Annotated in this window: 53 protein-coding genes, 3 tRNA genes and 1 pseudogene; 29 read left to right on the top strand and 28 right to left on the bottom strand. The window is 45.7% G+C overall.

All coding sequences use genetic code 11. From position 1 onward, the window contains the following. Nucleotides 1–384 (top strand): transposase (locus ACS8FD_RS10210; RefSeq protein ID WP_439275741.1); only part of this gene is annotated, 384 nt, incomplete at its 5' end. A 113-nt stretch (nt 385–497) separates the two neighbouring features. On the opposite strand, the gene ACS8FD_RS10205 is transcribed toward ACS8FD_RS10210, so the two are convergent. From ACS8FD_RS10205 to ACS8FD_RS10165, 9 genes are all read right to left on the bottom strand, one after another. Then, nucleotides 498–683 (bottom strand): hypothetical protein, encoded by a 186-nt coding sequence (locus tag ACS8FD_RS10205; RefSeq protein WP_439275740.1) that lies wholly within the window; start codon nt 681–683, stop codon nt 498–500. A gap of 15 nt (nt 684–698) precedes the next feature. Next, entirely contained in the window at nt 699–1,451 is a 753-nt protein-coding gene (locus tag ACS8FD_RS10200; protein WP_439275739.1) for a type 1 glutamine amidotransferase, read from the bottom strand. Between the two features lie 38 nt (nt 1,452–1,489). Then, nucleotides 1,490–2,233, bottom strand: coding sequence for a pyridoxine 5'-phosphate synthase (locus ACS8FD_RS10195; protein ID WP_439275738.1), 744 nt, complete (start codon nt 2,231–2,233; stop codon nt 1,490–1,492). A gap of 50 nt (nt 2,234–2,283) precedes the next feature. Continuing rightward, nucleotides 2,284–3,165 carry an N-acetylmuramoyl-L-alanine amidase gene (locus tag ACS8FD_RS10190; RefSeq protein ID WP_439275737.1) on the bottom strand — a complete coding sequence of 294 codons (882 nt, stop codon included), beginning with the start codon at nt 3,163–3,165 and terminating at the stop codon, nt 2,284–2,286. A gap of 6 nt (nt 3,166–3,171) precedes the next feature. Then, nucleotides 3,172–3,936 carry an MOSC domain-containing protein gene (locus tag ACS8FD_RS10185; protein WP_439275736.1) on the bottom strand — a complete coding sequence of 255 codons (765 nt, stop codon included), beginning with the start codon at nt 3,934–3,936 and terminating at the stop codon, nt 3,172–3,174. Between the two features lie 175 nt (nt 3,937–4,111). Beyond that, on the bottom strand, nt 4,112–4,513 hold the full coding sequence (gene rsfS, locus ACS8FD_RS10180) for a ribosome silencing factor (protein ID WP_439275735.1): 402 nt from the start codon (nt 4,511–4,513) through the stop codon (nt 4,112–4,114). Between the two features lie 97 nt (nt 4,514–4,610). Continuing rightward, complete coding sequence (locus ACS8FD_RS10175) at nt 4,611–5,456, bottom strand: nicotinate-nicotinamide nucleotide adenylyltransferase (RefSeq protein WP_439275734.1); 846 nt, start codon at nt 5,454–5,456, stop codon at nt 4,611–4,613. Nucleotides 5,457–5,599: 143 nt separating this feature from the next. Next, on the bottom strand, nt 5,600–7,747 hold the full coding sequence (pta, locus tag ACS8FD_RS10170) for a phosphate acetyltransferase (RefSeq protein WP_439275733.1): 2,148 nt from the start codon (nt 7,745–7,747) through the stop codon (nt 5,600–5,602). Between the two features lie 137 nt (nt 7,748–7,884). Beyond that, nucleotides 7,885–9,120: an acetate/propionate family kinase gene (locus ACS8FD_RS10165; RefSeq protein ID WP_439275732.1), complete on the bottom strand. Its 1,236-nt coding sequence runs from the start codon at nt 9,118–9,120 to the stop codon at nt 7,885–7,887. 536 nt (nt 9,121–9,656) lie between these two features. Between ACS8FD_RS10165 and lptM the strand changes: the two genes are divergently transcribed. From lptM to ACS8FD_RS10145, 4 genes are all read left to right on the top strand, one after another. Beyond that, complete coding sequence (lptM, locus tag ACS8FD_RS10160; protein ID WP_439275731.1) at nt 9,657–9,932, top strand: LPS translocon maturation chaperone LptM; 276 nt, start codon at nt 9,657–9,659, stop codon at nt 9,930–9,932. A 66-nt stretch (nt 9,933–9,998) separates the two neighbouring features. After that, nucleotides 9,999–11,372: a diaminopimelate decarboxylase gene (gene lysA, locus ACS8FD_RS10155; RefSeq protein WP_439275730.1), complete on the top strand. Its 1,374-nt coding sequence runs from the start codon at nt 9,999–10,001 to the stop codon at nt 11,370–11,372. 228 nt (nt 11,373–11,600) lie between these two features. Beyond that, on the top strand, nt 11,601–12,488 hold the full coding sequence (dapF, locus tag ACS8FD_RS10150) for a diaminopimelate epimerase (protein ID WP_439275729.1): 888 nt from the start codon (nt 11,601–11,603) through the stop codon (nt 12,486–12,488). 24 nt (nt 12,489–12,512) lie between these two features. Next, nucleotides 12,513–13,493: a tyrosine recombinase XerC gene (locus tag ACS8FD_RS10145; protein WP_439275728.1), complete on the top strand. Its 981-nt coding sequence runs from the start codon at nt 12,513–12,515 to the stop codon at nt 13,491–13,493. Nucleotides 13,494–13,607: 114 nt separating this feature from the next. Here ACS8FD_RS10145 and ACS8FD_RS10140 read toward each other — a convergent pair whose 3' ends face one another. After that, nucleotides 13,608–14,483, bottom strand: a complete 876-nt coding sequence (locus tag ACS8FD_RS10140) for a carbon-nitrogen hydrolase family protein (RefSeq protein WP_439275727.1) — start codon at nt 14,481–14,483, stop codon at nt 13,608–13,610. Between the two features lie 203 nt (nt 14,484–14,686). On the opposite strand from ACS8FD_RS10140, the gene rpoN reads away from it, so the two are divergent. Together rpoN and hpf are read left to right on the top strand one after the other, a co-directional pair. Next, nucleotides 14,687–16,444, top strand: coding sequence for an RNA polymerase factor sigma-54 (rpoN, locus tag ACS8FD_RS10135; protein ID WP_439275726.1), 1,758 nt, complete (start codon nt 14,687–14,689; stop codon nt 16,442–16,444). A 439-nt stretch (nt 16,445–16,883) separates the two neighbouring features. Next, nucleotides 16,884–17,264 (top strand): ribosome hibernation-promoting factor, HPF/YfiA family, encoded by a 381-nt coding sequence (gene hpf / locus ACS8FD_RS10130; protein ID WP_439275725.1) that lies wholly within the window; start codon nt 16,884–16,886, stop codon nt 17,262–17,264. 351 nt (nt 17,265–17,615) lie between these two features. Here hpf and thiS read toward each other — a convergent pair whose 3' ends face one another. From thiS to ACS8FD_RS10110, 4 genes are all read right to left on the bottom strand, one after another. Next, entirely contained in the window at nt 17,616–17,816 is a 201-nt protein-coding gene (gene thiS, locus ACS8FD_RS10125) for a sulfur carrier protein ThiS (RefSeq protein WP_439275724.1), read from the bottom strand. Nucleotides 17,817–17,923: 107 nt separating this feature from the next. Continuing rightward, nucleotides 17,924–18,289, bottom strand: a complete 366-nt coding sequence (locus ACS8FD_RS10120) for a DUF423 domain-containing protein (protein ID WP_439275723.1) — start codon at nt 18,287–18,289, stop codon at nt 17,924–17,926. A gap of 68 nt (nt 18,290–18,357) precedes the next feature. After that, complete coding sequence (gene rpoH, locus ACS8FD_RS10115; protein ID WP_439275743.1) at nt 18,358–19,221, bottom strand: RNA polymerase sigma factor RpoH; 864 nt, start codon at nt 19,219–19,221, stop codon at nt 18,358–18,360. 274 nt (nt 19,222–19,495) lie between these two features. After that, entirely contained in the window at nt 19,496–19,966 is a 471-nt protein-coding gene (locus tag ACS8FD_RS10110; protein ID WP_439275722.1) for a sulfurtransferase TusA family protein, read from the bottom strand. A gap of 291 nt (nt 19,967–20,257) precedes the next feature. Here ACS8FD_RS10110 and ACS8FD_RS10105 point away from each other — a divergent pair, with 291 nt between their 5' ends. Then, nucleotides 20,258–21,850 (top strand): M48 family metalloprotease, encoded by a 1,593-nt coding sequence (locus ACS8FD_RS10105; RefSeq protein ID WP_439275721.1) that lies wholly within the window; start codon nt 20,258–20,260, stop codon nt 21,848–21,850. Between the two features lie 61 nt (nt 21,851–21,911). Here the strand turns inward: ACS8FD_RS10105 and ACS8FD_RS10100 are convergent, their stop codons facing one another. Next, nucleotides 21,912–22,361, bottom strand: coding sequence for a GatB/YqeY domain-containing protein (locus ACS8FD_RS10100; RefSeq protein WP_439275720.1), 450 nt, complete (start codon nt 22,359–22,361; stop codon nt 21,912–21,914). 192 nt (nt 22,362–22,553) lie between these two features. Beyond that, nucleotides 22,554–22,769, bottom strand: coding sequence for a 30S ribosomal protein S21 (rpsU, locus tag ACS8FD_RS10095; protein ID WP_025645021.1), 216 nt, complete (start codon nt 22,767–22,769; stop codon nt 22,554–22,556). Nucleotides 22,770–23,209: 440 nt separating this feature from the next. Here rpsU and ACS8FD_RS10090 point away from each other — a divergent pair, with 440 nt between their 5' ends. From ACS8FD_RS10090 to ACS8FD_RS10075, 4 genes are all read left to right on the top strand, one after another. Beyond that, nucleotides 23,210–23,743 carry a c-type cytochrome gene (locus ACS8FD_RS10090; protein ID WP_439275719.1) on the top strand — a complete coding sequence of 178 codons (534 nt, stop codon included), beginning with the start codon at nt 23,210–23,212 and terminating at the stop codon, nt 23,741–23,743. A 73-nt stretch (nt 23,744–23,816) separates the two neighbouring features. Beyond that, complete coding sequence (locus ACS8FD_RS10085) at nt 23,817–24,302, top strand: c-type cytochrome (protein WP_439275718.1); 486 nt, start codon at nt 23,817–23,819, stop codon at nt 24,300–24,302. Nucleotides 24,303–24,433: 131 nt separating this feature from the next. Beyond that, entirely contained in the window at nt 24,434–25,504 is a 1,071-nt protein-coding gene (tsaD, locus tag ACS8FD_RS10080; protein WP_439275717.1) for a tRNA (adenosine(37)-N6)-threonylcarbamoyltransferase complex transferase subunit TsaD, read from the top strand. A gap of 32 nt (nt 25,505–25,536) precedes the next feature. Further along, the gene (locus tag ACS8FD_RS10075; protein ID WP_439275716.1) at nt 25,537–25,908 is read left to right on the top strand and encodes a CrcB family protein; all 372 of its coding nucleotides are present in this window, start codon (nt 25,537–25,539) and stop codon (nt 25,906–25,908) included. Between the two features lie 143 nt (nt 25,909–26,051). Here the strand turns inward: ACS8FD_RS10075 and ACS8FD_RS10070 are convergent, their stop codons facing one another. From ACS8FD_RS10070 to potA, 5 genes are all read right to left on the bottom strand, one after another. Continuing rightward, entirely contained in the window at nt 26,052–26,612 is a 561-nt protein-coding gene (locus ACS8FD_RS10070; RefSeq protein WP_439275715.1) for a hypothetical protein, read from the bottom strand. 252 nt (nt 26,613–26,864) lie between these two features. Continuing rightward, nucleotides 26,865–27,755: a LysR family transcriptional regulator gene (locus ACS8FD_RS10065; RefSeq protein ID WP_439275714.1), complete on the bottom strand. Its 891-nt coding sequence runs from the start codon at nt 27,753–27,755 to the stop codon at nt 26,865–26,867. Nucleotides 27,756–27,834: 79 nt separating this feature from the next. Next, entirely contained in the window at nt 27,835–28,677 is an 843-nt protein-coding gene (potC, locus tag ACS8FD_RS10060; protein ID WP_439275713.1) for a spermidine/putrescine ABC transporter permease PotC, read from the bottom strand. Continuing rightward, the gene (gene potB / locus ACS8FD_RS10055) at nt 28,677–29,555 is read right to left on the bottom strand and encodes a spermidine/putrescine ABC transporter permease PotB (protein ID WP_439275712.1); all 879 of its coding nucleotides are present in this window, start codon (nt 29,553–29,555) and stop codon (nt 28,677–28,679) included. Before potB ends, potC begins: the two co-directional genes overlap by 1 nt. Further along, a complete protein-coding gene (potA, locus tag ACS8FD_RS10050; RefSeq protein WP_439275711.1) occupies nt 29,555–30,901 on the bottom strand; it encodes a spermidine/putrescine ABC transporter ATP-binding protein PotA in 1,347 nt (448 codons plus the stop codon). The genes potB and potA overlap by 1 nt, the downstream gene beginning before the upstream one ends. Before the next feature lie 325 nt (nt 30,902–31,226). On the opposite strand from potA, the gene ACS8FD_RS10045 reads away from it, so the two are divergent. From ACS8FD_RS10045 to ACS8FD_RS10030, 4 genes are all read left to right on the top strand, one after another. Beyond that, nucleotides 31,227–31,862: a carbonic anhydrase gene (locus ACS8FD_RS10045; RefSeq protein WP_439275710.1), complete on the top strand. Its 636-nt coding sequence runs from the start codon at nt 31,227–31,229 to the stop codon at nt 31,860–31,862. A gap of 143 nt (nt 31,863–32,005) precedes the next feature. Further along, nucleotides 32,006–32,557, top strand: a complete 552-nt coding sequence (gloA, locus tag ACS8FD_RS10040) for a lactoylglutathione lyase (RefSeq protein ID WP_439275709.1) — start codon at nt 32,006–32,008, stop codon at nt 32,555–32,557. 57 nt (nt 32,558–32,614) lie between these two features. Beyond that, on the top strand, nt 32,615–33,625 hold the full coding sequence (locus tag ACS8FD_RS10035; RefSeq protein WP_439275708.1) for a mechanosensitive ion channel family protein: 1,011 nt from the start codon (nt 32,615–32,617) through the stop codon (nt 33,623–33,625). A gap of 60 nt (nt 33,626–33,685) precedes the next feature. Continuing rightward, the gene (locus tag ACS8FD_RS10030; protein WP_439275707.1) at nt 33,686–34,906 is read left to right on the top strand and encodes a hypothetical protein; all 1,221 of its coding nucleotides are present in this window, start codon (nt 33,686–33,688) and stop codon (nt 34,904–34,906) included. Nucleotides 34,907–35,007: 101 nt separating this feature from the next. Here the strand turns inward: ACS8FD_RS10030 and ACS8FD_RS10025 are convergent, their stop codons facing one another. The 3 genes from ACS8FD_RS10025 to ribA form a co-directional block, all read right to left on the bottom strand. Then, nucleotides 35,008–35,478 (bottom strand): c-type cytochrome, encoded by a 471-nt coding sequence (locus tag ACS8FD_RS10025; RefSeq protein WP_439275706.1) that lies wholly within the window; start codon nt 35,476–35,478, stop codon nt 35,008–35,010. Nucleotides 35,479–35,863: 385 nt separating this feature from the next. Then, on the bottom strand, nt 35,864–36,859 hold the full coding sequence (hemF, locus tag ACS8FD_RS10020) for an oxygen-dependent coproporphyrinogen oxidase (RefSeq protein ID WP_439275705.1): 996 nt from the start codon (nt 36,857–36,859) through the stop codon (nt 35,864–35,866). Nucleotides 36,860–36,926: 67 nt separating this feature from the next. Continuing rightward, entirely contained in the window at nt 36,927–37,580 is a 654-nt protein-coding gene (gene ribA / locus ACS8FD_RS10015) for a GTP cyclohydrolase II (RefSeq protein ID WP_439275704.1), read from the bottom strand. A gap of 596 nt (nt 37,581–38,176) precedes the next feature. On the opposite strand from ribA, the gene dxs reads away from it, so the two are divergent. Continuing rightward, nucleotides 38,177–40,285 carry a 1-deoxy-D-xylulose-5-phosphate synthase gene (gene dxs, locus ACS8FD_RS10010; protein WP_439275703.1) on the top strand — a complete coding sequence of 703 codons (2,109 nt, stop codon included), beginning with the start codon at nt 38,177–38,179 and terminating at the stop codon, nt 40,283–40,285. Between the two features lie 75 nt (nt 40,286–40,360). Next, nucleotides 40,361–41,191, top strand: a complete 831-nt coding sequence (locus ACS8FD_RS10005) for an inositol monophosphatase family protein (RefSeq protein ID WP_439275702.1) — start codon at nt 40,361–40,363, stop codon at nt 41,189–41,191. A gap of 170 nt (nt 41,192–41,361) precedes the next feature. Here ACS8FD_RS10005 and ACS8FD_RS10000 read toward each other — a convergent pair whose 3' ends face one another. Both ACS8FD_RS10000 and ACS8FD_RS09995 read right to left on the bottom strand, forming a co-directional pair. Then, nucleotides 41,362–42,756 carry a WS/DGAT/MGAT family O-acyltransferase gene (locus tag ACS8FD_RS10000; protein WP_439275701.1) on the bottom strand — a complete coding sequence of 465 codons (1,395 nt, stop codon included), beginning with the start codon at nt 42,754–42,756 and terminating at the stop codon, nt 41,362–41,364. A 103-nt stretch (nt 42,757–42,859) separates the two neighbouring features. Continuing rightward, entirely contained in the window at nt 42,860–43,693 is an 834-nt protein-coding gene (locus tag ACS8FD_RS09995) for a thiazole synthase (RefSeq protein ID WP_439275700.1), read from the bottom strand. A gap of 315 nt (nt 43,694–44,008) precedes the next feature. Between ACS8FD_RS09995 and gspE the strand changes: the two genes are divergently transcribed. After that, a complete protein-coding gene (gene gspE, locus ACS8FD_RS09990; RefSeq protein WP_439275699.1) occupies nt 44,009–45,532 on the top strand; it encodes a type II secretion system ATPase GspE in 1,524 nt (507 codons plus the stop codon). A 228-nt stretch (nt 45,533–45,760) separates the two neighbouring features. Here gspE and ACS8FD_RS09985 read toward each other — a convergent pair whose 3' ends face one another. Continuing rightward, nucleotides 45,761–46,252, bottom strand: a complete 492-nt coding sequence (locus tag ACS8FD_RS09985; RefSeq protein ID WP_439275698.1) for a RidA family protein — start codon at nt 46,250–46,252, stop codon at nt 45,761–45,763. A gap of 101 nt (nt 46,253–46,353) precedes the next feature. Further along, the gene (locus tag ACS8FD_RS09980) at nt 46,354–47,121 is read right to left on the bottom strand and encodes a DUF4442 domain-containing protein (protein WP_439275697.1); all 768 of its coding nucleotides are present in this window, start codon (nt 47,119–47,121) and stop codon (nt 46,354–46,356) included. 141 nt (nt 47,122–47,262) lie between these two features. Between ACS8FD_RS09980 and ACS8FD_RS09975 the strand changes: the two genes are divergently transcribed. From ACS8FD_RS09975 to ACS8FD_RS09930, 10 genes and pseudogenes are all read left to right on the top strand, one after another. After that, entirely contained in the window at nt 47,263–48,696 is a 1,434-nt protein-coding gene (locus ACS8FD_RS09975) for an McrB family protein (RefSeq protein ID WP_439275696.1), read from the top strand. Between the two features lie 33 nt (nt 48,697–48,729). After that, entirely contained in the window at nt 48,730–50,217 is a 1,488-nt protein-coding gene (locus ACS8FD_RS09970; protein WP_439275695.1) for a 5-methylcytosine restriction system specificity protein McrC, read from the top strand. Nucleotides 50,218–50,446: 229 nt separating this feature from the next. After that, a tRNA-Pro gene (locus ACS8FD_RS09965) sits at nt 50,447–50,523 on the top strand. A 99-nt stretch (nt 50,524–50,622) separates the two neighbouring features. Continuing rightward, a tRNA-Arg gene (locus ACS8FD_RS09960) sits at nt 50,623–50,699 on the top strand. A gap of 39 nt (nt 50,700–50,738) precedes the next feature. Beyond that, nucleotides 50,739–50,814: transfer RNA gene (locus ACS8FD_RS09955), tRNA-His, on the top strand. A gap of 426 nt (nt 50,815–51,240) precedes the next feature. Further along, a complete protein-coding gene (locus tag ACS8FD_RS09950; protein ID WP_439275694.1) occupies nt 51,241–52,176 on the top strand; it encodes a helix-turn-helix domain-containing protein in 936 nt (311 codons plus the stop codon). A gap of 268 nt (nt 52,177–52,444) precedes the next feature. After that, nucleotides 52,445–53,446, top strand: coding sequence for a hypothetical protein (locus tag ACS8FD_RS09945; protein WP_439275693.1), 1,002 nt, complete (start codon nt 52,445–52,447; stop codon nt 53,444–53,446). 119 nt (nt 53,447–53,565) lie between these two features. Next, nucleotides 53,566–54,768 carry a type II secretion system inner membrane protein GspF gene (gene gspF, locus ACS8FD_RS09940; RefSeq protein ID WP_439275692.1) on the top strand — a complete coding sequence of 401 codons (1,203 nt, stop codon included), beginning with the start codon at nt 53,566–53,568 and terminating at the stop codon, nt 54,766–54,768. A 337-nt stretch (nt 54,769–55,105) separates the two neighbouring features. Beyond that, nucleotides 55,106–55,558, top strand: a complete 453-nt coding sequence (gene gspG / locus ACS8FD_RS09935) for a type II secretion system major pseudopilin GspG (protein WP_439275742.1) — start codon at nt 55,106–55,108, stop codon at nt 55,556–55,558. Nucleotides 55,559–55,775: 217 nt separating this feature from the next. Continuing rightward, nucleotides 55,776–56,089: pseudogene (locus tag ACS8FD_RS09930) on the top strand (RNA-guided endonuclease InsQ/TnpB family protein); the annotation flags it as partial.

Genomic DNA, 56,089 nt, shown 5'->3' with positions numbered 1-56,089 from the left:
TTAAAAGCCATCTACGGCGCTGATACGCTTGAGATAGCAGAGGCCAATCTTGAGCACTTTGATGAGGTGTGGGGCAAAGAGTACCCGCATGTCGTTAAGTCTTGGCGCAATAACTGGGAGGGCTTAACGGTGTTCTTTGAGTATCCTAAAGACATCAGAAAAGCGATTTATACCACCAATGCTATTGAGTCGCTAAACAGTGTGATTCGGACAGCGGTGAATAAGCGTAAGGTGTTCCCCTCTGATCAGGCTGCATTCAAGGTAGTATATCTGGCAACCCAGCAGGCGTCTAAAAAGTGGTCGATGCCCATTCGTAACTGGACGTCTGCTTTGAATCGCTTTATGATTATGTTTGATGATCGTATCAGTAAGCATTTAATCTAAATGGCAGTTACACAGAATCTGGGATGGTCTCATAGCCTATGGTGGGTTAATTAGCGTAGCCCACCACAATTATATTAATCAGGGAAGTTCCTTTAAAGTATATTTTCGTCGTCTTACTCTTCTAAATCATTCTTCTGAGCCTCAGCTATCAACTCTTTCACACGAGCACTTTCTCTTAGCACGCAAGCCTCATAGGCAGAGAGAGTTTCAGCTTCCTGCTCTTTTTCCTGATCTTGCTTAGCCTTGGCTTCTAGATACTCTTCAAGTTTTTGTTGGTCATCTTGCTTCGAATTACTCATCACTGACTCCTCATATTATTTATTTTCTGATGCTACTATTCGATTGAGCATAGCGGCTAATCGCTCGTTATTTTCATCAATATACTTTTCACCCAGCGCTAATATCTCATCCGGTGATTGTACCGTTTTGGGATATTCTTTTAGTCCACTTTGGATAGCTGCATTACCATTAGAGACCATTTTAGGTAGACTCTCTTTTGTGACTTCAAAATGACATTGCCAAGCGAGTACCCAAGTGTCTAATTCTGCGTGCAATGATGTTTGATAGACGAAGCCTTGATTCGTCCATGCCTCTGTCTCAGCGATAATGCTCGCGCCTTTCGGACAATCAAAACCTTCCCCGTGCCAGTGAAATACCGTAAAGGACTGTTTGGGCAGATCTTGTAATAACGGATGCGCTTGTCCTGCCTGTGTTAATTGCATCGGCAACCAACCGATTTCTTTTACGCCAGACGGCTTAACCTTAGCGCCCAAACAATGCGCGATAATTTGCGCGCCTAAACAAACGCCAATTACTGTTTTGCCCGCGTCAATGGTTTGGGTAATCAGCCGTTTCTCTTTGATAAGCCAAAGGTGCTTTTCTTCATCGTGCACGCTCATAGGCCCGCCCATGACGATTAGCCAATCAAAGCTATCAGGTGCTGGCAGCTCGTCATTATCGTAGGAGCGGCTAATGGTAATAGGATACTGATGACTATCCGCCCACTGCCTGATAAAGCTTAAGTCAGCGTAATCGGTATGGAATAAAGCGTGAATACGTAATGTCATAAGAGAAACCTTGTGCAGAATACAATCAAGTAAGCTTTCTAATCACAAATCGCTAAATATTGACGAACCACGTTATTCATACCTTGTTCTAGCGATTCAATGGTAAAGGCATGACCAATCGACACCTCAGCAATATCACCGAGGCTTAGTAAGTCGGCTAAATTCTCTAAGTTCAAATCATGACCAGCGTTGACACGCATCCCGTTTTCGCTAGCAAGGTTGATACAGTCATTAAAGCGCTTTTTAACCTCAGCGAATTTACCCTTATCATCATTCTTATTTTCATAAGCACGCGCCCATTCTTCAGTGTACATCTCTATCGTTTGTACGTCGCTGTCGATGACGGCTTTGATTTGCTCGATATCAGGATCGATAAATACCGCGCAGCGCGTACCAAAGCCTTCAAGCTCATGGCTTAACTCTGATAAAAATTTATGATGTTTGATAATATCAAAACCATGATCGGAGGTCAGTTGATCTTCGCTATCGGGTACGAGGGTACATTGATGAGGTTTGACCTCACGAATCAGTGTTAGAAATTGCTCATTGGGATTGCCTTCGATATTGAATTCAATGTCTTTATAATCTTTTAGATACTCACTGATATCATAGACGTCTTGATAGCGGATATGACGCTCATCGGGCCGTGGATGAACGGTAAAGCCTTTAACCCCGAGATCAATCAGCTTTTTTACAAAGGTTAATAAGTTAGGATAATCGGTACCGCGCGAGTTACGAATTAAAGCTAGTTTATTTAAATTGACGCTAAATAAGGTACTCATACTATTTCCTTTTTCATTATCGTTATGGATTGGGCATTAGTCATTGAAGGTTAGTAAAAGTCGTCACGACTAGCATACTTTTTATTGAGTGCTTTTAGAATAGCATAGGTCTCTACATCCATTATGCCTGTTGGATTTAGAGGTCTGAAATGTAACTGAAAGGCATAAATAACATCACGGCTGGCTTTATCCCACACGCCCGTATCGTTGATCTGATAGCCATAATCACGGAAGGCCTGCTTGACCTCCCGTATCGTTGGTGTTGATAATATAACTTCATTAGCGAAATAACGTTTATCGGCTTCATCATACCAAGCGCCAACACCGTACTCTTCATGTAGTCGTTGCCAAGGGAACTTGGCACCCGGGTCAATCTTACGCGAAGGAGCAAGGTCAGCGTGACCGATGATATTCTTTGGTGAGATCTTATAGCGCCCCGCGATATCTTGCACCAATTGCGCGACCTTTTTAATCTGTAGATCATCAAATTCTACAAAATGCGAATAGGGATGATACTCTAGCTCGCTATCTTTTAGCGCGTTTAGATACTGCGGCTGAATCCCTTTATTGACAATTTCGATACCGATAGAGGTATCATTCAAGATAGTCCGACCAGAAAAACCACCATCACCTGCGTGCCAAGCGCGCTCACTCTCAGGCACTAAGCTATAGATATTATCATCATCGCTATCCATAATCAGATAGTGAGCGCTGACTTGCCCTTGGGTCAATAGCTGGATAGAGCGCTCATTATCACTGACGGTATAGTGCAGCACGATAAACTTGATACGTTGGCTCTTACCGGTTGATTGATAAGTCTCGCTATCGACGGTGTAGCTCTCAGTAGTCGCGATTTGAGAAGTCGTAGTGACGCAGCCTGTTAGAGATAGCGTTAAGCCACAGAGTAACGCGAAAAGTACGTTTTTTGCCATAAAATACTAACCCTTCTGAATCTTCTTCTTTAAAACCGCCTTCCAACTCTCCTCTAAGCAATCAATCACCAGCCAAGGCTCAATCACCTCAGCAGTATGTTTTTCTTTAGAATTAGAGAGCTGCCAAAGTTTTTCAAGCGTCGCGAACGGATAAGGGCGTTCCACCAAATAAACCGGTAAATCTGCGTCAAGTATGCCATCATGTACCACTTCAAAATACCAACCGGCAATACCTTGTTTACTGATCCAAGACGCGATATTTGGCACCTTAGTAAACTGCCCAATTTGATCGTTGATCTTATAGCAAGGACGGCGTGGTTGTACGATACGTAATTGCACGCTCTCAGTATTCTCGACTTTACCATATTGAAAAACGTCGCCAATACAAACTGTGGATTCCGTCATTTCAGGCAAGCCGTTCACTGCTTCAGTGATGAGGTTTTCGCCTAGAGTTCCGACTCGTACCTTTAGCTCGAACTCATCATTAATCCGCTGATAAGTCGCTGTTGGCAGTTGATGCACCGCTTTTAGGGGGCCGCCATGATGTTTACGATCGGCTTGCTCGTCGGTGACGAGTCCCATAAAGTTAACCACAACTGGCGCTTTGATCGATGCTTTATCGATAGCGCTCATGGCTTCGCGAGCGAATGGCATGGCTTTGCCTGCTCGCACCTCGATTAAGGTGGCGATATGTAGAGGCAGCGGCTGATTAAAATCAGTGGTAGCTGTTGAGGTTTTTTTAGTAACAGAGTCTGTATTGGCGGCGCTCATTGAATATCCTAGCAGGTAGTCACGTGAATGAAGCTATAGTAGCGCAAACTTAAGGCGATTTTTAGTTTAATTACTTTTCTAATTCAGAGAAAACTTAAGCGTAAAGACCATAAAAAAAGACCAGATAAATTATCCAGTCTTTATATCATTTAAATGCATTAGGGGTTTTTAGAGATTAGTTACGGCGACCGGCTTTTTTCTCACGCGGCGTCGCGACTAATTCCGCTAAGCTCTCAGGCGATGACCATAGGCCCTCTAAATCATAGAACTCACGCGCAGCTGGCGTCATCATATGCACGACGACCGAGCCTAAATCGATCAAGGTCCAGTCAGAATCGGTGCCACCTTCACGGCCTAAGGGCATAAAGCCTGCTTGCTTGGCATCAGCGCCTAAGCTATCAGCCATAGCGCGGACGTGGCGCTTGGAGGTGCCCTCAGCGATAACCATACGTTCCATCACGTCGGTTAAATCCTCCACATCGAGTACAGTGATGTTCTTAGCTTTCATACCGTCCAAAGCAGTGGTTACTAGCGTTAAGCATTCTTCTAAACGTTCGTTAGTCATAGTGTTGGTCATAAATTTGGGTCTCTTTAATCGTCATTAGCTATAGAAAGTGAATCGTCATCGGCCAAAAATAAGTGGTGATGACTATAATAAGGTGATTTTAACGGAATTAGTCTGCAGAATATAGCTCATGCTGCACAATATAGTCATAAACCGCAGAATGTAGGTGTTTAGATAGATAATGGCAGTCTTTAAGCAAGCTATCTTTTATAATGGGGGCGGTCACAGACGCCAGTAATTGGTGGCGAATTTCGGTGCTAGATACTTTTTTTACCGGTCTTAAGTCTATATAAATGAGTCCTTTTCGTAAGGTTTTCAAGCCTTTATTTTCTAAAGCTGGCGTTTCTAAGCCGTCAATAGAAAGAGCAATCAGTTCGCTAACAGATTCAACCACTTGCTTTTGTAACGAAACGGGTAGTTGGCTGATTAAAGTAGTTCGCTGTTTAGCGCTTAAGGTTTTTTTATTATCTAAGGTGTTATGCTGCAAGTTAGTGTTTGTAGGATAAGCACTGGCATTGGCACTGCGATCAAATACCCAAAGATGAACGTAATCAGTCAGTTTCAGCCCTTGTTTCCATCTCTCCAAGCTACGCGCGCTATCCATACCCATGACAAATATCAAGATATCTTGCGGATAGCGCAGCCGTAAAGTCTGTACGCTATCGATAGTATAAACTGGCGGTTCTTGCCAAAGCTCAAGCTCATCTACGCGTAATGGTGTGTCTTTTATAGCCAGCTTTAGCATGGCTAAGCGATGCTTGGGATCGGTACTTTGTTGTTTAAAAGGCGAGCGGGCGTTGGGTAATAACGACACTTGTAGCTCGAGATTTTGCTGAGCCGCTAAAGGCGCAAGAGAGTGGTAGACTTGCATTGCCATCTCGATATGAGCGCTATGCACTGGATTAAAAGAGCCGCCCAAATAGGCGCGGATAGTAGGGAGAGAAGGTTTAGTCATGGCGTCATTATAACGCTTGCCGATAGATTTTTCTGCTTAATAAGCAGTAATTATCTATTCATAATAATCTATTCATAATAAAAAACGCTCAACATCATGGTGCTGAGCGTTTTTGTTTAAAACCAATAATTATTTAGATCCTTTTAGATCAAGTCGCTATATGCTTGAATAGCAGTTAAGGCAATAGTATAGACAATATCATCGACTAGAGCGCCGCGCGATAGATCGTTAACCGGTTTGTTTAGCCCTTGAAGCATAGGGCCGACACTGATGACATTAGCGCTACGCTGTACCGCTTTATAAGTGGTATTACCAGTATTGAGATCAGGGAAGATAAACACATTGGCTTGACCGGCGACCTTTGAATCCGGCGCTTTTTGTTTACCGACACTCATCACAGAGGCCGCATCATATTGTAATGGTCCATCTACTGCTAGATCCGGTGCGCGCTCACGGACGATTTCGGTTGCACGGATGACTTTTTCGACATCAGCGCCGGTGCCTGATGAGCCGGTCGAGTAGCTGATCATCGCCACTTTGGGATCGATACCGAAGGCGGCGGTAGACTGTGCCGATTGAATAGCAATCTCGGCTAGCTCCTCAGCAGTTGGATCCGGATTGATGGCGCAATCTCCGTAGACGACGACTTGCTCAGGTAATAGCATAAAGAATACCGACGAGACTAAGGAGTACTGCGGCGCGGTTTTGATTAGCTGAAACGCGGGACGCACAGTGTTGGCAGTAGTATGAATCGCGCCGGAAACTAGACCGTCGACCTCGTCCATTTCTAGCATGATAGTGCCTAAGTAGACGGTATCTTGCAAATATTCAGCAGCGACCTCACTAGTGGTTTTACCTTTACGGCGCTCAACCACAGCCTCGATATATTTGCCCATATCGAGACTAGCCGGATCGATGATCTCAAGCCCTTCTGGCAAAGTTAGGTCACGGTTTTTGGCGACTTGCTCGACTTCGCTACGCTGGGCTAGTAGCACGCAATCGGCGATACCGCGGCTTTGACAGATACAGGCGGCTTCTACGGTGCGCGGCTCAGAACCTTCTGGTAGCACGATGCGTTTTTTGGCATTTTGCGCTTTTTTGACCACTTGATGACGAAAAGCGGCAGGCGAGAGACGCGGGGTATAGTTACCGCTAAAGTAGGTTTTAATCCAGCTCAGATCCAAATGTGCAGCGACATAACGTGTGACTTCCTGCGCGCGCTCGGTATCATCGCTCGGTATCTCAGCGCTCATCTGTAGCAGGTTTTGTACCGTCTCAAAGCTATCGGTCTCGACACTCATGACGGGGATACCAGTCTTCAACGCCGATTGCCAGAGCTCAGCCACAGTTTCGTTAGGGGCAACGCCACCTGTCAACACTAGACCAGCTAATGGTACGCCATTGATACAAGCCAGACCTGCTGCTAGCAGTAGATCATCACGGTCGCCTGGCACCACGATAAGCGTACCGCGCTTGAAGACTTCATCAACGCGCGAGACGGAACGTGCGGTCAGACTAATATCATTGATACGCCGCGATTTGGCTTCGCCGACATTCAGCCAAGTTGCGTCAAGCTCAGCGGCGATATCCCAAGTGCGCGGCACTGATAGCGAATCACTGAATGGCACGACACCAATTAGGCGGAAACGCTCGCTATGAAAATGCGGCGATAGGCGTTGCACCTCTTGTACAAAGCTTTCATCTAAGCTGACTACTGCCTCACCAGGAGCAACGGGCTGAGTCTCAAAGGTATTTGGTACGTCATGTACCCGCATTAGGATGCAGCCGAGCGTACGCTCATGAGCGATACCGCCGAATTCGCGCGCGTGTACATCGAGCTTGTCTGCTAGATAAGCAGGATTGCTCGTATCGACAGTGCTGACAAAGATAATCTTCGCGTCCAAAGCATGGGCGATAGCTTGGTTAATCTGTGAAGCGTAAGAGGCTTCGGTCGTTGGCACTAAGCCTTCACAGATAATGACATCCGGGTCGCCCTCGATACTGTGATAATTGCCAATGACTTCTTCCATCAGCTCATCCAGGTTACCATCGCCGATCATGCGTTCAACGCGCTGACGGTTGATCGATTTGGGCGGCGTGAGGCCAAAGGCATGCATAATAAGAGCGCTTGAGCTATCTAAGCTGTTTTGTTTATCTAAGGTATCATCTTGCAAGAATGGCTTCATAAAACCGGCTTTGATACCGTTATAATCAAGCGCGCGGATGAGACCAAGAGCGGCTGAAGTCACGCCGATACCGCGACTGATAGGAACCAATAAAATAGTTTGCATAGTGTATCCTACGGTTTGTTATATTTTTAATGACTGGGTATGTATGATAAATGACTATTGTTTTGCTATTTAGCGACTGGCTTAAATATTTAAAAAAAGCGCCATAATCATACAGCGCTTTTTAGCTTACTTCAGTTTTAGTCTAGACCAAGCGTTTGCCGCGTTTCTTTAGCGATTTGGCGCTCTTCGTCAGTCGGGATGACCCACAGCTCGATATTGCTATCGTCACTCTCAAAACGCCCTTCCGCGCCGCCAACGAGTGTTTTGTTTTTGTCAGCATCAAATTTTATACCGAAATGGCGCATGACGTTTAGAATACGCGCACGCGTGGTTGCTGAGTTCTCGCCGATACCGCCAGTAAAGACAATACCGGTAAATTCAGGTAGCGCGCAGCTGAGACTCGCCAGGTATTTACCAACGCGATAAGCGAACATCTCGATAGCTAGCTCAGCGTCTTTGTGTCCTTCGTTAGCGGCTTGCTCAACAGTACGCAGATCGTTAGATAAACCCGAGATACCGAGCAGACCACTTTCACTATTGAGCATTTTATCGATTTCTTCTAAGCTCATGCCGAGTTGACGTTTTAGGTGAATGTGCAAGCTGGGGTCGACATCACCACTACGTGTACCCATCATTAGGCCCTCAAGCGGCGTCAGTCCCATACTCGTATCTAGACTTTTACCATCATAAACGGCAGTCGCTGAGCAGCCATTACCTAGATGCGCCGTTAGCCAACCATGTGGGCCTTTGGCATCCGTAATTTCACTGGCTCTTTCTGAGACATAAGCATGCGAGGTACCATGGAAGCCATAACGGCGGATTTTTTCTTCTTCATAAAGGGCTTTTGGAATCGGATAACGATAAGCGACGGGCGGCATGGTTTGGTGAAATGCGGTATCAAAAACCACGACTTGCGGAACATCAGGATAGATAGCTTGTACCGCCTCAATGCCCAGAGCGTTGGCTGGGTTATGTAGGGGCGCTAATGATTTGAGACGTCTGACTTCTGATAACACGTGATCATCGATTTTGACCGCTTCTGAATACTCGCGGCCGCCATGAACCCCGCGATGACCGACGGCTATAAAGTGATATTGCTCAAGCAGTTCAAGCACTTTTTGTAAGGCAAGTTTATGACGGCCACCTGGGATAGCAATTTCAAGCTTTTCTCCATTCAAAGCGGTATGTTTGATACGAGCGGTATCGAGACCTAAGTTTTCGGCCAGCCCAGTAATACGAGTCGATTCGTCTTCACTGATTAAAGCGTACTTAATAGAGGAGGATCCACAGTTGAGAACTAAAGTGGGATTAGTTAATGCCGAGCTACCCGAATTTTCATCGCTAAAAGTGGGAGTGTTGACGCTGTCATTCATGCTCTATCCTTAGATTATAGGTATTGGATTATGGGTATTGAATTATAGATAGGAATAATTAGTAATATAATAAGTAGGGAGTTGAATCACTAAAGCTATTTCGATCGCTAGAAGTGAGTAAACTACAGGTGAATAAAAAGCTACAAGCTAAACACAAGGTATCATATTTTATAACAATTACCATGTCCGCTGTTAAGCGTTATACCACAATAACTATAAGGTTTAAGATAAGCATTCGTCAAGTATTAGTTACAGCCGTACACTGAGTGTCTAAAAAGCGAGTAGAGAAGGTATTATTAAATTTAGCATTTATAAAGACTAATGATAGGCAAATATTGCAACTAAAATTATCGCTAAATTCAGTCAACCGCTACCAATTAATGCTATGATTACAGGCCTACTTGATGCTCGATATCGGCTGGCGTTTTGCTGTTACTGAGTAGTATTATTTAGCTTTAACATATCAATAGCTGATTGTGAGTATTGAGCAAGCAGTTTTGAGCAATCAGTGACGCATTATTAACGGCTTACAACTTATGAAAACTCAAAAACCAAATGTTATATTACTAAAATTTTCTGTTATTGGTATTACTCTAGTGGCTTTGGGCTTGAGCGGCTGCGGACAAAAAGGCCCGCTATACTTAGCAGATACCGAACAAGGTCTAGTAACCAGCTCCGAGGTTTTAGAGAGTACCAGCCAGCCGCAAGATGCTGCTTTTGCTGGGGTGGATGATGACGAGTATGAGCGCACACGCTATCTTGAGGAGCAGCAAGTGCTGCCTGAACCGAGCGACGATCCAAACGATTACTGATCAGCGCTGCCATGTTGATAACCTGATAATTTCCTTTGAAAACTTGAATAAATTAAAGAGATGACTATGAGTGATGCTGAGTCGCAAAGAGAAGCAACTGTGGCAGATAGCCAAGCGGTTACGATGCAAACTGAGCAAGGATTATATATTGATCCTCAAGCTTTGAGCGCCCATCTACCAGCGCTGAGCTATCGTGATAACGAGCTGTATATCGAGGACGTTAGCATTAGCAGTTTGGCGGAGCAGTATGGCACGCCTTGTTATGTCTATTCCAAGCAAGCGATCTTAGAGGTGTATAAAACTTATAGCGACAGCTTCGCGAGCCTTGAGCACCAAATATGCTATGCGGTAAAAGCCAATTCTAATCTTGCTGTGTTAGGCATTTTGGCGCAGGCGGGTGCTGGCTTCGATATCGTCTCTCGCGGTGAGCTCATGAGAGTATTAGCGGCTGGTGGGCAAGCGGATCGCGTCGTCTATTCAGGCGTAGGTAAGACCCGTGATGATATCGAGTTCGCTTTGCAGCAAGGTATTAGCTGCTTCAATGTCGAGTCCATCAGTGAGCTGTCGTTGATTAATGAGGTCGCCGCCCAGCTAGATAAACCGGCGCCGATATCACTGCGGGTCAATCCCGACGTCGATGCCAAAACCCATCCTTATATCTCAACGGGTCTTAAAGATAATAAGTTCGGCATCGCTCACGACAAGGCGCTAGCCGTTTATGCGCAGGCAGCGGCGATGTCACATATCGAGATTGTCGGTATTGATTGTCATATTGGCTCGCAATTAACAGAAGTAGCACCATTCGTGGCCGCTTTGGATAAAATTATCGAGCTGGTGCATCATTTAGCAGATCAGGGCATTGATTTACAACACATCGATTTGGGCGGCGGACTAGGTGTGCGCTACATCGATGAGTCGCCGGTGTCTATCGCTGATTTTGCCGACGCGCTGTTGCCGAAGCTCACTGAGCTGGGTCTCAAAGTGTTTTTTGAGCCGGGGCGTAGTATGGTCGCTAATGCCGGCGTGTTATTAACGCGTGTTGATGTACTCAAGCCGACAGAGCATAAGAACTTCGCTATCGTCGATGCGGCGATGAATGATTTGATCCGTCCGGCGCTGTATCAAGCAGAGATGGCCGTGATTCCGCAAACGCTACCAGATGCTGGTATAAGAGCTGATGATACTCAAGCTTGGGATATCGTCGGCGCTATTTGTGAGACAGGTGATTTCTTAGCTAAAGATCGTGTACTATCGCTTGCAGTAGGTGATATTTTGGCCATTACTGGTGCTGGCGCTTACGGTTTTACTATGAGTAGTAACTATAATTCGCGCCCGCGTGCAAGCGAGATTATGGTAGCACAGCATCAGCAGCAGTTGATTCGTAAGCGCGAAACGATCGAAGACTTGTACCGCGATGAGATGCTTTGGCAAGATCAATAGTGAAATGGCTAGCCGGACACTATTTAAATTATAAGAGTCTGAGCTAAAAAGGTCATAGCGATTTAACAGAGCTCATTTTAGAAGAACCCATTGTCATGATGACAGTGGGTTTTTTATGGCGACCATTTTATTACTATCTCTACCATTCATCACACGCTGATAGTTATCATTGTATAAGGTAGCGTGCTAATATAACCGACATATAAAAACACAATAGGACACAAGGATATGTTGATAGAGTTTACAAAGATGCATGGGCTAGGCAACGATTTTATGGTTATCGATTTGGTGACTCAGCGCTTGGACTTGACTAAAGAATTGGTAGAATTATTGGGAGATCGGCACCTAGGCATAGGCTTTGATCAGCTGCTCGTCGTTGAGCCGCCAATGCGTCCGGATGTTGATTTTAGCTATCGTATCTTTAACACCGACGGTACTGAGGTCGAGCAGTGCGGCAATGGCGCGCGCTGTTTTGCGCGTTTCGTGCAAGCGCGTAAGCTGTCATTCAAACAGCGGCTACGGGTTGAGACTGCCAGCGGTGTTATTACTTTGACCACCGATCGCTATGGCTGGGTTGAGGTCGATATGGGTAAACCTAAATTTGAGCCAGATGAGATTCCTTTTACCCCAAAAGCGACAACCAAAATCCAAAACGCTTATCATCTCGATGTAGACGGCACACCGGTACAGCTTTATGTGGCCAATATGGGCAATCCGCATGCGGTTATCAAGGTCGACGATGTGCTAGATGCTGAAGTTGCCACTTTAGGCAAAGCTATCGAATCGCACCGAGCATTTCCCGATCGAGTCAATGTCGGCTTTATGCAAGTGATGAATCAGCGTCATATTCGTCTGCGGGTTTATGAGCGTGGGGTTGGCGAGACGCAAGCTTGCGGCACCGGCGCTTGTGCGGCAGTCGCTATCGGTATCCGTGAAGGCTGGCTCGATGAGGGCGAAGATATACGCGCGCAGCTCTACGGCGGTAGTATGATTGTGAAGTGGCAACCGGGCTATTCGGTGATGATGACGGGCCCCACTGCCTTTGTTTATGAAGGGGTGTTCAGTCCAGATGGTATTATGGCGCAAGCGGGCATCAAGCCTAATACGTCTAGCTAATACGACCCAGTTAAGAGACCAGTTATGAGCGTCAAAGACTACGCCAAGCCAGCAGCAGATATAGAGCCAGATGCAGCATTACGCGAGCTTTTGACGCCGGTGAATCGTTGGCTAAATACTTTATCGGTACGCAATCACTCTGAGCATACTTTAGCGGCGTATTTTGCCGGCGTTCATCAGTTGGCGTTATATCTGCGTGGTAAGCGTCTGACTTGGACGCGCTGCGACAAGCGGCAATTGGCTCAGCATATCTCTCAGCGCCTTGATGAAGATAAACTTGCTCTAGCTAGCGTGCAGCAAGAGCTATCCGCGATCCGTCATTTTTATAGTTGGCTTATCGAAGAGGATATAGCGCGTATCAATCCAACGACTGGCTATCAGCTAAAGCGCAGTCCGCGGCCGCTGCCCTCTATTGCCGATGTTGATTTGCTCACCCAACTCCTAGAGCAAGAACTGCCCGATACGCCTGAACAGGCGCGGTTGTGGCTGCGTGATAAAGCGATGTTTGAGCTGCTCTATAGCAGTGGCCTACGGGTAGGCGAGCTGGTCGCGCTCGATATGATGGATATCGATTTGGCCGATTTACGCGTTCGAGTGACTGGTAAAGGCAATAAAACGCGCCTGGTTCCTATCGGTAGCAAGGCGGCTGAGGCGATTAAGCGCTACTTACCGCATCGTAACCTTTGGGTCGAGGGGCAGGACAGCGCCTTATTTATCAGTGAAAAGCTCGGTACGCGGCTATCCACTCGCGCCGTGCAGCAGCGTCTAAAGGTGGCGGCCAAACGCGCCGGTATCGCGCAAAATCTCTATCCGCATTTACTACGCCACTGCTTTGCCTCGCATATGCTCTCTGGCAGTGGTGACTTACGCGCGGTACAAGAGATGCTCGGTCATAGCGATATTAGTACCACCCAGATTTATACCCATGTTGACTTTGCTAAGCTAACGCAAGTCTATGATCGCGCCCATCCGCGTGCGACTCATGCTCAGCAAGATAATGAGTAATAGTCAAATTAAAAATGACACTGCGTTTCATATACAAGTCATCCCAGTTCCACGTGATAATGTAGCGTTTTTATTTCAATTGAATTTACACCCATTTCTTATATATAAATACTATTAAGCCAAGCGATGACATTGAAAAATAGGCATTTTCTCACGGCCTTGCTGCTGTGCTGACTTATCCAAACTTGCGAAGACTAAGGCGTAATCTTTATCCTGATCCTCAGCTTTAAGCTCGCTGCTCTCATAGCTGTCGATAATCGTGCCGTCAAAGGTGGTAATGGCACTATGTCCCCAGGTCTGCCGCGTTTTATCGTCTTTATAATGATGCTCGCCACCTTGCGCCGCGCCTATCACTAGACACTGACTATCTAGCGCCCGTGCTCGTAGCAGTAGTTCCCAATGCGCTTGTCCGGTCATATAAGTAAAGGCCGAAGGGGCACTCAACAGCTCGGCTCCGGCTTGGCGTAAGCGCTGAGCAAGCGCCGGGAAACGCAAATCAAAACAAACCATCATTCCTAGCTGATAGATCTCTCCTGCGACTTCTATAGGAGTGACTACGGTTTGAGTGCCCGGCTCAAACGTTGCCGCTTCGTTATAGCTGCCTTGCCTATCGGCGACCGTCGCGGTGAATAGATGAATCTTATCGTAGCGAGCAAGCCGGCTACCATCGGGCGCAAACAGCTGACTGACTTGACGCAAGCGCTCATTAGGAACGACGACGCCATCCGGACGAAACGGACAAGGTAGTGAGCCAGCTAACAGATGTATCTTATACTCGCTGGCATAGTCGGCAAGCGTCGCTGATAGCGACTCAAAACGTTCCGCAGTAGCAAACTGACGACCCATGCTACAACAGTTCTCAGGCAATACGACTAGCTGCGCGCCTTGAGTACTAGCTTCCTCAACTCCCGCTTTAATAGTGCTGAGATTGGCTTCGACATCTTGCTGACTATTCATTTGTAGCGCCGCGATACTTAATGGTTTATTCATAGAGTTTCTCGTTTAATAGCAATAGATATTATTTTTTAGCACTAAAAAAGGTTATAGCGCTATATATGTTATAAATTATCATAGCAAGATTACTATGAAAAATGCTATCGTCATGGCCCAATAGGGTTAATAGAGTTATAAGTCACTATTCACAGTTATGATTAAACACAATCACATCAATATTGGAGTGCAATAAACTGCTCATGAGTATGTCATTTGGCTTGGGCGCCACGCTAAACACCTCACAGAAGCTCACCCCGCAGATGCAGCAAGCTATCAAGCTCTTGCAGCTCTCTAGCCTTGAGTTAGCACAAGAGGTTCAGGCCAAGCTCGAGAGTAATCCACTACTTGAGCGTGTTGAGGATGAGGAAGATAGTTATGACAATGATGATAATAGCGATAGAGAGACAGATGAGGATCCGTTAACGCTAGAGATGTGGAACAGTAGCACTAATAAGAATGACCACGCAGCTGACTCGGATGGCTCAGATAGTTTTGAGAGCAGTCATAGCAGTGTCAGTGATGGCGATATAGCCGCTTATGACCACTACGATAGCTATGACGGTTACGGTAGTCAGGACAGTGTAGACAGCTTCGACAAACTGCAGCAAACCAATATCGATGGTAGCGCGATGGATATCGACAATGAAGCTATGGCTGACCCGACTCATGATAGCGCTTATGGCGACCAGCATGATTTTGATATGACAAGCTTTACTGCTACACCCTCAAACCAGTCTACTTCTAGTCATATTGACTTTGATGAATTGGAGCGCTATCAAGGCGCAACCAACGCTAGTATTCAAGACTACATACGTTGGCAGCTCAATTTTAAACGCTTATCAGATACCGACACTATGATTGCCGATTATCTGATCGATGCGATGGACGAGATGGGCTTTATCCGCTTAGATATCGATGAGTTACTGCAGAGCTTTGCAACGATGGCAAGCTTTTATCAGTGGCCAGAGCCAATAGAGTACGATGAAATAATGGTCATGCTTAGGGTTATTCAGTCTTGTGACCCCTTAGGGGTAGGGGCGCGTGATCTGAGTGAATGTTTGGCCATACAGCTCAGCAAGCTTGATATTGGTACAGAGCATCTGGCCGACGCGCAAGCCCTACTGTCTGCCAGCGAGCATTTAGTGAGTAATAACATTAAGGCGCTAACACAGTCGACAGGGTTAAAAGCAGCACAGATCACCCCAGCGTTAAACTTATTACGTCAGCTCAACCCTGCGCCGGGTCTCGCTTTTCAAAGTAGCCAGTCCAGCTATGATCAAACTCCTGAGAGTTATGATATTCCGGATGTCTTAGTGACGCCCATTCGTCGCCACCGATCAGCGGCTCTTGAAGTGGATAGGGCAGTGAATGACGAGCGCTGGCAAGTCAGTCTCAATCCAGAGACACTACCGAAATTACGTATTAATAAAGACTACGCCAAGCTAGTCAAGCGCGGTGATGATAGCTCAGATAATCAGTATCTACGTGAAAACCTCACCGATGCTAAACTATTTATTCGGAGTATTGAGGAGCGCAATCAAAACCTATTAAAGGTAGCGACCAGTATTGTGAGACATCAGCAAGAGTTCTTACGTCATGGCGCTTCTGCCATGCAGCCTCTTATTCTAAAGGATATTGCTGAAGAGGTAGATTTACATGAATCTACGGTCTCTCGTTTAACCACCAGTAAATCTATCTTGACGCCGCAAGGTTTGTTTTCACTGAAGTACTTTTTTTCATCGCACGTGAGTAGCCGTGAAGGCGATGTCTCGTCGACTGCTATCAGCGCTAAGATTAAACAGCTCATCGCTAACGAAGCACCGAAAAAGCCCCTTTCTGATAGTCGCCTGCAGCAGTATTTGCATGAAGAAGGTATCGATATCGCCAGGCGTACGGTGGCCAAATATCGCGAAGCTATGGGAATTGGCTCTTCTACTCAGCGTAAACAAAAATACTAGCGCGAGTTAAGAGTGACTTAGATTATATGATAATTACTACAAATAAAAATAAAATTTTTTGATTATATAGACTTTAGCAACAGATAGCAGTTAACCTTACATTTAATTACAATATAGCGTCTTGCTACTCTTAGGTATTCATGACAAATTAGAAGGGCCTCAACAGCAAAAACTGAGTGATATTTAGCAATCTAGAATCGGCAATTTAAAGCCTTTAAAAGACGGATTCAAAAGCATTCTAAGGTATTAATAAATACCGACAATTAGTTTTGACAAAAGGAGATTTGAAGAAGCGACACTTTATAGAGAATGCACTACTTACTATATCGACATTGATTTTTAAAAACAGTTTTTGACAGTTTGATGGCACCAGCTGGTAACGGTTAGCTTACCGTATTATCAGTTTACTATAAGTGGTAATAAATATAAGGACAAGTATATGAACGTATCTATTAGTGGTCACCATATCAGTGTTACCGATGCCATGAATACCGCAGTTCGCGAGAAACTGGAGAAAATTGAACGTCATTTTGATCAAATTCAGAGCATTCAGGTTATTTTGTCTTTAGACAATAGCGGCGCTAGCGATGGTGGTAAAAAGAGCCACAAAGCCGAAGCTATCATGCGAGTCTCAGGTCAAGAGATGTTTGTGCAGGCGCAAGATGATGACATGTATAAAGCCATCAATGAGATGACAGACAAGCTTGAGCGGCAAGTACGTAAATACAAAACCCGCCAACAAGACAAAAAGACCCGAGCGACTGGACGTGACAGCAGCTATAATAATAGCGAAGCCGCTGACGCTGCATCGGCGATGTAATGATAGACTTACTATCAAGATAAGTCTATTACACAGACACAAACGCTTTGACTGGTTTGGTTGTATCCATAGTTGATAATAAACATAACACCAAAACTTAGCTATGCTTATGCCAGGCCAGTCAATCAGTTGCACGTAATGGACGACATCATCGATAAGTAGAGAAGTTAACCACAAGGCTAGAAGTGAAATGACTGAGATTTTAGCGAGGTTTTAGCGCTAAATTTATAGAGTAAGTTATTGTAGAACTAAAAAGACCTCAATCGTTTAGTCGGTTGAGGTCTTTTTTAGGCTTATAAATTATCGATTTGGTTGATAGACATTGAGCTTTATTTATAGATATTAAGCGTTTTAGCCACCACCAACCGCTTGTACCACCTCGATAGCCATCCCTTCCACTACCCGTAGCTGCGCCAACTCGCTTTTAGGAATGAGGTCGCCATCGACTTCTACCGCATAGCGCCCTTTACTTAAGCCAAGCTCATTGACCACTAATTGTACCGTTTGATGCGTGGTTTGTAAGGTCTTACCGTTGACGGTGATGGTACTCATAAGATACTCCATAATCCTGTTTTATAATCATTGATCAGTGCTTTAGCCGTTTTAACCTGTTTATACTCGTTTTGACATAGACAGGCAATTTCAGCTTGCTGTCAGTATTATCGACTGAAGCGAAAGGCGGTGACCGCTAGCCATAGCCAACCTGCTATCATCAGCACTCCGCCTATAGGGGTAATAGCGCCAAACCAACGCGGCGCTCCTAGAGTCATGGCGTAGAGACTACCGGCAAAAATAATAACTCCGAGCTGTAACAGCCACGCTGTCGTCTGAGTGGCGTAATTGAGGCGCAATAATATGCCAACCAATAACAGTCCAAGTGCATGAATAAATAGATAAAGCGTAGCGGTATGCCACCAAGCGAGCTGTTGCTCATTGACTAAGCTCTTGAGTCCATGAGCACCAAAAGCGCCTAGAGCAACCGCGATAGCCATATTGATGGCAGCAATACCTATCCAATTAACCATTCTGAAACTCTTAATTTTTATAAAAATAGCGGTACGTATGATAAATAGTTAAACTACCAATCCAATCATTACTGGATATCGTCGGGCAAAATAACACTCTCAATCGTCATGGCATCGCGAATTTTGTCCATCGCGTTTTTTTCGATCTGACGCACACGCTCTGCCGATATAGAATAGACCGCTGCCAATTCATGCAAGGTAGATTTTTGCTCAGTAAGCCAGCGCTGCTCAACGATGTCACGAGAGCGATCATCCAACGTACCCATCGCTTCTATCAACGCAGATGAGTTACTGGCTTCCCAATCCGACTCTTCTATCATCTCAGCCGGATCTATACCATCCTCTAAGAACAGCTGCGGCGCGTAACGCCCATCGTCATCATCGCTCGATTGGGTCTCAAAAGAGGCGTCGTAAGAGGTCAGCCGCGACTCCATTTCCAAAACTTGTTTGCGAGTGACGTTGAGATCGTTAGCAATCGCGTCAGCTTCTTCTAAAGTCAGCTGGTTATTGGTCTTTTTTAGGCTACGCAGGTTAAAAAATAACTTACGATGCGCTTTAGTGGTGGCTACTTTGACAATGCGCCAGTTACGAATCACAAACTCATGAATCTCAGCTTTGATCCAATGCACGGCAAAAGATACTAAGCGCACACCCTTATTTGGATCAAAACGCTTGACCGCTTTCATCAGACCCAAATTGCCTTCTTGAATCAGATCTGCTTGCGGTAGCCCATAGCCTGAATAGCTACGCGCGATATGTATCACGAAGCGCAGATGCGACATTACGAGTAACCGCGCGGCCTCGACATCGCCTTCATCATAATAGCGGTGCGCAAGCTCTTGTTCTTGCGTCGGCGTGAGAATAGGGATTTGGTGCACGGTATTGATATAAGCGCCCAAATTCACCCCAGGAGCCGACAGATGAGTTGGCATGGCAGGAACTAAGTCGCGAGTGCTGGTCTTTTCTAAAGCACTAGCATCGTATGGCGGACGCTTAGCCGCCGCCTCTAACGCGGCTTTGCGCGCGGCATTTTGCTCAGTAGTCACCTTGTCATTACTGCGAGGTTTTTTGGGTGGTGAAGATTTTTTTGTCGCAGAATCAGTGGTAGGAGTAGTCATATCTTTGACCTTAATCAAGTAAATAGGCAAATAAATAAACAAGTATGCAAAATAAAATTATTATAGTAATTGTAAAGGATAGCAGCGCTTAGTTGCTATCGGTTTTGGTAATGATGAAGTGAAATATTGTATCGGCTGCTTGTGTCTTTTTGTCATCGCTAACGGCGTTATCAGTGACTGTGTTCACTAAAATAGCTAATGAAGCGACACTATTTGCTTGAAATTGTCGACAAAAAGCTGTGATGTCCGCTTGCGAGTTAGGATCAGTAGCAACGATATATAAACACTCACCTCTCGCTACCTCTCGCAAAGCTACTTTAGTCTTTAATAAAGGCATCGGACAAGCCAAACCGCGACCATCAACGAAACCTTTTATAATAAGAGCAGGGTCAGCTTTTATGCTGGCTTCATTATCTAAGTTTGTCTTAATCTCACTAATATCAGAGTTAGGTAATAAAGCTAACAAATCAGCGATGACTTGCTGCTCATCGGCAGACAAAGCCGATGATAGCTTTATGCAATAAGGGGCAGATACAGTAGCCTGAGACGCAGCGGACATAAAACAAACCTTGAACGATAAATGCTTATTATAACAAACTGCTAGGCTATGAGAGCAGTTGAATATCATCATCACTACGTTTGATAAATATAGCTTTCAATAAGCGCAAAAATAAGGCAAAGCATTGCATAATAATGTTACTTAACCGTGACGCTTGCTGAGATATTAGTAGTTAATTATGGCCAATAATTGACGTTATACCGCCAAGCTTATATAGTCGAAAATAACCAAAATAACCAAAATAAGCGCTTGAGATATCTGCTGGCGTTATTTAAATAATAGGATACTCATTTGAAGGTTATTCATCGCCCATCGACGCCTAGTTTACTCATATTGACGCTGCTATTTAGTAGTGTCAGTTATGGGGCAAGCGTGCCGCAGAGTCGCTCTGAGTCAATAGTAGCAATACCAGCGGCGCAAACCTCAGTTTTTAATACCTGGCAACAGCCGTCCGATGAGCTTGAGCTGCCTAATCTGCAAGGACAGGCGCTTAGCTTTGCCGATCAATATCAAAATAAACTCATCGGTGAGTGGTCGCTACAAAACATCAATGGCCGAGTCAAGATGGAGCATGACCCTTGGATTCAAGAGACGATGAAGGCGATGACTTGGCGACTCAATGCCCAAGCTCGTCAGCAAGCGCCATTAGCTTTAGTGATTATTAATAATCCAAGTATTAATGCGTTTGCCGCACCCGGAGGGGTCATCGGTATCAATACCGGTACCATACTCGCGGCGGATAGCATGGACGAACTGGCAAGCGTCGTCGCGCACGAAGTGGCTCATATCAGTCAGCGCCATTATGAGAGCGGTGCGGATGAGCGTAAAAAAGCGCTACTGATGCAAATCGGCGGTATGCTAGCAGCGATTGCCGCCTCAGCGGTCGATGGCGATGCGGCGGCGGCCGTGATGATGGGTTCGCAGACGGCGACTATGAATAGCAGTATGGCTTTTAGCCGTAGTAACGAGCGCGAAGCGGATCGAGTTGGCATGCAGATCATGACGCAAGCGGGCTACGATCCACGTGCTATGCCTAGCTTTTTTGCGACGATGAATCAAAAGAGTCAGCTCAATCAAATCGAAAACCGCTATTTGCCAAGCTTTGTGCGCTCGCATCCTTTGAGCAACGAGCGCTTAAGCGAGTCGCAAGCCCGCGCTCAGCGTTATGCGCCTTTATCTTTGACGCAGCAGCAGCGCCATCAAGCCTTGTTCGATTTATTGTATTGGCGCGTGCAAGTCATGGGCAAGCATACTTCAGAGACCGCGCTGACCACCGCAGCGAACAGCAGTAAGGGCGCCAAGCTAGCATTGATGTATTGGTATAGTCAGCAGCAACGTTTCGATGAGGCCGATAAGCTGATGAAGGAGCTTTCAGCGCTACCAGCATCGCAGTTACAAATACTAGAGCCGTTATTGTCCATCACCTATAGCCAAGTGCTCAGTGAACAAAACCGATGGCAGCAAGCGGTCGAAGTCTTGAGCGCGCAGCAGCGCCTGTATCCTGAGCGCCGTGATTTACGGCTATATTTAGCAGAAGCCCTCACCAGTAATAATCAACCGCTGCGGGCGCAAGCGTTACTCAAGCCATTAACACAAGAGCAAGCCAGTGACCGTTATGCTTGGCAAAGCTTGCAACTGGCTAACGAAAAACTTGCTAAAACCTCAAGCTCAGCTTCCATAAAAGCGATTGCGACTATTAATGCCTTACGTTATCGCAGTCATGATCAGCTCTGGAATGGGCGCTATGACTCTGCATTGACGTCTTTGACGCAAGCTGAGCAACTAGCAAAGCTGCTTCCAAACTCGTCTAGTAGCCGTCCTGTATTAGCCAGTATCAAAAAAGAAATCACCGAGGTAAAAACCGCCCAAGACTTTAAGCCTTAGGCGGTTATGACGTACTATTGTTAATTCGCTTTAAAACCCACACCAAGCGGTTGGTATAAATTTAGCCTTGCAGCGCTTCTTTGACTAGTCTTGAGATAACAGCGGGATCCGCGCGGCCTGCGGTTTTGGTTTTCAAAGCGCCCATAACACTACCCATATCGCGCATGGAGGTGGCGCCTTGTTCGCTAATCTCTTTATTGACTAACGCGGCAAGCTCGTCGTCATCCATCTGTTTCGGCATAAACTCATTGATAATATCGATCTCGAACTGCTCTTTAGCTGCCAGATCCTCGCGGCCATTTTCGGTGAAGATAGCCAAAGACTCTTGACGCTGTTTGAGCTGCTTTTGTAGAATCTCTAACACCCCAGCATCATCTAGCTCGATTTTGCGATCGATCTCGATCTGCTTGACGACGGCTTGGACATTACGCATCACTTTAACGCGCTCAAGCTCGCGGGCTTTCATAGAGGTGACGATAGTATCTGCTAGTTGTTGTTTTAGTGCACTCATGATGATGGCTAATCCTTGTTCATGTTTTTATAAAAGTGATGACTAGTAGCTATAAATATATTGATATTAATAATAAAAATTGTAGCATAAAAAACGCCACTGATATCAATCGATAACAGTGGCGCTAGTCGCTGTACTATTATTAGTACTATCAACATTAGTACTAATAGTCAGTTATTCACTGACTTATCCTTAGTACATACGCGTGGTACGGATCGTATCACGTTGCAGTTTTTTCTTATAACGCTTTACGGCAGCAGCTTTTTTGCGCTTGCGCTCTTGCGTTGGCTTTTCATAAAACTCACGCTTACGTACGTCTGACAATACGCCAGCTTTTTCACAAGCACGCTTAAAACGACGGATAGCGATATCAACGGGTTCGTTTTCTTTAACCTTAACTGCAGGCATGAAGACTCCTTATAGGGATGAGATACAAAGGCATTAGTTTGGCTGTGTATTAGTATTTAGCGGTAATATCTCAAGATTATCGCATCAGCTCAAACTAGGATAAGCTTGCACAGAAGTACAAGGGCGGTAATTTTACCTAAAATCATCAATAAAGTCAATGCTTTTGGAGTGTTTATCATCACTCAGCGATAGACCATAAAAAGGCAAATCCTTCGTTATTAGATCGCTTAGAGCTATACTGTTTATAAGGCTTACAAGGCTCATATATCAAAACATTCTGTTTTATTTATCCACATTATCCATCGATACTGGGTGAGTCACAAAAATGCCGATAAAACACCTTATGACGATAACGGCTTTAACCGAATTTATGCTATGATAATTGCAATAATTCAGTAAGTTTTATAGGTTTTTATATCAATTTTGGTGAGGATGTTGGAATGAGAAAAACGGCACTAAACACAGCATTGTGGACGACTCTAGTGGTCAGCCTAGGCGTTAGTCTTGGCGCTTGTAGCGGTGGTCATGAAGAAGTAAAAGCGCCAGAGCGAGTCGAAGAGGCTGCTGAGATTGCTCGTGCCAATGCTCCTGAAGCAGAAGATATGGAGTTTGCAGAAACAGAGCCTATGGTCGTTGCGACTGCAGACACTGCGGATACTGCCGTAGCTGAAGATGCAGATATGACAGCGTCAGCCGCTACAGAAGAGGGCGGTGGTGATTCTGAGGATCTAGCGGTGAACGTTGGTGCTGAGCTTTATAATAGTCAATGTATGGCTTGTCATGCTACCGGCTTATTAAATGCACCAAAATATGGCGACGCTGCAGCTTGGGCCCCGCGTATCGAAAAAGGTGTAGCCACGTTAACGGATCATTCAGCTAATGGTTTCAATCAGATGCCAGCGCAGGCTTATAATGGTGTGACCGAAGATCAGATCAAAGCTGCTGTAGAATACATGATTGCTGCCGCTAGCTAATGCAAGTGACTCACCAATGCGTCAATACTAATACTACCTTAAAATTATTTATAAATGACTCACAGGGATAGACATGAATATTCAGCCAGCGATGACACTAGCGTTAAGTCTTAGTATGTTATTAGGTATCAGTGCCTGTAGCGATAATACTGCTGCCGAGGATGACACGGTTAGTGAGCCTGACGTTGCAGTAGTCGACGTTGCTGAGCCTGAAATCGAAGAAGCTGAGGTGGCAGAGCCTGAGATAGTAGAGCCAGTAGATGAGGTCGCTGTGATAGAGGCGGATACTGATACGGCTGCTGAGCCTGAGATATTGGCCGCTAATGCTGGCGAGACACTATATAATAATCAGTGCAAAGTCTGTCATGATAACGGGTTATTGAATGCACCAAAATATGGCGATAAAGCGGCGTGGAGCGGCCCACTTGCCAAAGATAAGCAAACTTTGTATAGCCATTCTGCACAGGGCTTTAATAAAATGCCAGCGCAAGCGGTAAATGGCGTCAGCGAGGCACAAGTCAAAGCGGCTGTTGATTATATGTTAGAAGCGGTTAGCTGATAGTCAATACTAGCTATTGAAATTTATTAAAATGACCGTCATTGTGGGCAGGCAATGGCGGTTTTTTTGTCCTTAAAAACTATATTTATTATAAATAGTACACTGACTACTAAAAAGATAAAGGCGATGGCATGAAAGTATTAGGGTTAGAGACTTCTTGTGACGAGACCGGTCTGGCTATTTTTGATAGCGAGCAGATCAATAGCGCTAATAAAGGCCTAATAGGGCAAGTGCTGTACTCGCAGATAGAGCTGCATGCGGTCTATGGCGGCGTGGTGCCTGAGCTGGCCAGTCGCGATCATATCCGTAAGTTGGTACCGCTGCTCGATGAGCTGCTGGTGCAGTGTAATATTAGTAAAGATGATATTGATGCTATTGCATATACCAAGGGCCCAGGTCTCATCGGCGCGCTGATGACTGGTGCGCTGTTTGGTCGCAGTTTAGCGTTTGGTTTAGGTATCCCGGCTATCGGGGTGCATCATATGGAAGGACACTTGCTCGCGCCTTTGATGGGCGCTAATCCGCCGCCGTTTCCTTTTGTGTCTTTACTTGTGTCGGGTGGTCATACGCAGCTGATTGCTGCTAAAGGTATCGGCGAATATGAAATACTAGGCGAGTCTATCGATGATGCGGCAGGGGAGTGCTTCGATAAGGCCGCCAAAATGCTAGGTCTGCCATACCCCGGCGGACCCAATATTGCCACGCTTGCTGAAACGGGTGATCCGAACGCTTATGAGCTGCCACGTCCGATGCTGCATCGCGGCCTTGATTTCTCCTTTAGTGGCATGAAAACGGCAGTGCATAATCTGATTAAGGATACGCCAAAGTCTGGAGGCTCAGGCAATAGCGCTGATAGCGATCCGCAAGTACGAGCCGATATTGCGGCAAGCTTCCAACACGCGATGGTCGATACGCTGGTGAAAAAGTGCGTAAAAGCGCTTAAGCAAGCAGACATGAGCCGCTTAGTGATTGCCGGCGGCGTCAGTGCAAATACTCACTTGCGCGAGACTCTAGAGACAGAGCTAGCCAAAATCAATGCTACGGTACATTATGCGCCGCCAGCTTTGTGTACAGATAATGGCGCGATGATTGCCTATGCGGGCTACGAGCGCTTAAACGCTGGGCAAAGCGATGACTTGTCAGTGAGCTGTGTACCGCGCTGGCCGTTGACAGAATTACCAGCACTATTGCCTGCGGTATAACGTTTAGAAGTCATATAAATTAAGGATAATCTATGCAGTGGCTTGCCATTGGTTTGGGAGCAGCACTTGGTGCGTGTTTACGTGGCTATTTAGCACGCTTTAATCCACTGCATCATTGGATACCGCTGGGCACGCTTGGCGCGAATGTTTTGGGCGGTCTGCTAATTGGACTGGCGCTAGTATGGTTTGAGCGCATGGGGAGTAACTTATCGCCTAATATTAGGCTGTTTGTGATTACGGGGTTTTTGGGCGGCCTCACGACTTTTAGTACCTTTAGCGCTGAGGTGTTTACTTTTATTAGCGGGGGTAAAGTACTAGCCGGTTTGGGTTTAATTGGCTTGCATGTGGGGCTGACTTTATTGGCAACTGCTATTGGGTTTTATTTTTTTAAAGTGGTTTTGTGATTTTTGCTAGATATTGCTTGCTTATAGGTCTGATTTAAGTCGTTTCTTACTATAAGTCTGTTTTGAGTGGTCTATTAATTGATTGAGTTGTCTATTTGAATGGTTCCGCTAGGGTATACGCTATAAAAAATTTCTAGTTTAAGTTATTTAAACTCACCAAAATTGGATTTGATAAAATATCTAATGACGAAAAACATTAAGATATTTCCCATAAATAACATGAGCATTATGTAGGCATCACCAACATTTACGAGAAGTTGATTCTTACCTTTGTGTATCTGATAAATAATTTCATCATCAGCGCTAATACTTATGAGTTGCTTATAAGGGTTGTGGTACCAATATAATTTGGGGATTTTATACCAATGAACAGTAACTTCCTTACCTTGAATGAGAGTTATCTTTTCAGAAGGTATGCGACAACCGCCATTTCCATTAGGCATTCGCGCACCTAAATAACAATTGATAATCGTGTCGCTTCCATTGCTATTTAGTTTTAGCCAATACTCATTATTATAGGTTTCTCTTAGTGTTAAAACGCCTTCGCTGCTATAGATACTTGATTCATTAATCGGATATTTGTCAGACTTTCTATCTACATTTATCACAATAAGTATGTAGATAGTACCTACTACAACCATAAAGGTTAAAAAAACAATGTATAGCTTTCCAAGGGTAGATAAATCACGAAAACTTAAGCTCATTTACTGATTTTTCCAAGTAGCAGCTTGTTAAATGTATTGTTAATTTTCCATATTCCAGTGTGAGTAGCTAGGATAGACGTATTGAGTACAAGCCCTGTATAGCACACTGACCAAAGATAGAATATGTATGCTAAGTACACTGCAATTATTTATACAACTCGAATCATTGCCACCACTAGCTAACAGCTAAAGGCTCAATTCCTCACTAGGGAACTGAACCTTTACCCATAACGGACGTTATCACAAATAAGTCTATAACGGCTTCACAATCCCATCGAGCAAACCAGCAAACCCCTGCATATAAGCCATATCTTGACTAGAAGTACGAGTGGCCGCATAGAGCTGACAATACACGCCATCGTCCAACGGACGGGATACCACCCAGCCTTTTTTCTCATACTCGCTCACGACCCAATCGGGCAGGGCTGCCACGCCGCGCTCGCTCGCGACTAGCTGTATCAACATTGCGGTAAGCTCAGTGGTACGAATATCGGCAAAGCTCATACCAGCAGGTGTCATAAAGCCCGCAATAATATCAAGGCGCTTGGCTTCTACTGGATAAGCGATCAAAGTCTCATCGACCAAATCTGTAGGCGTCACACAGTCTCGCCCAGCCAAATCATGTGTCGGCGAGAGCACCAAGCGACTCTCATACTCAAATAAAGGCTGGTAACTAATACCGTCAAGCGGCAAGTTGCTGGTAGTAATTAATAAATCAATATCCTCTTCCATCAATAAATGATGCGGCTCCGGCTCAAAGCCAGTAGCAAAGTCTAATTCAACATCGGACCACTCGCGGCGATAGTGATTGAGTATCGGCATCAGCCAATCAAAGCAGCTATGACATTCAGAGGCCAGACGCAAGCGACCGGCTTGACCATGGGCTAAGCGCTTTAAGTCGTTTTTGGTACGCGTCACTTGCGGTAGGATGCTATCGGCTAAGGCCAGTACCGCTTTACCCGCAGGGGTAAAAGCCAGCGGCCGTGTGCGTCGATTGACTAAGCTGACATCATAGTAATTCTCAAGCTCTTTGAGTTGATGCGAGACCGCAGAAGCGGTGACATGCAATTCATCAGCGGCAGCGGCTAGCGAGCCATGCGCCCGTAGCGCGGTTAGGGTATTGAGATGACGAAGCTCGAGCATAAATAACTCAATAATGAGAGTGAATTGGATTCATTATAAGCGATAAGGTACTGAAATTCACTCATAAATATCAATAGGGCTAACGACGACGTAATAATAGCTGTGAAATAATTACTAATACTAATGAAGCGGCTAACAACAGCGCACCTACGGCATTAACCTCAGGTTTCAGCCCGACGCGTACCATAGAATAAATCCGTAGCGGTAAGATCTCATAGCTTGGGCCGGTCACAAAAGTCGAGACTACCACATCATCGAGCGATAAGGTAAAGGCCAACAACCATCCGGCCATGACTGCAGGCATAATCACTGGAATCAGTACCGTACGCACCATCGTCGATTCTGAAGCGCCTAAGTCACGCGCCGCTTCCATCAGCCGCTCATCTAAGCTGCTTAAACGCGCAAAAACGGTAATAACCACAAAAGGTAAGCAAAAAGTGATATGCGCTATCAGTAAAGACACAAAACCCAACTGCAAACCTATCAATAAAAATAATGCCAGTAGTGAGATAGCTAATACAATCTCAGGCGACATCATCAGTACAAATAATAGACCGTTTAATACCCCTTTACCGCGAAAATCATAGCGATGTAGCGCCATAGCGGTTAAAGTACCGATCAAGGTAGAGACGGTCGCTGCGATTAATCCTAAGACAATAGAATGCCAAAAAGCATCGAGCATCGCTTGGTTATTAAATAGCGATTCGTACCACTTTAGGCTAAAACCGCCCCAATTATAGCCCGTCTTTGACTCATTAAAGGACATCACGACCAAGACGATAATCGGTAGATAAAGCAGAATATAAATGAGGCTTAGATAGCCTTTAGCAAACAGACTTCCTAGTTTTAGTGCCTTTTTTGGCTTATTCGCTTTTGTAGAAGATTGGCTTTTATTCAGTGAGTTAGCAGAATTAGCAGACATTAGGCCACCTCATTGAAATCAGTTTTGCCAATGCGTTTACTACTGGCGCGATAAGCCAATAATAATACCGCCATCGCCAGCGTCAGCAGTACACTAGCCGCCGCGCCAAAGGGCCAGTCCCGTGCATCCAAAAATTGGTTTTTGATGATATTACCAACCAGTAAGTTGCGCGAACCGCCCAAAATATCAGCGACATAGAACATGCCCATAGCCGGTAGCAGGACGAGTAAGACGCCGGAGATGATACCCGGCGTCGTCAAAGGCAACACGATGTGCCAAAAGGTCTGCCGTTTTGAGGCGCCCAAATCTTGCGAGGCCAAGAGCATGTCATTACGCAGGTCAGTAAACACCGCGTACAACGGCAGTACCATAAAGGGGAAGAGGAGGTAGGTGAGACCAACGATGACCGCGCCTTGGGTATAGAGCATATTGATAGGCGTCTCAATTATACCGATAGCGAGCAGCGCTTTATTGATTAGGCCATTAGTCGCTAGCAGCAGCTTTAGCGCGTAGACCCGCACTAAGGAGTTGGTCCAAAACGGTAATATCAGTAGTAACATCAATAGTGGCTGCCAGCGTAGCCGAGCTCGTGAGACCAGCCAAGCAAAAGGGTAGCCGAGTAGCAAGCACAGCACGGTAGTAATACCCGCCATCCATAAGGAGTGGACAAACACCTCAAAATACAGCGGATCTATCATACGCCAATAGCTGTCAATAGAAACGGGTAAGCTGATAAAGTCGCTAGTATCCCGTGTCAAAAAGCTAACCGCAATGACTAGAATATTAGGCAAGAGCGCAAAGATAAGCAGCCAGCCCCATATCAGCCATAGAGTAACCGTGCGAAAAGCACCTTTATTCGTTAAGCTGCTACGCGCCATTAGTCCACACCCTTCTGCGTAGCGTTAAGGTCGTTCATAGTATCGACTGTCACTGCTTCAGCAGCCGCATGATTGAAGGAGACATCATCTGTCTTGTTATCAGTGGCCGAGGTATCATTTGGTAATACCCATTCCCAACCGTCAACCCAAGACACTTTTACTGCTTCATTAAGGTTGTAATCGAAGCTAGGGTCATCCTCATCGAAGAACTCTGAGGCTTTGATGATATGGCCATTTTGTAGCTCAATAATAGAGTCAAGCGTACTGCCTTTATAATTACTCTCAATCACTCGTCCGAGTAAGCCAGCATGATGAGTATCTTTGGGATCATAAATTCGCAAATCCTCAGGACGTAGCAGTAGATTGACCTTATCGCCGACTTGTACGGCGTTGGCAAAATCAGGACGACGCAAATTGCGCAAATGAGTGGGGCCGTCTTGCGCTTGTGACTCACAGACCTCAACCTCGATACGGCCATTGGTCACTTGACCATTGCGATCAGCTTGCTCAGGATAGACCCCGTGCACTTCTGCTTGAAAGAGATTGGCTTCACCGATGAACTTAGCGGTAAATAAATTAGCTGGGGTTTCATAGATCTCAATAGGGGTGCCAATTTGTTGAAATCTACCGTCTTTCATCACCGCGATACGATCCGACATCGATAGCGCTTCCTCTTGATCATGAGTGACAAAGACAAAAGTAATACCCAGCTCACGCTGTAAGCGCTTGAGCTCTGATTGCATCTGCAAACGCAGCTTATGATCGAGGGCGGAGAGTGGCTCATCGAGCAGGAGTAATTTAGGACGGTTAATGACGGCGCGGGCAATCGCGACGCGCTGCTGCTGACCACCTGATAAGTCTTGTGGGCGGCGATTGGCTAGATGCTCCATTTGTACCATAGCCAACATCTCACGCACCCGTGTTTGTATCTCCGCCTTGGGCACTTTTTTTATCTTTAGACCATAAGCGACGTTTTGTGCGACCGTCATGTGCGGGAACAGAGCGTACTGCTGAAACACCGTATTGACCGGGCGCTTATCGGCGGGCAAGCCTGCCATCTGCATACCATCTAGCTGAATTTTGCCAATGCTTGGCTGCTCAAAACCTGCAATCAGACGTAGCAGGGTGGTTTTACCGCAACCAGAAGGCCCAAGTAGCGTCAGAAACTCACCGTGCTTGATGTCGAGGGTGATATCTTTGAGTACTTCGGTCTGATCGTAAGACTTTTTGATCCCTGTCAGTTGTAGTAGCGTCTTGCCTGTAGGGTCTGTGCTATCAGTTTGCGCGCTATCGGCTTTAGCAGAATCGGTAAAAGTAGAAGCGGCGGTCGCGGGCGAGTCAGTCATGAACGAAAGTCCTGATTATCCAAATCAATCTCATATTTAGCGAGAGTCAAGTATGGGATATTATAACAAACCCGCAGAGCAAATAAGTGCAAGTTCGTTAGGGTCTGTTGAACATTCGCAAATGAGCAAACCGCTGTTAACCATAAAAAGCAAATTTTATTATTAATCGCTTTTTTATTGCTATACAATTATTACGGTTGCTGGTTTGAAGAAGATGCTTGGCCAGCTAATACTTTATGATTGCAATGAGCGGGTTTTAAAGCCAACGCCCTAAACCTAGCTATTGAATCTAATTATCTACACGAAGGTTATTTAAGGATATCTTATGACAGACGAGAACCGCCCAGCAACAGGCGCTGAAGCATTAGAGATGTTGAAGCAAGGTAATATTCGCTATGTAGAAAACCTAACCACCGATCCTTGTACGCAAAAGCGACCGGAACTGGTTAGTATACAGAACCCTTTAGCTATTATTTTGGGCTGCTCAGATGCGCGCGTACCGGTAGAGATTGTCTTTGATCAAGGTTTAGGCGAGCTCTTTGTCATTCGGGTTGCAGGTAATGTGGTGGCACCATCACAGATAGGTTCAGTTGAGTTTGCGGCTGATAAGTTCGACACTAAGCTGGTCGTGGTGTTGGGACATTCGAATTGCGGCGCCGTTACCGCTTGCGTTGATGCTTTAATCAATCCTGAACAAAACTACTCTCCAAACCTACAGTCTATCGTCGACCGTATTCGCCCTAGCGTTTATAATCTGCATGAGCTTGCCACCGCTGATGGCCAAGATGTCGATGCTGATGAGTTAATCGAGCGCTCAATACGTGCCAATGTACGCACTTCGGTGAGTCAGCTCAAGTACGGCTCACGTATTTTAGAGGATTTAGTAGGTAGCGGTCAGCTACTAATCGTCGGTGCAGAATATGATTTACAGACTGGCAAGGTAAGTTTTTTAGAGGAATAATGGTTGATTATTAAAGTCTGTTGAACGGCCTAAGGACTGTTGAACCGTTGACCATGGAATCGACAGATCCTAATATAAATACAATTATCATTATATTTTTTAACGTGATAGGGTAACTAACACCATCAATAATAGAGGCTATTATGTCAAACAATATGTCAAGTCATCAGCAACCCGACAACAGTGTAAAGTCAGCGGGCGTCCAGCCTATTGCTATGCAAACTGACGGCTTTACCTTCAACCACACTATGCTCAGGGTGAAGGATCCGGTCAAAGCTTTGCACTTTTATACCGGCATATTGGGGATGACTTTATTGGCGGTAAAAAAGTTCCCTGGAATGGAGTTCGATTTATATTTTTTGGCTAAACTGACTGATGAAGAGCGTGACACTCTCCCTGCGGGTGACGATTTAGCCATCTATACCTTCCGTCAGCGCGGTATTTTAGAGCTGACCCATAATTATGGTACAGAAGATAAAGCCGATTTTAGCTATCACGATGGCAACGAAGAGCCACAAGGCTTTGGTCATATTTGTTTCACCGTTCCGGATTTGTCAGCAGCGGTCGCTTGGTTTGATCAAAACAATGTCACCTTCAAAAAACGCCCCGAAGAAGGCGGTATGAAAAACATTGCTTTTATCAAAGATGTCGATGGCTATTGGATTGAGATCGTCCAAGCGGACTTGATGGGCTAGCGTAGCGTTTATGGTGTACTGACCATCGCCAATACTAACTAAAGGATAACTTGTTTTATGTCGAGCCCTGTTGCTACTGCTGAAAACACTGCTCAGACCGCAACCGATGTTGTACCTACTGATGCTATGACTTATCACACTATCGTTGATACCGCCAATGAGCTGGTAATGAGCTTTGTCGAGCGCATTCCTTATTTTGTCGCCGCGATAATCGTGATAGTTATCTTTTGGTTATTATCGCTGTTGTTCAAAAAAGTGGTGCGCAAGATATTAGGAAGCCGTAGTCGGCATCAAAACTTAGTCAAAGTGTTTCAGCGTATAGGCGGCGCGCTGATATTTTTTATTGGTTTTATGATTGCGATGGTGGTGGCTATCCCAGGCTTTACCCCCGCCAAACTGATAGGAGCGCTCGGTATTGGTTCCGTGGCGATTGGTTTTGCTTTCAAGGATATTTTTCAAAACTTATTATCTGGTATTTTGTTGCTTATCTCAGAGCCGTTTCGTATTGGCGATCAGATTGTCTCAGGTGATTATGAAGGAACGGTCGAGGATATCAAGATCCGTGCGACTACTATTAAGACCTATGACGGCCGTCAGGTGGTCATCCCCAACTCTGATTTGTATACCTCAGCGTTGACCGTCAATACCGCTTACAAGCAGCGCCGCTTACAGGTAGAGGTAGGTATCGGTTATGAGGATGATATTGAAGAAGCCAAGGCGGAGATTATCCAAGCCCTAAAAAGAGCGGATACGGTATCAGTTAAAGCAGATCCAAGTATCATTGCCACAGGGTTTGGCGGCTCTTCTATGGATCTAACGGTACGCTGGTTTATTGAAGATGGCACGCAAGCGAATAAAGTGGCCTCTATCCATCAAGTGATCGTTGAGATCAAAAAAGCGCTTGATGCCGCGGATATCAATATTCCTTTCCCTATACGTACGATAGATTTGAGCGACCCATCGGTAAAGACTATCGTTAATGACTTAAATGATGCAAACAACTTAAATGATTTAAATAAATTAGAGCAGACGCAAACAAGTGACGCCAATAAAACAGCAATAGAATAACAGGGTAACCGTAAGATCGCCGAGACGGTTGCTATAGTCGTCTAACAAAAGCCTCTTTTTATGACTAACAGAACTATCGCTCTTGGTATCATGAAACTTAGCCTCGCTGAGAGGACAGACGATGCCAATGCAAATGATTTGGCTGGCTTAAATACATCAGACACAGTAGACACCTTGACCGAGGCGGCGATGGTTAAGTTTAATCAAGTCATACAGGACAGGTTAAATATAGAAGTCGCGTCTTTTTCTTTTACAGGGCCAGGCCTCACTCCAGATGAAAACGGCTACCACGCGCTTGATTTTGTACAGATTGGTATTAATGAGAAGACCGAGCGCAAGTTAGCGTTTTTGCTGGTGATCACCGATGTAGAGATTGCTGCTGCATCGATGTCATACCTGCTAGCGCTACCCTCCCAGCTCACCAATGTGGCGGTAATCTCTACGCGGCGGTTGGTCGATAGTAGCGAAGATATGCGCTCACAAACGGCACTACGCACCGAACGGCTGACGACCTTGATGTTGCACTGTTTCGGACGCCTGCTCAATCTAGACTACGCCACGGATGCAAGCAATTATTTAGCTCGCGTACAAGCAGCAGATGAACTAGATGCCATGCAGCACTTTACAGAGGCTCAGCATCAGCAAATGGTCAAAAATCTGCCGCGCGAGGCTAATGACCGCTATTCCCAAAGTAGCAAAAAGGGCAGCAAACTTGCCTTTATCGTCCATCATATCTTAAGTAATCTGCCGCGTATCCTACGCGGTGCTATCCGCGCCAACCCGTTACTCATCACTACCAAGCTACCTACTATGATCGCGGCGGCGCTGTCGGTGATTATTGTGCTTATCTTTGGCGGAGAGACGTGGGACTTCGCCGCTTCGGTGTCTTATGCGCAGTTGGCTGTTTTTGTGTTGACCAGTTTTTTGGCCGCCAGCTTTGTTCTTTATCGAGCTTTTTCTTTTCGGCTGATCTCCACGCGGCGAGGGCAGACCTCTGAGAGTTCGGTGGTGACAGCTGCCGCCACTTATTTGGCGTTGATGCTAACGCTGATTTGTCTGTTTTTTATGTTTGGTGTGCTGATGTACGGCGTGGTGGTCTTTGTCTTCCCGGACCCTTTGATGAGTACTTGGACATCGGATAAGGATGGCGCGACCTTGGGCGCTCACATGCGGCTGGTGGTTTTTTTAGCTTCGGTAGGTGTGCTGTCGGGTTCACTTGGCGGCTCGGCGGATTCGCGCTCAGTGGTACGCAATGTACTATTCGCTGCTGACGAGACTTAATGAGTTTAATGAATGGCTTAATTCAGCAGCAAAAAACCGCTATAGCATTGATATAGCGGTTGTATTTTTAAACCTATTAAGATTAATTTATCGTTATAGTATTAATCCGTTTTTACTTTAAAATCAGTATGACAAGATTTACAGCTAGCGCCCACTTCTTTAAAGGCGGGTGCAAAGTCATCGACGCTAGTTGCAGTCTGAGCGACATTATTTAATTCAGCAGTCACTTGTTGAAAGTTCTCTGACTCAGCGACAAAGCTTGAATTATCGCTCCAAACTGCTTCGGTAGCATTACCAATCGCTTCTTGGTTTTCGAAATGAATCCAAGGGTTTTGTGACGCTTCTGCCAAAAATGACGTTTGGTCTTTTAAAAGCTCCGCATCGAAGGTGTCCGGTGCTTCTACCATATCGCCCATGATACCCATCGCATCACCATAATCTTTCATAATATCTTGACGAGCTTTTACGTCGGGATCTACAGGGTCGCTACAAGCGGTTATGCTCAAGGCGACAGACATCAAAGCGATGCCAAAGATAGATTTTAGCGGGGTCTTGTGGTGAAGGGATAGCATATGCAAACTTCCTTATTTAATGGCTATTGAATTAGGCACATTATCTAATGCTTTGCCTAAAAAGTGGCTGTCGTTAAAAGGGTGCTCTTAGTTAAAAAGTGTTACAAGTTAAAAAGTATGATAAAAGTACAATGAACTTTCTTTATACTTATTGCTTTAAATATAAAGGGTGTAGTGATAAGTTGTGTAGAGTATTTGTGTAATCAGCCCGCTATAAAGCTTCTACAACGATAAAGGCCAGCTCTAAAAGCTGACCTAAAAGTAAGTTTTCACTAATAGCTAACTATAATGAGCCAACTACTACATTAACTCTCAATAACACCGTACCACAAGCGATGAATAAAACACTTGTTTGTAAAAGTAGCGTTCATTGTATCGGTAAAAGCTACAAAGTCAACCAATCACGCGGCTTTAAATAGTAATCCGTCAGCTCAAATTCGGCTGTGCCGGGGCTTGGCTCAAAACGGTAATGCCAACTGGCAAGCGGCGGCATACTGACTAAGATAGACTCAATACGGCCGTTACTTTGAAGACCAAATAGCGTACCACGATCGTAGACTAAGTTGTATTCGACATAGCGACCACGGCGATAAAGCTGAAACTGGCGCTGCTCATCGGTAAAAGGAATGTCTTGACGCTGCTCAAAAATAGGCAAAATACCATCGAGATAGCCATTACCGACCGCTTTCATAAAGTCAAAGCAGGTCTCAAAATCCCAACCGCGACTCTCAAAGTTGACATCGTCATAGAACAGGCCGCCGATACCGCGCTGCTCATCACGATGACGCAGATGGAAGTACTCATCACACCACTGTTTGAAATCAGGGTAGACCGTATCGCCAAAGGGCGCGCACAGATCATGACAGACCTGATGCCAGTGCACACAATCTGCCAGTACCGGATAAAATGGCGTCAGATCGAAGCCGCCACCAAACCACCAAATCGGGTCTTCGCCTTCAGCCTCGGCGACAAACAGACGCACATTAGCATGGCTAGTAGGAACGTTAGGGTTTTTGGGATGGACTACTAAAGAGACGCCCATCGCTTGCGCCCTGCGACCGGCAATATTGGGGTGGCGCGCTGTCGCTGAAGCTGGCAAGTTATGCACATGGATATGGCTGAACATCACGCCCGCTTTTTCGATAACCTCACCATCTGCCAAAATGCAGGAGCGACCGCCGCCACCTTCTGGACGCTCCCAATCATCAGGAACAAAAGTGGCATTGCCGCCGCCCTTGCGCTCTTGCGCTTCTAACGCTTGACAGATGCTCGCTTGGAGCTCAACTAAAAAGGCGCGTACACGCGCAATGTCATCGTGAGTAGGGGTGTCAGGCTCAGTATGAGGGTGGCTATTGGGGTTAGTACTATCAGAATAACTCATAAAAATATCTATAATATCTGGTGTGTTTAAGTATGCCGTTTAAGGTCTTTTTACGCTAACGCAGACCTTATTTATTGAGATGGATTGCGGTATTGAACTCTTTGTCGAATAGATGCCCCATACGATCGCGCTTGGTAGCCAAATAGTCAGCATTGGCGTCATTGATACCAACGACTAGTGGAATGCGCTTAGCGACTTTGATACCATTTTCGTTCAGATAAGCGACTTTATCAGGATTATTAGTGATGAGATGAACCTCATCCACACCGACGTGCGCCAGCATCGGCTGACACATATCATAAATGCGAGCATCTGCTGGCAAGCCTAACATTAAGTTGGCGTCTAAGGTGTCATGGCCCTGATCTTGCAGGGCGTAAGCACGAATCTTATTGGTCAAACCGATACCACGTCCTTCTTGGCGTAGATATAAGATAGCGCCGCAGCCATTTTCTTGAATGGCTTGCATCGCGGTATTGAGCTGCGGACCGCAGTCGCATTTCAAAGAGCCAAAAGCATCACCGGTTAAGCACTCAGAATGAATACGAACCAGTGGTACTGGCCGATTGGCTGCATTATTTTGCTTATCTTCATTGTGCTTATCTATAGGCAAGCCTATGGTCAGCATCACATGCTCTTGACCGTCTTCATTCTCAAAGACGTGAATATCAAAATCGCCATGATGAGTAGGTAGGGCTGCGCTAGTAATAAATTGGTATGACATTTAGGTCCTGCAAAGGCCAATCATCGGGTAATCAAAAACCGTTAAGTCTAAAAGCGGTTTTATTATCAATGAGGGTTTATAATTAAGGTTTGTTTATCTGTTTACGATGTTGTACACAAATTATAAGTAGGGATATGACAGCAATCATAAGATAAACACCTACTATAAAAAATACGTAAAGTCTAAAAATAGCTGCGTCTATAGGACTATATAGTTGCTTTTATCCAAAATACTAGGGTAGATGCCGATTGAGCAGAAAAACACACAAAGTTCACAGACGATGCACGATGATTAAAGCGTCAGATTAAAAAAAATGCTATTATGCCATACTATTTTAACAGATACAGTGACAAGTCTTTGTCCTCACTCTACTGCCTCGTCAACATTGCTTGCTATAAATCCAGAGTAATGCGGTATGCTATCAGCGCGTGGTGGGACAGCAATGAGTCTATTAAGTCGATATCGAGGGCCGCTGACATAGCGTCGCCATCGCTTGATTGTATTTTATACAGCTCATAGAGTCACTTGTAACATCTATATATAACAGTATGGTAAGGCGATGCCTTGTCAGCAGATTGGTAGGTATAGTACGGTTTATGCAGCAATCCTCTCATTCCTCACAGTCTTATTTATCAGCTGATTCGTCTACGTTACCAGCTTCCCATTCTGCTAGGCCTCTGTCAGCATTGCAACAGACTTATGTGCAGATTCCGCATGTGCGTCCGAACACGCCGCTGCTCGATGCTATTGACTCGCCTATAGATATTAAATCATTAAATGCAGAGCAGCTGTTAACTTTAGCAGATGAGCTACGGCTGTTTTTATTGTATTCAGCAGGACAAAGCGGCGGTCATTTCGGTGCCAATCTAGGCGTTATTGAGCTCACTATCGTGCTGCACTATTTATTAGATACGCCAAGCGATCAAATCGTATGGGACGTTGGGCATCAAGCTTATGCTCATAAAGTCCTAACCGGCCGCCGTGAGCAATTGCATAGTATTCGTGCGAAAGATGGGCTAACCGCATTTCCTGAGCGCGTAGAGTCTGTTTATGACACCTTTGGTGTGGGGCATTCTTCAACGTCTATCTCAGCCGGTCTAGGTATGAGCTTGGCGCTGCGTCATCAAGGCCTTGAGCAGACCGTCGCTTGTGTGATTGGTGATGGGGCAATGACCGGCGGTATGGCTTTTGAAGCGATGAATGATGCCGTACAACAAGATGCTGACTTACTGGTAATTTTGAATGATAATGATATGTCGATATCTTGCTCTATCGGCGGATTCTCGCGTCATTTAGCGATGCTATGGGAGTCCGGCTATCAAGTCGATATCTCAGATACTGGCGAACCTATTTTATGCCATCGCCCTCATATGCAAGGCTTTGATCGCCGTAAACGTCACAAAGAACATCGTGATGTACCAGTAATAGAAGATAATTTATTCAAAGCGATAGGCTTTACTTATTTTGGCCCTTTTGATGGTCATAATATCCCTGAGCTGGTGCGAGTATTATCGCTGGCTAAGCAAGTATCAGGCCCTGTACTGGTACATATTTACACCACCAAAGGCAAAGGCTTTGCGCCAGCAGAAGCGGATCCTGTTGGCTATCATGCCATTAGCAAATTGCCTGTTGAGACAAGTCCTAAGTTGGATGCCACTCAAAATAACGATATTCATAGCGAAGAAAAAAGCGCCGAGCAAGCGCCTATTGCTACTTCTGCCTTAAAATATTCGCAAGTTTTTGGACGATTTTTGTGCGATAAAGCCGCTATCGACGAGCGTTTGCTTGCTATTACGCCTGCGATGGAAGAAGGTTCAGGCATGACTGACTTTGCTCGTCAGTTTCCAGAGCGCTTCTTTGATGTGGCTATTGCCGAGCAGCATGCGGTGACTTTGGCAGCTGGCATGGCAACGCAAGGCGTCAAGCCGATCGTCGCTATCTATTCGACTTTTTTGCAGCGCGGGTATGATCAGCTTATCCATGATGTGGCACTACAAGATCTTGATGTCACTTTTGCTATCGATAGAGCCGGACTGGTCGGTGAGGATGGCGCTACCCACGCTGGAGTATTTGATTTTGCTTTTTTGCGCTGCGTGCCCAATATAATAATCGCCGCGCCAAAAGACGAAAACGAGTGTTATCAGCTGTTGAATACTTGTTATGAGTATAAAGGCGCAGCCGCGGTTCGCTATCCACGGGGGAAGGGCATTGGTGCGGTCATTCAGCGCCCGCTGCAGCAATACGAAGTGGGACAAGCAGTGATAGAGTCTGTACTGGGAGCTGATAATGCGACTACTAAGCTTGCGATTTTAGCCTTTGGTACAATGGTCGCGACAGCGCAGAAGGCTGCAATTCATATCATGGAACAAAGCCGCAAGAGTAGCGGTGACGACACACTACAAGTCCAAGTGGTCAATATGCGCTGGGTCAAACCTCTAGATAGCGAGCTGATTGAGTCAATACTGGCGCAAGGAGTGACTCATATTGCCACAGTTGAGGAGCATATGATTATGGGCGGCGCCGGTAGTGCGGTCAATGAGTATCTACTTAATGACTCAGCAGCTTTCAGACAGCAGCGTCCTTTACTTCGTAATATCGGTATTGCGGATCGATTTATCGCGCACGGCTCACAAGCCGAGCAGTGGGCTGACAGTGGTATAGATGTCATAGGAGTCGTCAAGCAGCTTCAGCAGCTTTTATCTTAAGGCGTCTTTTTTTATCAGTATTATTTCCTTCAATGTTTTACATATTATTTTATCACTCAAGTAAATAGGTTATTTATGGAACCCATGGTCGTTATCGCAGCGCGTGCTGCCGAAAAAGTCGGTAAAGAGATACTATACGCGCATCAAAACCGTCACAAAGTCGAGTTAGATACAGAGTCAAAAGGACTCGATGGTCTAGTGACTCGTATTGACCGCTACAGCGAAGAGTTAACGATTGCTATGCTCAAAGCCAGCTATCCTGACCATTCCTTCTTAGGCGAAGAGTTTGGCAGGCAACAAGGGCGCGGTGAAGATGCTGATTGGTGCTGGATTATCGATCCGTTAGACGGCACTAAAAACTTCGTCCACGGCATACCGCAGTTTTGTGTGTCTATCGCCGTGCAGTATAAAGGCGTGACTGAACACGGCGTTGTCTACGATCCGGTTCGTGATGAGATGTTTTCAGCCAGCCGCGGTAAAGGCGCGCGTTTGAATAACCGCCGTATGCAAGTCACTGATCGCAAAACCTTAGAGGGCGGTCTATTCACTACCGGTCATCCGCTAGAGCGCCATCGCAACGGCGAAGTGGTCTCTTATGCCAAACAGCACTTTGAGAGCTTGCAAAAGGTCAGTGAAGCGGGCGGGCAAGTACGCCGTCTAGGCTCAGCGGCGCTAGATTTATGCTACGTAGCTGCAGGTCGTTTTGATGGCTATTTCGAGATGTCTATCAAGCCTTGGGATATCGCCGCAGGCGAGTTGATTGTGACCGAAGCTCGCGGTACTGTGGTCGATCATACCGGCGCTCATAACTCTATGACCTCAGGCTCTATCTTTGCCTGTAACGTCAAACTATTAAAACCACTCATGCAAACGGTCGTCCCATGCTGGGGTGACGCGCTACATTAATTAACTAACATCAGTTAAACAGCGCTATGTTTAAATAGTTGATAAAAAGCGGTAAAACCAATAGTAAAAATTAATAGCAAAAAAGCTGACCTCATAGAGGTCAGCTTTTTTATTTATTTGAAACAGAGCAAATACTAAGCTTCAATGACTAGCGAATTGCCGCCGTCAAATCAGTAGCGAACGCCTAAGCGCTTCTCTTCACAAATGCTCTCAAGCAAGCTTAGCTCTTCTTCCATTAATAATAAAATATCTTGTACATGAGGTAGTAGCTTACTACAAGCGGTGATACAGAACTCAATCCTATCTAAGTAAGTCGCCAAAGTAATATTCATCGCTTGCCCATCGACCAAAATGGAGGCAGGGTATAGCGCTTTTAGCGGCGCGCCATTCCAGTATAGCGGCTCTTTTGAGCCTGGTACGTTCGAGATAATCAGGTTAAAAGCTTGTTTTTTGGGGAATATCCCTGTCAGAACGTTGAGACCCTCCCAAGCGTAAGCGATGGCGCTATAGTTAATGACTTGGGCCTTATTCATCCGGCGAAAGCGGCGCTTACCACTATTCATACTGTCATGAATCAGCTGCATACGCTTGACGGGATCTTCGAGATGCGTCCCTAAATTGGCCATCAAAAAGGAGATTTGATTACCAGAGGCGCTCTCATCTCTGCGTAAAGACATAGGGACAAAAGCGATCAAAGGCTTGCTCGGTAGCGCGTCCATAGTGAGTAGATAGCGACGGATAGCGCCGGCACAAACCGCAAGCACCACATCGTTTTGATTAACACTAAAGGCGGCAGCGATAGTGTGAAAACGCTGTAAATCATAAGACTGGGCAGCAATACGACGTGAAGCTGAGATTCGCTGATTGAGTACACTCATAGGCGCATCAAAAGTACCGACATAATCAGGCTTGCCATTGTGTTTGAAGTTATCGATAAGCTCAGTAAATACAGGCTTGATAGTCGATAATTGCTCTTTGAATATACGCGAAGCGGAGCGCGCAACGGGGAGTAAGTTTTCAGCTTTTTTGCCATGACGGGTGATGAGCGACCAGATAGGCAGAGTCACCGGCTCATTAGGTGATTGTGACAAAGCTTTTTGTACCAAGCGCATAGCGGCAATGCCATCGACTAAAGAGTGGTGAATTTTGAAGTATAAAGCGAAACGCTGAGGCCTACCTTCGGCTTCTGGTAAAATACCTTCAATAACGTGACATTCCCAAAGCGGCATCGCGCGATCTAATAGACGGCTGTGCTCTTTGGAGATGTACATTAATAGCTCACGCACGCGACCAGGATTGGGTAGCGCCACATGTCGAAAATGGTGCTCAACATCGAACTGATCATCTGTCTTCCAAAATAGCAAGTTTTCTAATACCTGATTAAATGGAAAGCTTGGCGGCACTTCAGAGTTTTGCATTTGTTGGACGAGCTGATAAACAAAGTCGCTATCTTCTCCTTGTTCCTCTTCTGGCAGTTCAAATAAAAATAAGCCGCCCACGTGCATGGGCTGCTTACGAGACTCAAGGAGTAAAAAGAGTTGATCAACTGCTGTCATTAGTCGCATGCTAAATCCTTTTATGGCGATAGGGCGATAGAGGGGTATTATAACCAACTAAATAAATATTCATTAAAAATAATATACAATAAGATTCAGCTGACTCTAAAGACTATTGAAAGAAATAGCCGGTTTGCGGCGAGCTGGCGGTAGCCATTCTGCGCATCGGCATACGCCCTGCTAAGAAAGCGGCGCGGCCAGCGCGAACCGCTAGTTTCATAGCTTGCGCCATCAATATTGGGTTTTGCGCATGAGCAATCGCTGAGTTCATCAGTACGCCATCACAGCCAAGCTCCATCGCGATAGCAGCATCGGAGGCGGTACCCACGCCAGCATCAACTAAGACTGGCACCTTAGCATTATCAATAATTAAGCTCAAAGTATGGCGATTTAGCAGGCCAAGACCTGAACCAATCAAGCTTCCTAAAGGCATAATGGCGACGCAGCCCATACTCTCTAACTCTTGGGCGACGATAGGATCATCTGAGGTGTAGACCATCACCTCAAAACCATCATCGATTAATACCTTAACGGCCTTTAGGGTCTCAGTGACATTAGGGTAGAGGCTTTTTTCATCGCCTAGCACTTCAAGCTTGACAAGGTTGTGACCGCCTAGTAGCTCACGAGCCAGTTTACAAGTGCGTACCGCGCTATCAGCATCAAAACAACCGGCGGTGTTAGGCAGTATGGTATATTTATCTGGTGAGATAACCTCTAGCAGATTAGGCTCATCGCTGTTTTGGCCGATATTGGTCCGGCGAATAGCTACGGTGACGATCTCAGCCTCTGAGGCAGTAATAGCGTTACCCGTCTGGGTCAGATCTGTATATTTACCAGTACCGACTAGCAGTCTCGATGAAAATGTCCGACTACCTACGGTGAAAGTATCTAAATCGTCTACAGTTGTAGCACTGTGGTCGTTAGCTGTCGTTATCGCTTGTGACATATCATGAGTCCTGATAGCTTATTTATAAAGGCGGTTTGAAGAGTGGCGCTACTAAAATAAAAGTTAAAAAAATGGATTGTTTAGGGATTGTTTTGAGCAAAATAAGATAAACGTCATCAAGATAATATGGTGAATAAATAGTACAGTCTAGCTATTACTCGCGCGCTCAAAAGTAGCAAAAGTGTTATTATAACAAAATCATAGAAGCTTACTAAAAAACTTTCAACTCTATCTTTCAACGTTATAAAGTAACGGTCTATGTGCAAGCTATTTTATAATCCAGTTTTTAGATTCATTAGTTATTAGGTCACCATTATGATGCCATTGCCGTACAGCTTTGCTAAGCGCCATCAGTTATTGGCAATACCTGCCATCGATCCTGATATGCCGCCGAGGCTGGTGCTGACTAAAGCCACGCCACTATCGGCTATCAATGAAGCGGTGCGTTTTTTGCAGCAGAAAGGGCTGCGCGCGGCTCCTGAGTATAGCAGCGTCAGTCCTGACGAGTTTGAAAAACGTATGAATGCCGCTTATGCAGGCAATACTGGTGAGTCACAGCATATTGCCGCAGGCCTCGAGGATCACCCCGATCTCGATAGCTTAGCAGATAGTGTTCCTGAGACCGAAGATCTTATGGATAGCCAAGACGACGCACCTATTATTCGGCTAATTAATGCGTTGTTATCAGAAGCTATCCGTTTAAATGCTTCAGATATCCATATCGAGACTTTTGAGAAGCGCTTAGTGGTGCGCTTTCGCGTTGATGGTGAGCTCAAAGAGATTATTACCCCCAAGCGGCAACTGGCGCCATTATTAGTGTCGCGTATCAAGGTCATGGCCAAGCTTGATATCGCTGAAAAGCGCGTGCCGCAAGATGGGCGTATCAGTCTCAGACTGGCGGGGCGCGAAGTGGATGTACGGGTATCGACGCTGCCCTCAAGCTTTGGCGAGCGAGTGGTGATGCGTCTACTCGATAAGCAAGCAGGGCGTCTCAATATGACTTACTTAGGGCTTGCCGATAACGACTATGACGAGCTTAAACGCCTGATCCATCGGCCGCACGGTATTATACTGGTTACTGGCCCGACAGGTTCAGGTAAAACCACCACGCTTTATGCCGCTTTAACTGATCTCAATGATCAGACGCGCAATATCTTGACCGCCGAAGATCCGATCGAGTTTCAGCTCGATGGTATCGGGCAGACGCAGGTCAATAATAAGGTCGATATGACCTTTGCTAAAAGCTTGCGCGCGATGTTACGTCAAGATCCAGATGTAGTTATGGTAGGGGAGGTTCGTGATCTTGAGACCGCTGAGATTGCCGTGCAAGCTTCCTTAACCGGTCACTTAGTGCTATCTACTTTGCATACTAACACTGCCATTGGCGCGGTGACCCGCTTACAAGATATGGGCGTGGAGCCGTTTTTATTATCGTCGTCTTTGATTGGGGTAGTGGCGCAGCGTTTGGTACGTACGTTATGTAGTCATTGTCATCGTTGGCAAGTCGCTGATCCTGAACAAGCGAAACTATTTACCGAGATCGCAATCGACAACCAAAGCGCCATCAAGCTGCCAAAACCTGTCGGCTGTGATAAATGTAATCAGTCGGGTTTTAAGGGACGTACCGCTATTTATGAAGTCGTGCCTATCGACGATACGTTGCGGCGGATGATACATAGTAATACCGCAGAGTTTGAGCTTGAAGCCTACGCGCGTGCGCAGACGCCATCGATTCGCGCTGATGGCTTACATAAAGTCATCGCGGGTCGCACCACACTTGAGGAGGTACTGCGGGTCACAAAAGAAAGCGCCCTACTTGAGGACGCTTTACCGATATAAATAATGCGAAAAATAACGGTCTTTATATGATTTTTATAACGTACTATAGTTAATACACTTCAAAATGACATAGCGCTACTGGGATGGATTTTGTGCAGCCTCTGGAGTGACGAAGTCGCACAGCAAGCAAGTAAAATTTATACCAGTAGCGCGTCTAAATTTATAACAGTTTTGTTTTCAATAGACCTTATATTAGAGCGTATTGAGCCTTTAAGACTAAGCCATTTACTACTTAGCAGCGATACATTCAATCTCGACGCTAGCATTGGCGGCTAAGTCTGCCACTCCAAAAGCGGAACGTACTGGATAAGGCTTGCTCAGCTCGGCTTTATATACCTCATTAAAGTCGTTAAAGTCGTTCATATCCGTGAGCATAGCCATACATTTAACGAGATCTGATTTTTGGTAGCCGTATTGCAACAGCACGCCATTGATATTATCTAGCGCTTGCTTAGCTTCTGCTTTGACACCGCCCTCGACTAAATTACCGTCTTTAAAACCAATCTGGCCTGACATGTATAAGGTATCACCAACGCGAACCGCGGATGAAAAAGGATAGTCGCCACCATCACCTAAAAATATAGGTTTCGATTGGCTCAAAGTAGGGTTAGCTGTCGTTGTTGCCGCCTGTGCACTAAAAGCTAAGCCTAAGACTAGTGCTGCCGTGGGTACTATTTTGCCAAGTTTTGTAGCGAGCGATTTATGATAAGTAGTCATCATTTTATCCTTATTATTGCAGGTTTGGTTTTAGTCATTTTTGACTAGCGTTGTAAATGGTGAATGCTATTGCTAGTTGAGGTATTAATCAATAAATTCTAATTCTAGCTTTTGAGCTCAGTATCGGCTTGTTCTTTATCCGTAGAGCTTGTCTCAGGGTTTTCAGTGCTATTTGCTTCTGACTCTTGCGCGGATTGCTCGCGGCCTTGACGACGCGCCTCAAGCTCAGATTTAGGTATCCAGGCCCAAGTCATCTCAACGGTGATAGGGTCGCGCGCGCTTTCAGACTCTCTATCATTGATGACACAAGGGATAACCATTTCTCCCTTTGGCGTATTTAGAATCTCTAAGCGCTGCTCGTCAGACAAAGTAGCGACTGCAGCGACTTGGCCTTTTTTTAGCGGACGATAAAAATTGACCGAGTAAGATTTTATCAGTAGCATCCGATCTGTTGGCAAGTTGAGTCCTAAGATAAACCCGGTTGCCGTTTCAGCCAGCAAAGTCACGGCGACCGCATGGATAGAGCCAATATGATTCTGTACGCCTTTATCGTTTTTTAAGCTGACGACCACTTGGTTGGGCTCGACGGTTTCGTAATAAACGCCAGTAGTCCCAACATAAGGCACTACTTTGCCAAAGGCTTTGGATAAAATGGTAGAGCGGGCGCCGCTAGGCAGATATTTAGTGACCGATAATAGCTTAGAGAATTGATTATTCACAGGCTTTAAGGTACTGGCTGGCGCGTTGGTCTGCACCTCTTTATCCGTTACCGTACTGATGGCTTCTGCTACCTTTTCAGGCAGCTGACTGGGAACCTTTTCGGTGACTTTTTTGGTTAATTTACGGGGTAGGTTATTGAATAATCCTGACATATAGTATTCCTAGAGTGAGGCCGTTTAACAGTCATATTTTAGTGAAAGATAAGCAACATATGCTAGCATTGAGCGACTTATCGTTTTGTCTATTAGCATAAACTACCACGCCCTCAAAATACAGTGATATACAGTGACGTTATGAGACCTTTGACACCTACCGAAACCTTACCTACTAGCCGAAATCCTGTCAATGTCATCTATAGCGGTGTCGCGGGCACGGGCAAAACTTATCGGCTGCTACAAATCGCTAAACAGTACAGCGACTGTTTACCTACCATTGACCAACAAACGTGGATGACACAGCTGGTCAGTGAGTTAAGCTGGCGTGAAGTGGTTTGCCTGATTTTATTAGATAAAAAAGCTGAGCAAAAAGAGTTAGTGAAAGTACCAGAAATCGTGGCGCATGAGTTTTTTGTCATAAAAGCGGCGCAGAATGAGCGACTCAAAAACCTTAATAACACCGTCTGGTCGGTACTCCAGACTCATAGTCCGGTCAGCTCACAAACGGTCAGCTGTGATAAGCGCGCCAGCCAAGCTTATTTTGATAAAGATGAGAGCGGCGCTTGGTATTTGTTAGCCGATAGTGTGACATTACTAGAGGACTTACAGCATCAGCTAACCGAGTATCACCAAGCAAAGCAAGCTCAAGCTAGTGGTACACAGCCCATGCGCAACGAGCGTTTCAGTATGGTGAGCTTTCATCAGGCTTATGGTTATGAGGAGTTTGTCGAGGGCATTCGTCCGGTGCTCGGCGCTCACAGCTCGGGGCAAGTCAGCTACGAGGTACAAGACGGCGCGTTTTTGCAGCTGTGTCAGCGGGCAACTCAGGATCCCGAGCAGCGTTACGCTATGCTGATTGATGAGATCAATCGCGCCAACGTCTCTCGCGTGTTTGGCGAGCTTTTGAGTTTGATTGAGCCGGACAAACGTATCGGCTTGCCCAATGCTATGTCTGTGACACTCGCATATTCTGGACGCTCCTTTAGCGTTCCAGCCAATGTCGATATCTATGCCACGATGAACACCCAAGACCATTCGTTAGCCCCGCTCGATATGGCACTGCGCCGACGTTTTCGCTTCATTGATTGTCCGCCGCAGCCTGAATTGCTAGCGACGATTCGCGTCGATGAGGATGTTGTTGACTTAGGACAGTTATTGGCCGGGCTTAATCAGCGAATTACGCAGACGCTTGGGCAAGAAGCGCAGTTAGGCCACGCGTTTTTATTGACCGTCAACGATTTGACGCAGCTACAAGCCGCGTTAGTAGAGCAAATCATTCCGCAATTAGCACAAGCGACTGGCGGACAGCTAAAGGTGCTACAGTTTTTATTTCGTGATGAAGATCAACCTTTGGCAGCGCAGTTCATTCGTGATGCACAGATGAGCAGTCAGCACACAGCGCATGAGGATGCAGGGGCTCACAACGATATCGCTGCTTATCCTAATGTTTTGGCGTCTAACAGCATTTTTGGTTCTTCTACTCTAAGCACTAGCGGTTACGTTATCAATGCTGACTTGCTAACTGGCGCTGGCAAGTTTGCCCAAGCGGCAGCGTATCAGCGCTTATATTGAAGCTATATGGCAACCCTTCCCAAAGAATAAACGATGGCATCTAAAACAAACATAGACAGTGAAGCTCAAGCAGTGATGAGCGTGCATGAGCACCAACGGTTGACGGTACAAGATTTTGCTTATGCCAACGATTTTGCGTGGCTAATGGCGCAAGAGCTGCCGGTATTTAGTATCAAGCGTCAGCGCGGTCAATGGCAGCTCAAAGTCGGCCATTATATAGGCGTCATTCTTCTGCCCAGTCATATCACGTTGGAGATATTACCAAAAGCGATTGCTAACACCCTTAGTGAAAAATCTGCTAAAACCTCACATTCGGAGAATATAGTACAAACTCGCCAATGGGTTGAGCAGATGCTAAGCGCTTTGATCAACGCCAACGATGCTCAGCTGCCAGCGCTCAAAAACTTCGGTCAAGCTAGCGCTAATTTGACCCCGCTGCCGGTAGTAGGTGTTCCTATCTCGCAGTGGCTACTAGAGCAGTTTTTGCAGCTATTGAGTCGCTATCAGCCAAGTCAGCACTATCAGACGAAGATACAGAACCAAGCGACTTTGCAAGGCAAACTGCTCATCAAAGAGCAGCTACGAGATAACAGCTATCGGCCGCATAAGTTTATCAGCGAAGTCAGTACGCTCAGCACGAAGATGCTTAGCAATCGACTGATCAAAAGCGCTCTGCAGCTTGTTGAGCCATTAGTAGCGGCTCCGTTGTTGCCTAAATATTGGCTAGCGTGGCGCTCTATCACTGCACTTAGTCCGCATGAGTATCAGCAGCTCGACTCGTTATATACCAGTGCTAAGCAGCAGCTTAGCCAGCAGCCTGTTGCCAGACAACAGCGTCAGGCGTCTCAGCAACTACTAGCGTTTGCTTATTGGTTACTTAAGACTCAAGCCTCAACGATGCTGACAGGTCATGGCTTGAGTACTCAAAACCTAAGCCAACAACAAGCTAGCCCTCACTTGCCGCCCTTACAACTGTGTTTGCTGCTTAATATGAACCAAGCCTTCGAGCAGTGGGCGAGCTTAAGTATCGCCGCTAGCTTTACGAAGTTGCAAGGTCATTATCTGCCTCTTTATCACTCCCAGCACGTTTGGCTTAAAGATCAGTTAGGCCAAGCTCAGCTGTCTATGCGTCCTGATTTATTGATCTATCGACAGGTGGCAGAGCAGGGCAGCGCTTCCGGTATCGCTACCCGCCATTGTAGCCATGTAATAGATATCAAGTGGAAGCTTTTAGCAAAAGCTAGTGATATTAGCGCTAGTGATGCTTATCAGCTGAGTAGTTACGCGCAGGCTTATCAGGCTCAGCAAGTGTGGCTGGTCTATCCTGTGACTGATAGTGGACAGCGACCGATCGCACTGCATCGTCATCTTGACTCGCGTTTCAGCCCTGCTACTAGAGCCAAAAATAAAGCGGCAAACGGCATTCAAAATCAAAGCGCTTCTAGCACTGAGCCGACAGAGGGAACGCTTTGGCTCATGCCATTTAATGTCTTGACGGGTCAGCTCCTAGGGTCTGTTTAGTGCAGTAACTGTGGTGAGAAACGGTTTCGATAAAAGTAGTCAATACACCCTAATTTCATCTTTAAAATAGAGCCGAATAAAATTATTTACAAATAGGTGTTGACAGTATCGTCATTACCCCTTAATATGTGCACCTCGATAGCGAGGAACACGAAGTAATTAAAAGCGCAGTTCGTCTGGTAGCCAATAATTATTTAACTGTTTACGTCATCGAGACAATAGAGACTTTCGGAGTGTGGCGCAGTTTGGTAGCGCATCTGGTTTGGGACCAGAGGGTCGTAGGTTCGAATCCTATCACTCCGACCATCTATTTTAAGAGCCTTACAGGCTTTTTTTTATGTATAATGGTTTAGTTGCTTAGATTTAAATCATAGACAAGCCTAAATAGATAAAAAGCCCTTAAGAGCGCCTGTAGCTCAGCTGGATAGAGCATCTCCCTTCTAAGGAGGTGGCCGCAGGTTCGAATCCTGCCAGGCGCACCATTTAGCCTGCAAATCTTGCCTTCCTTGGCAATAGTTATGGCGGTTGTAGCTCAGTTGGTAGAGCCCCGGGTTGTGATCTCGGTTGTCGTGGGTTCGAGTCCCATCAGTCGCCCCATTATTTTCTTGTTTTGCCCCCTTCTTTATTTTCTTAGAAAACCTTGTAGCTCACTGTTCTGTAGCTTACAAAGCTTAGTCCTATCTTTCCTTTTAGCTTAAACTCCTAAATACTTAAACCCTAAATAGATATAAAATCTATTAACGCTTGCCTTCTTGGGCATTTTTTTGCGTCTAGATTTTATGGTTTCCTGCTTTTTTTATATGTTCGCTAAGCTATCGCGATTATGTTTGAGCTTTTATCCAAGCTTTTATATGCTTTGTAGAAGCCGAAATTAGTGGTATTGTTTAAGGCTAAGATGTGTTTAACGTATGTATATTCTTATTTAGAGTCCAAATTGAGCGATTTAACTTGTTTGCTAACAGATAGGTGGTTTATTTTGCTACCGCTGACTAATTAGTCATTGGATTGTTGAAGGAAAAGTCGATGGACGCACTAAGCGTGTTACTACAAAACGTGAATTTGTTCGAAACCAGATATCATCGTCTGAATGGCGTTGGCAACTGGTCTTATTCAATTGATAAAAAAGACACCATCTTGTTTTATTTAGTCCTATCCGGTGGGTTTTGTATTGATGTCGGCAATGAGGTGCGCCAAGCTAACGCAGGTGATATTATTATGATATCTAATGCCGCTCAGCATATCAGCTATGCGCTGAATTATCATGGTAATGATGCTCAACCTTTGGACACTAGATTGGTCAATGAAGTTAATAAGGTTATCGAGCTAAACGCTACTGGCGATAACAATGCGTCTTTGATACTGATTGAGTGTCAATATGATAAGGAGATGACTCGTCCCTTATTGTCGGTACTACCGTCGATTTTGCCTGAGCTGAGCGAAGCTCGTGATGCTAGGTTTGGGGTTGTGGATATTGAGGTCAAACTATTAACTTTAGAGTCTGAAAAAGAGCGTATGGGTAAAATGGCGGTCATCAATCACTGGGCCGGTATTATGATGATTGAGTGTTTGCGCACTTATATAGAGAGCTTACCTGAGACGACAGATAATTGGTTAAAAGCCTTAAAAGACCCTTATCTAGCTAAAGCGATAGCAGCTATGCATGGTGACCCAAGCCAGAACTGGACGATTCATAAGCTTGCTGAAGTGGCTGGTATGTCGCGCTCGAGCTTTGCGCAGCGCTTCAAAGAGGTCGTCGGTATGCCGCCCTTGACTTACTTAATTGGTTATCGTCTACGCTTAGCGTCACGCTACTTGCGTTTGCAGCAAAACAGTATCAGCCGTATCAGTGAGCTGGTCGGCTATGCTTCAGACTCTACCTTTAGCCAAGCTTTTAAACGCGTCTATGGCGTTTCACCAAAAGCCTATCGCCAGCAGTATCAAAAAAAGATAGCGGTCTAAGTACGACATGATACAAAGATATCAGACATGATGCGCCGCTGTCATAAACGATAGTCATCTATAACGCGAAAAGCACTAAGATTAGAGCCATAATCTTAGTGCTTTTTTTATTTGTAAGATATAAAACGGGGCGTTATCTGTGCTCAGGATAGCTGACAATGGTAGTGGGTTAAGGTACTATAGACAGTAGACAGTCACTCGTTTTAGAGTATTAATACCAAAACGATACTGCCAAAACGATATTTATTTTTGTTAGCGAAGATATGCTATGACCCAACAAAATTCTGAGCAAGCCTTTACTGTGCTAGAGCCTGCCGCTCAAGATAGCAGTGACAATGATACAAAGAGTGATCACCATACAAATAAAGATAGGGTGTATCACGAGCCATTATCCTCTACGAAAGCGCCCAATAAGGCTGAGCTATTAGAGCGGTTTTTAGTACCTGTAGCTGTGGATCAAAGTGTAGCAGCGCTCGACACGCAGAGCAGTGTGGCGGAGCAGAGAATCGCGCTCTATCGTGCCCAGCATGAGCGTACGCGCCTACTTTATCTAGCGCCTGCGAATATGCGTCCTACTTATTTAGTGCAAACCTTGAAGACGCAGTTCGCTGAATATCAGCAGTTTACGCTCGCGCAGCAGCTCGATAAGCGCGGTTTGCTCGAGGTGGAGTCTATAGAGCGTCTTTGGCAGCAGCTACATGTGGTCGATGATATTATCGCTGATATCGTAAGCACTATGCCCGCCCAGCAGCCGGCAGGTTGGCAGCTCACCGCGCAAGACGGTCACAATCCGCTGCGCCTGCCTACTATCGGCAAGCTTAAGCATAACAAGCCTATTAGCGATCAAGGTAGCCTTAACAGCTATGTTTTAGGTCATTTTGGTGTGAGTAGCTTCACCTACGATCGTGGCTATTACATCGGTCACGTCATAGGTTATTTATTCAGCTGCTATTTTTGTGCGCATCTATCGATAAGCTATGGGGTAGCTGCGCTTGGCGAGCAAGTGGTTGAGGGCTATGATTACGCCAGTCTCGAGACGCCTTATATGGTACGTTTGCTACAAGGTCTAGATAGCTACTGCAAAAAGCGCGTTTATCAATTGGCCGTGATTTGTGCGCGTCTAAGCGTTTATGCCAGTGACAAGCGTATCGAAAAAATGCTGATTGCCGAGGTCAATGACTTCGATAAAAAACTACAACAGCAGCACTTAGAGGCATTGTTACTACAAGGGATGATGCCTGAAAGTCAGGATTCGACTCCTTTATTCTAACTCTTCAATTAGGTTTGAACCTTAAGACAGCTTTATAAGCTTTGATGCTAAAGTTGTTTTGTTTGCGGTATTATCGCGCTAATCTGCCCCTTATTCGCTCATTTAGGATCCTTGCTGTTATGACCGCTTATCATTACAAAGCTTTTGATGACCAAGGAGCGATGCAAAAAGGCCTATTAGAAGGCGACTCTGCGCGGCAGATACGCCAGCAGCTACGTGATAAGCACTGGACACCCGTAGAGGTCAGCGCCGTCAATGACAGACAAGATAAGCATAAAAATCGCTATAAAAAACCTTCTGCTTACGAGCTAGCGCTACTAACGCGTCAGCTATCGGTGCTACTAGCGGCCGGTATTCCGCTAGAAGAAACACTAGCGGCCGTCGCCAAACAATCGCCTAAAACCCATATCAAATCCTTAATGCTAGCGGTGCGCTCGCACGTATTAGAGGGCTTGAGTCTTGCGCGAGCTTTGCAGCAAGCCACCAGCTTTCCACCTCTTTATATCGCTACCATTGCCGCTGGTGAGAAGTCCGGCCATCTTGATTTGATCCTCAATCAGCTCGCTGACTACACCGAAAACCGCTTTGCCCTACAAAAGAAGATTCAAAGTGCTATGGTTTATCCCATTATACTGATGGTCATGGCAGCAGCGGTCATCATGGGGCTGATGAGCTTTGTAGTGCCCAAAATTGTCAAAGTGTTTGAGCAATCCGAGCAAGCACTGCCTTGGATTACGCAAGTAGTGCTGACGCTATCGAATGTAATTACCGACTGGTGGTGGCTGATATTATTCGTCTTAGTGGCAGCTGGGTTTGTTTTGTACCGCTTCGCGCAAACGCAGGCAGGTAAGCTGGCTATCGATAGCCTGGTACTCAAGCTGCCGATATTAGCGAGATTATCCAAAGGTCTGAACGCCGCCCGCTTTGCCAGTACTCTTGCGATATTGGTACGCTCTGGAGTGCCCTTGATTGAAGCTTTGCATATCGGCGCGGCGGTGGCGACGAACCTGCATATTCAGCAGACTATTATGACCGCGGCCGACCGAGTAACCGAAGGCGCGAGTCTCTCAAGTCAGCTCGAGCGCTCCTCGTACTTTCCGCCGATGATGGTACAAATGATCAAGAGCGGGGAGAACTCAGGCGAGCTTGAAAACATGCTTAGCCGCGCCGCTAACATGCAAGAAGCGGAAGCCACTAACTTTATCAGTACTTTATTGTCGCTACTTGAGCCGCTGATGCTAGTGTTTATGGGTGTTATCGTGATGATTATCGTCATGGCTGTGATGCTACCCATCGTCAATATGAATGACTTAGCAGGATAAACTAGCGCTAGCTTTCTTAAGTTTTGCGCACTGTTGTAGATTGTTGACTGGTGCCTGTTTACGCTTATGCCAAAGAGTACATTAGGCTATAGTAGCGGTTGCTTATGGTATCGCTGATAGGGTAGATCTAAAAAAGCGTAATGCTGAGTTTTAAATAATAAGCACTAGAAATATAAAGCACTGAGCATCGCCAGTTCGCTGACGATAGTGGAAAAATAACAACTCATAGTCTATAGTGATTATTATTAAATTTTACCCCCTTTTATGAGTCACTTTTATTATTAACACAGTACGGATGCAAGCGATGACTATGATGGAGCAAGCGCAAACGATTAGCATGAAAGCACAACAACATCAGCGCCACCTGACAAAAACAAGCGCTCAAGCTGGTTTTACTTTGATTGAGATTATGGTGGTTATCGTTATTTTGGCGATTCTGGCCGGTTTAGTCGTACCTAGAGTGGTGGGACAAAGTGACAAGGCGCGAGTCAAAACCACAGAGACGGCGCTCGCTACCGTATCGAACGCGCTAGATATGTATAAAGTGGACAACTCACGCTATCCAACGTCTGGGCAAGGACTGGATGCGCTGACTACGCCGCCAAGTGACGCCAAAAACTATCCAGAAGGCGGCTACATCAAGGGCGGTTATCCAACAGATGGCTGGGATAATGAGCTCCAGTATGCTTCGCCCGGCAGCGAAGGGCGTCAGTATGATTTGTTCTCTTTAGGAGCGGACAATCAGCCAGGCGGTGAAGGATTGGACGCGGATATTTACGCGCAAATATAGTGATTTGTTGGTCATAGCTCTGTTTAGCTTTCAGCCCTACAGTCTTTTGCTACATAAGCACTCAATATCAATCAATAAGTCGTTATTGGTTGATATTTTTTATCATCCAGCGCCGTAAAACCACGTCCTTCTAGGTCGTGGATATCAGGCGTCAACCGTTGTCGCCCAATATTGCCAACCCCTTGATAACCAAATGCATTGAGATCATAATCACCCCATGAAAACGCTCAAACTACGCATCAAAGACAAACATGCCACTCAGCTAAATCTCTTAGCGGGATCGGTTAACTTTGTCTGGAATTACGTCAATGAGCTAAGTTTTAAACACCTCAAGCGCACAGGAAAATTCTTTTCAGCCTATGATTTGGCCACTTACACCAAAGGCGCGGGTGACTACCTAAATCTACACAGTCAAACCTTGCAAGCTATTAGTGAAACCCATGCCAAGGCTCGTAAACAATTTAAAAAAGCCAAACTCAACTGGCGTACCAATAATCCTAAAGCCAAGAGAAGAAGTTTGGGCTGGATTCC

The sequence above is a fragment of the Psychrobacter sp. 1U2 genome (assembly GCF_051847575.1).
Note: the sequence above shows the minus strand (reverse complement) of the source record. Positions and strands in the feature narration are given on the sequence as shown.

Bases quoted from the DNA above. Each gene is read 5' to 3' on its own strand.
- ribA (WP_439275704.1), bottom strand. From the start codon at position 37,580: ATGTCATACCAATTTATTACTAGCGCAGCCCTACCTACTCATCATGGC.
- ACS8FD_RS10200 (WP_439275739.1), bottom strand. From the start codon at position 1,451: ATGACATTACGTATTCACGCTTTATTCCATACCGATTACGCTGACTTA.
- ACS8FD_RS09950 (WP_439275694.1), top strand. From the start codon at position 51,241: ATGGACGCACTAAGCGTGTTACTACAAAACGTGAATTTGTTCGAAACC.
- potA (WP_439275711.1), bottom strand. From the start codon at position 30,901: ATGACTGACTCGCCCGCGACCGCCGCTTCTACTTTTACCGATTCTGCT.
- ACS8FD_RS10100 (WP_439275720.1), bottom strand. From the start codon at position 22,361: ATGAGTGCACTAAAACAACAACTAGCAGATACTATCGTCACCTCTATG.
- ACS8FD_RS10030 (WP_439275707.1), top strand. From the start codon at position 33,686: ATGACTAACAGAACTATCGCTCTTGGTATCATGAAACTTAGCCTCGCT.
- ACS8FD_RS10035 (WP_439275708.1), top strand. From the start codon at position 32,615: ATGTCGAGCCCTGTTGCTACTGCTGAAAACACTGCTCAGACCGCAACC.
- ACS8FD_RS09995 (WP_439275700.1), bottom strand. From the start codon at position 43,693: ATGTCACAAGCGATAACGACAGCTAACGACCACAGTGCTACAACTGTA.
- ACS8FD_RS10165 (WP_439275732.1), bottom strand. From the start codon at position 9,120: ATGAATGACAGCGTCAACACTCCCACTTTTAGCGATGAAAATTCGGGT.
- ACS8FD_RS10145 (WP_439275728.1), top strand. From the start codon at position 12,513: ATGAGCGTCAAAGACTACGCCAAGCCAGCAGCAGATATAGAGCCAGAT.
- pta (WP_439275733.1), bottom strand. From the start codon at position 7,747: ATGCAAACTATTTTATTGGTTCCTATCAGTCGCGGTATCGGCGTGACT.
- ACS8FD_RS10190 (WP_439275737.1), bottom strand. From the start codon at position 3,165: ATGGCAAAAAACGTACTTTTCGCGTTACTCTGTGGCTTAACGCTATCT.
- rpoH (WP_439275743.1), bottom strand. From the start codon at position 19,221: ATGCCAACTCATCTGTCGGCTCCTGGGGTGAATTTGGGCGCTTATATC.
- ACS8FD_RS10195 (WP_439275738.1), bottom strand. From the start codon at position 2,233: ATGAGTACCTTATTTAGCGTCAATTTAAATAAACTAGCTTTAATTCGT.
- ACS8FD_RS10065 (WP_439275714.1), bottom strand. From the start codon at position 27,755: ATGCTCGAGCTTCGTCATCTCAATACCCTAACCGCGCTACGGGCGCAT.
- ACS8FD_RS10090 (WP_439275719.1), top strand. From the start codon at position 23,210: ATGAGAAAAACGGCACTAAACACAGCATTGTGGACGACTCTAGTGGTC.
- ACS8FD_RS10070 (WP_439275715.1), bottom strand. From the start codon at position 26,612: ATGAGCTTAAGTTTTCGTGATTTATCTACCCTTGGAAAGCTATACATT.
- gspF (WP_439275692.1), top strand. From the start codon at position 53,566: ATGACCGCTTATCATTACAAAGCTTTTGATGACCAAGGAGCGATGCAA.
- tsaD (WP_439275717.1), top strand. From the start codon at position 24,434: ATGAAAGTATTAGGGTTAGAGACTTCTTGTGACGAGACCGGTCTGGCT.
- lysA (WP_439275730.1), top strand. From the start codon at position 9,999: ATGAGTGATGCTGAGTCGCAAAGAGAAGCAACTGTGGCAGATAGCCAA.
- dxs (WP_439275703.1), top strand. From the start codon at position 38,177: ATGCAGCAATCCTCTCATTCCTCACAGTCTTATTTATCAGCTGATTCG.
- ACS8FD_RS10140 (WP_439275727.1), bottom strand. From the start codon at position 14,483: ATGAATAAACCATTAAGTATCGCGGCGCTACAAATGAATAGTCAGCAA.
- ACS8FD_RS09970 (WP_439275695.1), top strand. From the start codon at position 48,730: ATGGCATCTAAAACAAACATAGACAGTGAAGCTCAAGCAGTGATGAGC.
- rsfS (WP_439275735.1), bottom strand. From the start codon at position 4,513: ATGACCAACACTATGACTAACGAACGTTTAGAAGAATGCTTAACGCTA.
- potC (WP_439275713.1), bottom strand. From the start codon at position 28,677: ATGTCTGCTAATTCTGCTAACTCACTGAATAAAAGCCAATCTTCTACA.
- lptM (WP_439275731.1), top strand. From the start codon at position 9,657: ATGAAAACTCAAAAACCAAATGTTATATTACTAAAATTTTCTGTTATT.
- hpf (WP_439275725.1), top strand. From the start codon at position 16,884: ATGAACGTATCTATTAGTGGTCACCATATCAGTGTTACCGATGCCATG.
- ACS8FD_RS10120 (WP_439275723.1), bottom strand. From the start codon at position 18,289: ATGGTTAATTGGATAGGTATTGCTGCCATCAATATGGCTATCGCGGTT.
- ACS8FD_RS09975 (WP_439275696.1), top strand. From the start codon at position 47,263: ATGAGACCTTTGACACCTACCGAAACCTTACCTACTAGCCGAAATCCT.
- ACS8FD_RS10005 (WP_439275702.1), top strand. From the start codon at position 40,361: ATGGAACCCATGGTCGTTATCGCAGCGCGTGCTGCCGAAAAAGTCGGT.
- ACS8FD_RS09980 (WP_439275697.1), bottom strand. From the start codon at position 47,121: ATGTCAGGATTATTCAATAACCTACCCCGTAAATTAACCAAAAAAGTC.
- ACS8FD_RS10185 (WP_439275736.1), bottom strand. From the start codon at position 3,936: ATGAGCGCCGCCAATACAGACTCTGTTACTAAAAAAACCTCAACAGCT.
- ACS8FD_RS09985 (WP_439275698.1), bottom strand. From the start codon at position 46,252: ATGATGACTACTTATCATAAATCGCTCGCTACAAAACTTGGCAAAATA.
- gloA (WP_439275709.1), top strand. From the start codon at position 32,006: ATGTCAAACAATATGTCAAGTCATCAGCAACCCGACAACAGTGTAAAG.
- thiS (WP_439275724.1), bottom strand. From the start codon at position 17,816: ATGAGTACCATCACCGTCAACGGTAAGACCTTACAAACCACGCATCAA.
- ACS8FD_RS10205 (WP_439275740.1), bottom strand. From the start codon at position 683: ATGAGTAATTCGAAGCAAGATGACCAACAAAAACTTGAAGAGTATCTA.
- ACS8FD_RS10000 (WP_439275701.1), bottom strand. From the start codon at position 42,756: ATGCGACTAATGACAGCAGTTGATCAACTCTTTTTACTCCTTGAGTCT.
- gspG (WP_439275742.1), top strand. From the start codon at position 55,106: ATGAAAGCACAACAACATCAGCGCCACCTGACAAAAACAAGCGCTCAA.
- dapF (WP_439275729.1), top strand. From the start codon at position 11,601: ATGTTGATAGAGTTTACAAAGATGCATGGGCTAGGCAACGATTTTATG.
- hemF (WP_439275705.1), bottom strand. From the start codon at position 36,859: ATGAGTTATTCTGATAGTACTAACCCCAATAGCCACCCTCATACTGAG.
- ACS8FD_RS10045 (WP_439275710.1), top strand. From the start codon at position 31,227: ATGACAGACGAGAACCGCCCAGCAACAGGCGCTGAAGCATTAGAGATG.
- ACS8FD_RS09945 (WP_439275693.1), top strand. From the start codon at position 52,445: ATGACCCAACAAAATTCTGAGCAAGCCTTTACTGTGCTAGAGCCTGCC.
- rpoN (WP_439275726.1), top strand. From the start codon at position 14,687: ATGAGTATGTCATTTGGCTTGGGCGCCACGCTAAACACCTCACAGAAG.
- potB (WP_439275712.1), bottom strand. From the start codon at position 29,555: ATGGCGCGTAGCAGCTTAACGAATAAAGGTGCTTTTCGCACGGTTACT.
- ACS8FD_RS10075 (WP_439275716.1), top strand. From the start codon at position 25,537: ATGCAGTGGCTTGCCATTGGTTTGGGAGCAGCACTTGGTGCGTGTTTA.
- rpsU (WP_025645021.1), bottom strand. From the start codon at position 22,769: ATGCCTGCAGTTAAGGTTAAAGAAAACGAACCCGTTGATATCGCTATC.
- ACS8FD_RS10110 (WP_439275722.1), bottom strand. From the start codon at position 19,966: ATGTCCGCTGCGTCTCAGGCTACTGTATCTGCCCCTTATTGCATAAAG.
- ACS8FD_RS10025 (WP_439275706.1), bottom strand. From the start codon at position 35,478: ATGCTATCCCTTCACCACAAGACCCCGCTAAAATCTATCTTTGGCATC.
- ACS8FD_RS10175 (WP_439275734.1), bottom strand. From the start codon at position 5,456: ATGACTAAACCTTCTCTCCCTACTATCCGCGCCTATTTGGGCGGCTCT.
- gspE (WP_439275699.1), top strand. From the start codon at position 44,009: ATGATGCCATTGCCGTACAGCTTTGCTAAGCGCCATCAGTTATTGGCA.
- ACS8FD_RS10085 (WP_439275718.1), top strand. From the start codon at position 23,817: ATGAATATTCAGCCAGCGATGACACTAGCGTTAAGTCTTAGTATGTTA.